Origin of the sequence: Vibrio sp. TRT 21S02 (assembly GCF_050113675.1) — a bacterium.
Classification (GTDB): domain Bacteria; phylum Pseudomonadota; class Gammaproteobacteria; order Enterobacterales; family Vibrionaceae; genus Vibrio.
The window spans coordinates 1-57,671 of sequence record NZ_JBNJOI010000015.1; the positions used below are offsets into that span (position 1 = coordinate 1).

At 43.9% G+C, this 57,671-nt stretch carries 54 protein-coding genes (1 of these 54 running past the window's edge); 18 read left to right on the forward strand and 36 right to left on the reverse strand.

The window, feature by feature from the left end:
- The first annotated feature begins 326 nt into the window (after positions 1 to 326).
- Both ACQEXU_RS17010 and vexH read left to right on the forward strand, forming a co-directional pair.
- Positions 327 to 1,403 carry an efflux RND transporter periplasmic adaptor subunit gene (locus ACQEXU_RS17010; protein WP_427011705.1) on the forward strand — a complete coding sequence of 359 codons (1,077 nt, stop codon included), beginning with the start codon at positions 327 to 329 and terminating at the stop codon, positions 1,401 to 1,403.
- Positions 1,403 to 4,513 carry a vibriobactin export RND transporter permease subunit VexH gene (gene vexH / locus ACQEXU_RS17015; protein WP_427011706.1) on the forward strand — a complete coding sequence of 1,037 codons (3,111 nt, stop codon included), beginning with the start codon at positions 1,403 to 1,405 and terminating at the stop codon, positions 4,511 to 4,513. Before ACQEXU_RS17010 ends, vexH begins: the two co-directional genes overlap by 1 nt.
- Positions 4,514 to 4,569: 56 nt before the next feature.
- Here vexH and ACQEXU_RS17020 read toward each other — a convergent pair whose 3' ends face one another.
- Positions 4,570 to 5,169 (reverse strand): YitT family protein, encoded by a 600-nt coding sequence (locus tag ACQEXU_RS17020; protein ID WP_367988387.1) that lies wholly within the window; start codon positions 5,167 to 5,169, stop codon positions 4,570 to 4,572.
- A gap of 367 nt (positions 5,170 to 5,536) precedes the next feature.
- Here ACQEXU_RS17020 and glyA point away from each other — a divergent pair, with 367 nt between their 5' ends.
- On the forward strand, positions 5,537 to 6,787 hold the full coding sequence (glyA, locus tag ACQEXU_RS17025) for a serine hydroxymethyltransferase (RefSeq protein WP_367988388.1): 1,251 nt from the start codon (positions 5,537 to 5,539) through the stop codon (positions 6,785 to 6,787).
- A gap of 209 nt (positions 6,788 to 6,996) precedes the next feature.
- Here the strand turns inward: glyA and ACQEXU_RS17030 are convergent, their stop codons facing one another.
- From ACQEXU_RS17030 to leuS, 13 genes are all read right to left on the reverse strand, one after another.
- Positions 6,997 to 7,323 carry a hypothetical protein gene (locus tag ACQEXU_RS17030; RefSeq protein ID WP_427011707.1) on the reverse strand — a complete coding sequence of 109 codons (327 nt, stop codon included), beginning with the start codon at positions 7,321 to 7,323 and terminating at the stop codon, positions 6,997 to 6,999.
- A 150-nt stretch (positions 7,324 to 7,473) separates the two neighbouring features.
- Positions 7,474 to 8,439 carry a lipoyl synthase gene (gene lipA / locus ACQEXU_RS17035; protein WP_367988390.1) on the reverse strand — a complete coding sequence of 322 codons (966 nt, stop codon included), beginning with the start codon at positions 8,437 to 8,439 and terminating at the stop codon, positions 7,474 to 7,476.
- Entirely contained in the window at positions 8,436 to 9,098 is a 663-nt protein-coding gene (gene lipB / locus ACQEXU_RS17040) for a lipoyl(octanoyl) transferase LipB (RefSeq protein ID WP_427011708.1), read from the reverse strand. Before lipB ends, lipA begins: the two co-directional genes overlap by 4 nt.
- A 176-nt stretch (positions 9,099 to 9,274) precedes the next feature.
- Positions 9,275 to 9,553: a DUF493 family protein YbeD gene (gene ybeD / locus ACQEXU_RS17045; RefSeq protein WP_367988392.1), complete on the reverse strand. Its 279-nt coding sequence runs from the start codon at positions 9,551 to 9,553 to the stop codon at positions 9,275 to 9,277.
- A 141-nt stretch (positions 9,554 to 9,694) separates the two neighbouring features.
- Entirely contained in the window at positions 9,695 to 10,873 is a 1,179-nt protein-coding gene (locus ACQEXU_RS17050; RefSeq protein WP_427011709.1) for a serine hydrolase, read from the reverse strand.
- Between the two features lie 90 nt (positions 10,874 to 10,963).
- Complete coding sequence (locus ACQEXU_RS17055; RefSeq protein ID WP_367988394.1) at positions 10,964 to 11,794, reverse strand: septal ring lytic transglycosylase RlpA family protein; 831 nt, start codon at positions 11,792 to 11,794, stop codon at positions 10,964 to 10,966.
- Between the two features lie 3 nt (positions 11,795 to 11,797).
- Complete coding sequence (rodA, locus tag ACQEXU_RS17060) at positions 11,798 to 12,919, reverse strand: rod shape-determining protein RodA (RefSeq protein ID WP_367988395.1); 1,122 nt, start codon at positions 12,917 to 12,919, stop codon at positions 11,798 to 11,800.
- A complete protein-coding gene (gene mrdA / locus ACQEXU_RS17065; RefSeq protein ID WP_427011710.1) occupies positions 12,919 to 14,814 on the reverse strand; it encodes a penicillin-binding protein 2 in 1,896 nt (631 codons plus the stop codon). The genes rodA and mrdA overlap by 1 nt, the downstream gene beginning before the upstream one ends.
- 6 nt (positions 14,815 to 14,820) lie before the next feature.
- Positions 14,821 to 15,291, reverse strand: coding sequence for a 23S rRNA (pseudouridine(1915)-N(3))-methyltransferase RlmH (gene rlmH, locus ACQEXU_RS17070; protein ID WP_427011711.1), 471 nt, complete (start codon positions 15,289 to 15,291; stop codon positions 14,821 to 14,823).
- A gap of 3 nt (positions 15,292 to 15,294) precedes the next feature.
- Positions 15,295 to 15,612 carry a ribosome silencing factor gene (rsfS, locus tag ACQEXU_RS17075; protein WP_367988398.1) on the reverse strand — a complete coding sequence of 106 codons (318 nt, stop codon included), beginning with the start codon at positions 15,610 to 15,612 and terminating at the stop codon, positions 15,295 to 15,297.
- 49 nt (positions 15,613 to 15,661) lie between these two features.
- Positions 15,662 to 16,678: a DNA polymerase III subunit delta gene (gene holA, locus ACQEXU_RS17080; RefSeq protein ID WP_427011712.1), complete on the reverse strand. Its 1,017-nt coding sequence runs from the start codon at positions 16,676 to 16,678 to the stop codon at positions 15,662 to 15,664.
- A 12-nt stretch (positions 16,679 to 16,690) separates the two neighbouring features.
- Positions 16,691 to 17,341 carry an LPS assembly lipoprotein LptE gene (gene lptE, locus ACQEXU_RS17085; RefSeq protein ID WP_367988400.1) on the reverse strand — a complete coding sequence of 217 codons (651 nt, stop codon included), beginning with the start codon at positions 17,339 to 17,341 and terminating at the stop codon, positions 16,691 to 16,693.
- Between the two features lie 114 nt (positions 17,342 to 17,455).
- Positions 17,456 to 20,029, reverse strand: coding sequence for a leucine--tRNA ligase (leuS, locus tag ACQEXU_RS17090; protein WP_427011713.1), 2,574 nt, complete (start codon positions 20,027 to 20,029; stop codon positions 17,456 to 17,458).
- Positions 20,030 to 20,173: 144 nt separating this feature from the next.
- Between leuS and ACQEXU_RS17095 the strand changes: the two genes are divergently transcribed.
- Positions 20,174 to 20,644, forward strand: coding sequence for a zinc ribbon-containing protein (locus ACQEXU_RS17095; RefSeq protein WP_427011714.1), 471 nt, complete (start codon positions 20,174 to 20,176; stop codon positions 20,642 to 20,644).
- Between the two features lie 89 nt (positions 20,645 to 20,733).
- Here the strand turns inward: ACQEXU_RS17095 and lnt are convergent, their stop codons facing one another.
- From lnt to miaB, 5 genes are all read right to left on the reverse strand, one after another.
- Positions 20,734 to 22,248 carry an apolipoprotein N-acyltransferase gene (gene lnt / locus ACQEXU_RS17100; RefSeq protein ID WP_427011745.1) on the reverse strand — a complete coding sequence of 505 codons (1,515 nt, stop codon included), beginning with the start codon at positions 22,246 to 22,248 and terminating at the stop codon, positions 20,734 to 20,736.
- Between the two features lie 30 nt (positions 22,249 to 22,278).
- Positions 22,279 to 23,154, reverse strand: a complete 876-nt coding sequence (gene corC, locus ACQEXU_RS17105) for a CNNM family magnesium/cobalt transport protein CorC (protein ID WP_367988403.1) — start codon at positions 23,152 to 23,154, stop codon at positions 22,279 to 22,281.
- A gap of 79 nt (positions 23,155 to 23,233) precedes the next feature.
- Positions 23,234 to 23,698, reverse strand: coding sequence for an rRNA maturation RNase YbeY (ybeY, locus tag ACQEXU_RS17110; protein WP_367988404.1), 465 nt, complete (start codon positions 23,696 to 23,698; stop codon positions 23,234 to 23,236).
- Positions 23,699 to 23,700: 2 nt separating this feature from the next.
- On the reverse strand, positions 23,701 to 24,780 hold the full coding sequence (locus ACQEXU_RS17115; protein WP_367988405.1) for a PhoH family protein: 1,080 nt from the start codon (positions 24,778 to 24,780) through the stop codon (positions 23,701 to 23,703).
- 98 nt (positions 24,781 to 24,878) lie between these two features.
- The gene (gene miaB, locus ACQEXU_RS17120; protein ID WP_367988406.1) at positions 24,879 to 26,303 is read right to left on the reverse strand and encodes a tRNA (N6-isopentenyl adenosine(37)-C2)-methylthiotransferase MiaB; all 1,425 of its coding nucleotides are present in this window, start codon (positions 26,301 to 26,303) and stop codon (positions 24,879 to 24,881) included.
- 290 nt (positions 26,304 to 26,593) lie between these two features.
- On the opposite strand from miaB, the gene ACQEXU_RS17125 reads away from it, so the two are divergent.
- On the forward strand, positions 26,594 to 27,748 hold the full coding sequence (locus tag ACQEXU_RS17125; protein ID WP_427011715.1) for a 2-octaprenyl-3-methyl-6-methoxy-1,4-benzoquinol hydroxylase: 1,155 nt from the start codon (positions 26,594 to 26,596) through the stop codon (positions 27,746 to 27,748).
- 70 nt (positions 27,749 to 27,818) lie between these two features.
- Here the strand turns inward: ACQEXU_RS17125 and crr are convergent, their stop codons facing one another.
- The 5 genes from crr to cysZ form a co-directional block, all read right to left on the reverse strand.
- A complete protein-coding gene (crr, locus tag ACQEXU_RS17130) occupies positions 27,819 to 28,328 on the reverse strand; it encodes a PTS glucose transporter subunit IIA (protein WP_334555155.1) in 510 nt (169 codons plus the stop codon).
- Between the two features lie 106 nt (positions 28,329 to 28,434).
- Positions 28,435 to 30,159, reverse strand: coding sequence for a phosphoenolpyruvate-protein phosphotransferase PtsI (ptsI, locus tag ACQEXU_RS17135; RefSeq protein WP_367988408.1), 1,725 nt, complete (start codon positions 30,157 to 30,159; stop codon positions 28,435 to 28,437).
- Positions 30,160 to 30,296: 137 nt separating this feature from the next.
- Positions 30,297 to 30,554: an HPr family phosphocarrier protein gene (locus ACQEXU_RS17140; protein WP_005436894.1), complete on the reverse strand. Its 258-nt coding sequence runs from the start codon at positions 30,552 to 30,554 to the stop codon at positions 30,297 to 30,299.
- A gap of 301 nt (positions 30,555 to 30,855) precedes the next feature.
- Positions 30,856 to 31,824, reverse strand: coding sequence for a cysteine synthase A (gene cysK / locus ACQEXU_RS17145; RefSeq protein ID WP_427011716.1), 969 nt, complete (start codon positions 31,822 to 31,824; stop codon positions 30,856 to 30,858).
- Between the two features lie 150 nt (positions 31,825 to 31,974).
- Entirely contained in the window at positions 31,975 to 32,721 is a 747-nt protein-coding gene (cysZ, locus tag ACQEXU_RS17150; RefSeq protein ID WP_427011717.1) for a sulfate transporter CysZ, read from the reverse strand.
- Between the two features lie 213 nt (positions 32,722 to 32,934).
- On the opposite strand from cysZ, the gene zipA reads away from it, so the two are divergent.
- From zipA to ACQEXU_RS17170, 4 genes are all read left to right on the forward strand, one after another.
- Positions 32,935 to 33,813 carry a cell division protein ZipA gene (zipA, locus tag ACQEXU_RS17155; RefSeq protein ID WP_427011718.1) on the forward strand — a complete coding sequence of 293 codons (879 nt, stop codon included), beginning with the start codon at positions 32,935 to 32,937 and terminating at the stop codon, positions 33,811 to 33,813.
- A gap of 131 nt (positions 33,814 to 33,944) precedes the next feature.
- A complete protein-coding gene (ligA, locus tag ACQEXU_RS17160; protein ID WP_427011719.1) occupies positions 33,945 to 35,954 on the forward strand; it encodes an NAD-dependent DNA ligase LigA in 2,010 nt (669 codons plus the stop codon).
- Positions 35,955 to 36,475: 521 nt separating this feature from the next.
- Positions 36,476 to 37,861, forward strand: a complete 1,386-nt coding sequence (locus tag ACQEXU_RS17165) for a multidrug transporter (RefSeq protein WP_427011720.1) — start codon at positions 36,476 to 36,478, stop codon at positions 37,859 to 37,861.
- A gap of 72 nt (positions 37,862 to 37,933) precedes the next feature.
- On the forward strand, positions 37,934 to 38,299 hold the full coding sequence (locus ACQEXU_RS17170; RefSeq protein ID WP_427011721.1) for a DUF2799 domain-containing protein: 366 nt from the start codon (positions 37,934 to 37,936) through the stop codon (positions 38,297 to 38,299).
- A gap of 27 nt (positions 38,300 to 38,326) precedes the next feature.
- Here ACQEXU_RS17170 and ACQEXU_RS17175 read toward each other — a convergent pair whose 3' ends face one another.
- The 6 genes from ACQEXU_RS17175 to ACQEXU_RS17200 form a co-directional block, all read right to left on the reverse strand.
- Positions 38,327 to 38,503, reverse strand: a complete 177-nt coding sequence (locus ACQEXU_RS17175) for a hypothetical protein (protein WP_427011722.1) — start codon at positions 38,501 to 38,503, stop codon at positions 38,327 to 38,329.
- 335 nt (positions 38,504 to 38,838) lie between these two features.
- Entirely contained in the window at positions 38,839 to 39,294 is a 456-nt protein-coding gene (locus ACQEXU_RS17180; protein ID WP_427011723.1) for an NfeD family protein, read from the reverse strand.
- A gap of 9 nt (positions 39,295 to 39,303) precedes the next feature.
- On the reverse strand, positions 39,304 to 40,227 hold the full coding sequence (locus ACQEXU_RS17185; RefSeq protein ID WP_427011724.1) for an SPFH domain-containing protein: 924 nt from the start codon (positions 40,225 to 40,227) through the stop codon (positions 39,304 to 39,306).
- 138 nt (positions 40,228 to 40,365) lie between these two features.
- Entirely contained in the window at positions 40,366 to 41,220 is an 855-nt protein-coding gene (locus tag ACQEXU_RS17190) for a co-chaperone YbbN (protein ID WP_427011725.1), read from the reverse strand.
- A 307-nt stretch (positions 41,221 to 41,527) separates the two neighbouring features.
- A complete protein-coding gene (locus ACQEXU_RS17195) occupies positions 41,528 to 42,355 on the reverse strand; it encodes an SDR family oxidoreductase (RefSeq protein ID WP_427011726.1) in 828 nt (275 codons plus the stop codon).
- Between the two features lie 192 nt (positions 42,356 to 42,547).
- Positions 42,548 to 43,462, reverse strand: coding sequence for a TIGR01777 family oxidoreductase (locus ACQEXU_RS17200; protein WP_427011727.1), 915 nt, complete (start codon positions 43,460 to 43,462; stop codon positions 42,548 to 42,550).
- Positions 43,463 to 43,702: 240 nt separating this feature from the next.
- Here ACQEXU_RS17200 and ACQEXU_RS17205 point away from each other — a divergent pair, with 240 nt between their 5' ends.
- From ACQEXU_RS17205 to yfcE, 5 genes are read left to right on the forward strand one after another with little or no spacing between them, the layout of a single operon-like run.
- Positions 43,703 to 44,437, forward strand: a complete 735-nt coding sequence (locus ACQEXU_RS17205; RefSeq protein ID WP_367988421.1) for a DUF1538 family protein — start codon at positions 43,703 to 43,705, stop codon at positions 44,435 to 44,437.
- Complete coding sequence (locus ACQEXU_RS17210) at positions 44,434 to 45,231, forward strand: DUF1538 domain-containing protein (RefSeq protein WP_427011728.1); 798 nt, start codon at positions 44,434 to 44,436, stop codon at positions 45,229 to 45,231. Before ACQEXU_RS17205 ends, ACQEXU_RS17210 begins: the two co-directional genes overlap by 4 nt.
- A complete protein-coding gene (locus ACQEXU_RS17215; RefSeq protein ID WP_367988423.1) occupies positions 45,221 to 45,571 on the forward strand; it encodes a P-II family nitrogen regulator in 351 nt (116 codons plus the stop codon). Before ACQEXU_RS17210 ends, ACQEXU_RS17215 begins: the two co-directional genes overlap by 11 nt.
- Positions 45,568 to 45,975 (forward strand): CBS domain-containing protein, encoded by a 408-nt coding sequence (locus tag ACQEXU_RS17220; protein WP_427011729.1) that lies wholly within the window; start codon positions 45,568 to 45,570, stop codon positions 45,973 to 45,975. The genes ACQEXU_RS17215 and ACQEXU_RS17220 overlap by 4 nt, the downstream gene beginning before the upstream one ends.
- Before the next feature lie 48 nt (positions 45,976 to 46,023).
- Positions 46,024 to 46,575 carry a phosphodiesterase gene (gene yfcE / locus ACQEXU_RS17225; RefSeq protein ID WP_427011730.1) on the forward strand — a complete coding sequence of 184 codons (552 nt, stop codon included), beginning with the start codon at positions 46,024 to 46,026 and terminating at the stop codon, positions 46,573 to 46,575.
- A gap of 47 nt (positions 46,576 to 46,622) precedes the next feature.
- Here yfcE and ACQEXU_RS17230 read toward each other — a convergent pair whose 3' ends face one another.
- From ACQEXU_RS17230 to ACQEXU_RS17245, 4 genes are read right to left on the reverse strand one after another with little or no spacing between them, the layout of a single operon-like run.
- Complete coding sequence (locus ACQEXU_RS17230) at positions 46,623 to 46,907, reverse strand: SelT/SelW/SelH family protein (protein ID WP_427011731.1); 285 nt, start codon at positions 46,905 to 46,907, stop codon at positions 46,623 to 46,625.
- An 8-nt stretch (positions 46,908 to 46,915) separates the two neighbouring features.
- On the reverse strand, positions 46,916 to 47,671 hold the full coding sequence (locus ACQEXU_RS17235; RefSeq protein WP_427011732.1) for a sulfite exporter TauE/SafE family protein: 756 nt from the start codon (positions 47,669 to 47,671) through the stop codon (positions 46,916 to 46,918).
- 44 nt (positions 47,672 to 47,715) lie between these two features.
- Positions 47,716 to 48,231, reverse strand: a complete 516-nt coding sequence (locus ACQEXU_RS17240; RefSeq protein WP_367988428.1) for a regulatory protein ToxS — start codon at positions 48,229 to 48,231, stop codon at positions 47,716 to 47,718.
- Between the two features lie 17 nt (positions 48,232 to 48,248).
- Positions 48,249 to 49,139, reverse strand: coding sequence for a winged helix-turn-helix domain-containing protein (locus ACQEXU_RS17245; RefSeq protein WP_367988429.1), 891 nt, complete (start codon positions 49,137 to 49,139; stop codon positions 48,249 to 48,251).
- 262 nt (positions 49,140 to 49,401) lie between these two features.
- Between ACQEXU_RS17245 and htpG the strand changes: the two genes are divergently transcribed.
- The 4 genes from htpG (at position 49,402) to ACQEXU_RS17265 (ending at position 54,492) form a co-directional block, all read left to right on the forward strand.
- Positions 49,402 to 51,306, forward strand: coding sequence for a molecular chaperone HtpG (gene htpG, locus ACQEXU_RS17250; protein WP_427011733.1), 1,905 nt, complete (start codon positions 49,402 to 49,404; stop codon positions 51,304 to 51,306).
- 298 nt (positions 51,307 to 51,604) lie between these two features.
- On the forward strand, positions 51,605 to 52,249 hold the full coding sequence (gene adk / locus ACQEXU_RS17255; RefSeq protein WP_252029835.1) for an adenylate kinase: 645 nt from the start codon (positions 51,605 to 51,607) through the stop codon (positions 52,247 to 52,249).
- 133 nt (positions 52,250 to 52,382) lie between these two features.
- Positions 52,383 to 53,348 (forward strand): ferrochelatase, encoded by a 966-nt coding sequence (hemH, locus tag ACQEXU_RS17260; protein ID WP_427011734.1) that lies wholly within the window; start codon positions 52,383 to 52,385, stop codon positions 53,346 to 53,348.
- 463 nt (positions 53,349 to 53,811) lie between these two features.
- Positions 53,812 to 54,492, forward strand: coding sequence for an oligogalacturonate-specific porin KdgM family protein (locus tag ACQEXU_RS17265; protein ID WP_367988432.1), 681 nt, complete (start codon positions 53,812 to 53,814; stop codon positions 54,490 to 54,492).
- A 59-nt stretch (positions 54,493 to 54,551) separates the two neighbouring features.
- On the opposite strand, the gene ACQEXU_RS17270 is transcribed toward ACQEXU_RS17265, so the two are convergent.
- On the reverse strand, positions 54,552 to 55,001 hold the full coding sequence (locus ACQEXU_RS17270; protein ID WP_427011735.1) for a DUF411 domain-containing protein: 450 nt from the start codon (positions 54,999 to 55,001) through the stop codon (positions 54,552 to 54,554).
- A gap of 8 nt (positions 55,002 to 55,009) precedes the next feature.
- A protein-coding gene (locus tag ACQEXU_RS17275) for a copper-translocating P-type ATPase (RefSeq protein WP_427011736.1) crosses the window boundary here: on the reverse strand, positions 55,010 to 57,671 show its 3' portion. It continues 38 nt past the right edge of the window; only the last 2,662 of its 2,700 coding nucleotides appear in the window; its start codon lies beyond the right edge, outside the window; its stop codon occupies positions 55,010 to 55,012.

Below are 57,671 nucleotides of genomic sequence, written 5' to 3' on the forward strand. Positions count from 1 at the left end.
GAAGGCAGTGCCGGCAGATTTACAGTCTGCTCCCTTTGGCCACTCGGGAACCCCTCCAGGGTATTTTTATACTTAATCAATGTTTTCCCAACACATCAATCAAGTGCGGAGCGCATCATAGCAAACTCGTCTCCGCTGTAAAGCGTTTTCTTGGCATTTTGAATCAAATGCTGCCTTTTTGGACAAAGATGTCAGGAAGTAACCATTTTATATTGTCGAATTGCTAATTACACTTACAGTTTATTGCTCGGTCTTTACATTCCTTGACGTTATTTAGACCAATTAGCGAATACAATACGAATAGTATTTCATGCCAGATAATCATTATGAAACAGACTTTTACATTAGGTGTACTGCTTTTCTCTCTTTTTTCCGTGGCACCAAGTGCTTATGCGGCAAGACCGGGTGGAAATACCGCTATTACTGTCGTCACTGAACAAGTGCAAACTCATCAGGTTTCTCAATCTTTGACTTTGGTTGGGAAGCTGGAAGCAGAGCAATCCGTCATGATTGCTCCGGAAGTTGCAGGTAAAGTGGAAAAAATTGCAGTCAAAGCAAACCAAGACGTGCAAAAAGGGCAGCTTTTAATTCAATTAGATGACGATAAAGCAAAGGCAGCAGTGGCTGAAGCGAAAGCCTATCTCAGTGATGAGCAGCGTAAGCTGAAAGAGTTTCAGCGCTTAGTGAAACGCAACGCAATTACGCAAACGGAAATCGATGCGCAAAAAGCGAGTGTTGCGATTGCACAAGCGCGATTGGATGCGGCAAACGCAAATTTGAACGATCTCCATATCAGAGCACCGTTTTCGGGCACAGTCGGTTTCATTGATTTCAGTCGCGGCACTTTAGTCAGCGTTGGCTCAGATTTGCTCACACTGGATGATCTTTCGGTGATGCAGCTTGACCTACAAGTCCCTGAGCGTTATTTGTCGATGCTTTCAAAAGGCATGGCTGTTGTCGCTACCAGCAGCGCTTGGGGTGAGCAGATTTTTATGGGAAAAATTGTGGGTGTCGATTCACGCATCAATCGTGAGACGCTTAACCTGCGCGTACGAATCCATTTCCCTAATGATGAGGGGCTGCTAAAACCGGGAATGTTAGTCTCATCAACCTTAGCTTTTCCTCCCATTGAAGCGCCAATTATTCCGGTTCAAGCTCTCGAGTACTCCGGGACTAAGCGTTATGTCTATGTTGTTAATGCTGAAGGGGTCGCCAAGCGCAGCGAAGTGCTTCTTGGTGCCCGTATCGATAACCAAGTGGTGATCAACCAAGGTCTGGAAATTGGTGACAAAATTGTCGTGCAGGGAATCGTTAATATGCGTGATGGCGCGAAAGTCACTGAGTTAGGCAAAGACGGTCGCCCTGTGCAGTCCAAAGGTTCTGAACAAGAAGGGGTCAACTGATGTGGTTATCTGACGTATCCGTCAAACGACCTGTCGCCGCAGTCGTATTGAGCTTGCTGCTGTGTGTGTTTGGTTTTGTCTCGTTCACCAAACTGGCTGTACGTGAAATGCCAGATATTGAAAATCCTGTCGTTTCGATCAGTACGCGTTATCAAGGGGCGTCGGCGACCATTATTGAAAGTCAGATCACTTCGGTTCTGGAAGAACAGCTTTCTGGCATCAGTGGCATTGATGAGATCACCTCCACGACGCGTAATAGCATGTCGCGAATTATGATCACTTTCGAACTTGGGTATGATTTAAACACCGGGGTTAGTGATGTGCGTGATGCGGTTGCACGTGCTCAGCGCTCCTTGCCTGATGAAGCGGACGATCCCATCGTCTATAAAAATAATGGCTCAGGTGAGGCCTCGCTCTATATCAACCTTAGCTCCTCCGAGATGGATCGAACGCAGCTAACCGACTACGCTGAGCGTGTATTGATGGACAGGTTCAGTTTATTAACTGGGGTGAGCTCGGTTGATATTTCTGGTGGTCTATACAAAGTCATGTACGTTAAGTTGAAGCCAGAGTTAATGGCAGGGCGGGGCGTGACGGCATCTGATATTACTTCAGCACTACGCAACGAAAATATTGAAAGCCCAGGCGGTGAAGTGCGTAACGACCAAATCGTGATGTCTGTTCGTACAGCTCGTAGCTACAATCAACCAGGAGATTTTGATTATTTAGTGGTGAAACGTGCCAGTGATGGTTCGCCAATCTATTTAAAGGATGTCGCTGATGTCTACATCGGTGCAAAAAACGAAAACTCGACCTTTAAGAGTGATGGTGTCGTTAATGTAAGCTTGGGCGTCGTACCGCAATCAGATGCAAATCCACTTGAGGTTGCGTCTCTGGTTCATGCTGAAGTGGATAAAATTCAGAAGTTCCTACCTGAGGGAACGCGCCTCGCCATCGATTATGACTCAACCGTGTTTATTGAGCGGTCGATTGCAGAAGTCTACAGCACCTTATTTATTACTGGTGGTTTGGTGATTCTGGTTCTGTATATTTTCATTGGCCAAGCACGAGCAACGTTGATCCCGGCAGTAACGGTGCCTGTTTCTTTGATTTCTTCATTCATTGCCGCTTACTACTTTGGTTTTTCTATCAACCTGATCACCTTGATGGCGCTGATTCTATCGATTGGCTTAGTGGTTGATGATGCCATTGTTGTAGTCGAGAATATTTTCCACCACATCGAACAAGGCGAAAAGCCATTGTTAGCCGCTTATAAAGGCGCTCGTGAAGTCGGTTTTGCGGTTATCGCAACCACACTTGTTTTGGTGATGGTGTTTCTACCTATCTCGTTTATGGATGGCATGGTTGGGCTGCTATTTACGGAGTTCTCTGTGTTGCTGGCGATGTCAGTGATTTTCTCATCGTTGATCGCACTGACATTAACCCCTGTACTGGGCAGTAAAATTCTAAAAGCGAATGTAAAGCCAAACCGCTTTAATCAGTTTGTCGATAAACTCTTTTCTAAGCTTGAAACGGGTTATCGTCAGGTATTGAAGTTGGCGCTGCGTGCCAAGTGGTTAGCGCCGTTGATCATTTTAGCTTGTATTGGTGGTAGTTACGGGCTGATGCAACAGGTTCCGGCTCAGTTAACCCCTTCAGAAGACCGCGGTGTGATTTTTGCCTTTGTTCGTGGGGCCGACGCCACCAGTTACAATCGAATGTCAGCAAACATGGATATTGTTGAAGATCGCTTAATGCCGCTATTAGGGCAGGGTTTCCTTAAGTCATTCAGTATTCAGTCACCTGCTTTTGGTGGTAATGCGGGAGACCAGACCGGATTTGTCATCATGATCCTAGATGACTGGAATGAACGCGATGTAACAGCACAGCAAGCTTTAGGTGAGGTGCGTAAGGCGCTAGCTGGCATACCTGATGTTCGTGTCTTCCCATTTATGCCCGGATTCCGTGGTGGTTCAAGCGAGCCGGTTCAGTTTGTTCTCGGTGGCTCAGATTACGATGAACTGAAAACTTGGGCGGAGAAACTCGAAACTCTGGCTGAAGCTTCCCCTTATATGGAAGGTGCAGACATCAACTATTCTGAAAAAACACCAGAACTGGTTGTTTCTGTCGACAAGCAGCGCGCTGCAGAGCTTGGCATCAGCGTTGCCGATATTTCGGATACGCTAGAGATCATGCTCGGCGGTAAGAGTGAAACCACGTATGTGGAACGTGGTGAAGAATACGATGTTTATCTGCGTGGGGATGAAAACCATTTCAATAATGCGGCGGATTTGAGCCAGATCTACATGCGCACCACTTCGGGAGAACTGGTCACGCTGGATGCTGTAACTAAAATTGAGGAAGTCGCCTCATCGATTCGTCTCTCGCACTACAATAAACAGAAGTCGATCACCGTAACCGCAAACTTGTCGGATGGTTACACCCTTGGTGAGGCTTTAGACTACTTAGATGAACAAGCGATCGAGTTGCTGCCGGGGGATATTTCGGTGAGTTACTCTGGTGAATCGAAGGATTTTAAAGAAAATCAATCAAGTGTTGCGGTTGTGTTTGCTTTAGCTTTACTGGTGGCATACTTAGTGCTCGCGGCGCAATTTGAGAGTTTTGTGAACCCATTAGTGGTGATGTTCACTGTTCCGATGGGGGTATTTGGTGGCTTCTTAGGGTTATTTGTGATGAGCCAAGGCCTCAACATCTATAGCCAAATCGGTATGATCATGTTGATTGGTATGGTCACTAAAAATGGCATCCTTATTGTCGAGTTTGCCAACCAGCTGCGTGACCGAGGATTTGAGTTTGAAACCGCAATTGTAAATGCTTCTGCACGTCGCTTGCGTCCAATTCTGATGACGGCGTTTACAACGCTTGCAGGTTCGATTCCGCTAATCCTCTCAACTGGGGCAGGCTACGAGAGTCGCGTCGCGGTAGGTACGGTGATTTTCTTTGGGATGGGCTTTGCTACCTTGGTGACTTTGTTTGTGATACCTGCGATGTATCGTTTGATTTCATCAGGTACTCGTTCACCAGGCCATGTTGAAGCTGAGTTGAATGAAGAGCTAAGTCATGATGTGAAAGCGCGAATTTCACACTAAACCACAAATAATAAAGCCCGCTTTCAAGCGGGCTTTTTACATCGAGTTATTTGGTGTTAGCCGTAGTTGACCGTGTAGCGAGTTGGCTTGTGGTTCATGGCTAATACGAGGTTGAGCAAGATGGCACCCAATACCGATAATCCAATAATCATAGGGGAAACAAAGAAGAACGAAGCGGCTAAGATGCAGCAATCAATAACAAGCTGAGATTTTCCGACAGAAATCCCCGTTTTGTCTTGTATGAATAGACAGAGTACATTGAATCCACCAAGGCTTGAGCGGTGGCGAAATAAGATCAGCATTCCCAGTCCCATTAGTAGGCCACCGGCGAGTGCACAGTAGATCTCGTTGACAGTTTCCAGTTTGATCACTAAATAAAGGTGATCGGCAAAAATGGAAACTAATGCACCAGAAATCGCGCTATTGAAGGCAAAACGTGCACCAAAGCGTTTCCACGCGAGTAAATAGAATGGGCTGTTAATGAGAAAATAGAGTAAACCAAATGATAAAACGCCGGATTGACTGACCAAAAGCGCCAATCCTGCGGTACCTCCAGTCAACAGCTCTGCGGATTGCAGGAAAAAAACACCTTGTGCGACCAAAAATGTCCCTGTCAGTATTGCGATCCAATCTTCTTTTCTTGAGTGCTTTTCCATCAAATAAAAATAAACTAATCAATAATTGCCTGCATAGTAGGGAAAAGATGACATTTTCGGTAGCTTGAGAGGTCAAATTAAGGTAAACCTATGTAATTATCGATTTACAGGGTGTAAAGGATGAAGTTGACACCAGTGGCGCCTGCTTTCCACAAACAAAAGTGTCATCATGAAAGCCCTTGTTGTTTAATATGAAGAAACTGCATAGAGAAATGTGCAATTTTCTCTTTATGACCTAGATCAAATTATGTAGAATGCGCGTCATTAGCTTGATGCAAACGTTTGCGCGGGTGTTTTTGCGTAGATTAATGGGTCATAAGCCAGTTTTTTTGCAACTTTCAGTACAAATCTGAGTCAGGAGATACAGATGCTTAAGCGTGATATGAACATCGCAGATTACGATGCGGAACTGTTCGCAGCAATCCAAGAAGAAACTCTTCGCCAGGAAGAACACATCGAACTTATCGCTTCTGAAAACTACACAAGCCCACGTGTAATGGAAGCGCAAGGTTCTCAGCTAACCAACAAATACGCTGAAGGTTACCCAGGCAAGCGTTACTACGGTGGTTGTGAGTACGTTGATAAAGCAGAAGCTCTTGCAATTGACCGCGCATGTAAATTGTTTGGCTGTGAATACGCTAACGTACAGCCACACTCAGGTTCTCAAGCAAATAGCGCAGTTTACATGGCGTTGCTAAATCCTGGCGATACCGTGTTAGGTATGAGCCTAGCGCACGGTGGTCACTTGACTCATGGTTCTCCAGTGAACTTCTCAGGTAAGCACTACAATGTTATTCCTTACGGCATCGATGAAGCTGGCCAAATCAACTACGACGAGATGGAAGCATTAGCGCTTGAGCACAAGCCTAAAATGATCATCGGTGGTTTCTCTGCTTACTCTCAAATCGTCGATTGGGCTCGCATGCGCGAAATCGCAGACAAAGCGGGCGCTTACCTGTTTGTCGACATGGCACACGTAGCGGGTTTGATTGCGGCTGGTGAATACCCAACACCAGTTCCACATGCTCATATTGTGACAACCACAACGCACAAAACGCTAGCGGGACCACGTGGTGGCCTGATCCTGTCTAATGCTGGCGAAGAGATGTACAAGAAACTGAACTCAGCGGTATTTCCTGGTGGCCAAGGTGGTCCGCTAATGCACGTTATCGCAGGTAAAGCTGTGGCGTTCAAAGAAGCAATGGAGCCTGAATTCAAAGCGTACCAAGCACGCGTAGTGAAAAATGCGAAAGCAATGGTTGGTCAATTCCAAGAGCGCGGTTATAAAATCGTTTCTAACGGTACTGAGAACCACTTGTTCCTTGTTGACTTAATCGACAAAGATATTACAGGTAAAGATGCTGACGCAGCACTAGGTGCAGCAAACATTACAGTAAACAAAAACTCTGTACCAAATGATCCACGTAGCCCGTTTGTTACTTCTGGTATCCGTGTTGGTACACCAGCAATCACGCGCCGTGGCTTCACTGAAGAAGATGCAAAGGCACTAGCAAACTGGATGTGTGACGTGCTAGATAACATCGGCAACGAGGAAGTTATTGAAGCAACGAAAGCAAAAGTGCTTGAGATCTGTAAACGTCTACCAGTTTACGCATAATTTATCTTGGTAGAGTGAAGCGAACTTCGGCGTCGAATATACTCATTTGCTCACGCAAACTCCGTGTATTCTTCTTGAAATTCACTCATCTACTTTGAAAATTGTTAAAAGCTCCATCATTTGATGGAGCTTTCTTTTTATTCGAATCTAGCCTAGTAAAACAAAAAGGTTGATGTTTTCACATCAACCTTTTTATTGTGGTATTGAGCTTACTTTGAAATGCTGAGGAGCGTGCCTGACTTACACTGGAATTGGTAGTATTTGCGGCTTTCGTTGAACTTGCCTAGGCCCTCACCATCGCAGTAATCAATGTTGATATCACGCATGATCTCTAGCGTCTTTTCTGTAGTCAGAGCAAATTTAGAGCCGTCAGCACATACGATGCGCACACGACCATCATCGCTAACAGAGTAGATATTCACTTCCGTATTACACAGTTCAAAAGAGGCTTCGCGATAGTTGCCTTGCTGTGTATTTGAAGAACACCCTGCCATTAACGCTGCAGTGGCAATAGCCAGAAAAGCGAGTTTTTTCATATTATTATTCCTTAATTGTCAGCATTCATCCTGAACGGATACCTGCATATAACCGTTAGCCTATAAAATCCGGCTCATCCAAGCAAGTGTTTCACTTAAAACAAAAGGGCTAATCAAAGATCAGCCCTTTTAGTTACGATATTAAGCAGATTACTTCACTTCGATACCTTGTGCTTGCATATCAGCATGGTAAGAAGAACGGACAAATGGTCCACATGCTGCGTGGGTGAAACCAAGTTCTAATGCAATGTCTTTCAGCTCATCGAATTCAGAAGGTGGAACGTAGCGTTCTACTGGTAAATGGTGACGGCTTGGTGCGAGGTATTGGCCTAGGGTCAGCATGGTTACGCCATGTGCACGAAGATCTTTCAGTACTTCGACGATTTCTTCTTTTGTTTCACCAAGACCCATCATCAGACCTGACTTAGTCGGTACATTTGGATGCTGTTCTTTGAATTTTTGCAGCAATTGTAGCGACCACTTGTAGTTCGCACCTGGGCGAGCTTTCCGGTACAGACGAGGTGCTGTTTCTAGGTTGTGGTTGAAAACATCTGGCGGGTTATCTTTCATTAGATCAAGTGCCACGTCCATACGACCACGGAAGTCAGGAACCAAAGTTTCAATCTTGATGTGAGGATTGAGTTCGCGGATTTCGCGGTTACAGTTAGCGAAGTGCTCTGCACCGCCATCACGTAAGTCATCACGGTCAACGGAAGTGATGACTACATACTTAAGTTTCATGTCTGCGATGGTTTTCGCTAGCTTTTTCGGTTCTTCAGCTTCAACAGGAAGCGGACGACCATGGGCAACGTCACAGAACGGGCAACGGCGAGTACAGATCGCGCCAAGGATCATGAAAGTAGCCGTCCCGTGGTTAAAACACTCAGCAAGGTTAGGGCAAGATGCTTCCTCACAAACCGAATGCAGTTGGTTCTTACGCATGGCGGATTTGATGTCTTGAATACGCTGGCTATCTGCTGGCAACTTGATTTTCATCCAGTCAGGTTTGCGCAGGACTTCTTTTTGCTCTGTTGGCATATTCTTTACGGGAATTAGTGCCATTTTATCAGCGTCACGATATTTAACGCCTTTTTCCATTTGGATTGGTTTGCTCATGCTTCTTTACCTACAACAGGTGCTTCAGTGCTGTATTCAATATGCTCGTAGCTAAGTAGTGCAACGAGTTCTTTGATTAATTGTTGTTCTACGATATCTACGCTATCAGGGCCGCCAAGTTGGCTGACTTGAACCATTTCCATTCCTGCGTAGCCGCAAGGGTTTATACGCAGAAAAGGGGAGAGATCCATATTTACATTCAAGGCGAGTCCGTGGAAAGAACAGCCTTTACGGATCCTTAACCCAAGAGAACAGATTTTTTTACCATCGACATAGACACCGGGTGCATCAGGGCGTGCTGCTGAGTCGATGTTGTACGTTTTCAGAGTATTGATCACTAGGTTTTCAATATGAGTAACCAGATCCCTTACTCCAAGTTTTTTACGACGGAGATTAATCAAAAAGTAGGCAACTAACTGGCCAGGACCATGGTATGTGACTTGGCCACCACGATCACTCTGAACCACCGGGATATCTCCGGTATTTAATAGGTGCTCAGCTTTACCGGCCTGGCCTTGAGTGAAAACTGGGTTGTGTTCTACAAGCCAGACTTCATCGCTGGTTTCTTCTGTACGATGGTCAGTAAAGTCGTGCATCGCTTGCCAAACAGGTAGGTAATCTTGTCTTCCTAACCTTTTGACAACAAGCTGGTTTGGCATTCTTTATCTCTACGTCGCTTAATAAAGTTTTCAGATTATAAACTGCTTCGTGATAATGAACTATATACGGGTAACACATTTTTAACCCTTCAGTTCACAAGTGTTTTTTATCTGTTTGATAAATAAAAAGAAAGCAGCTTTCGCTGCTTTCAAAAAAATTTTAATAATTAAATTTTTTATAGAACCATACGAACGATATCGATCTCACCCAGTTCTTTGTAAAGGGTTTCTACTTGCTCGATTGACGTTGCGGTAATGTTAATTGATACCGAGTGGTAATTCCCTTTTGCACTTGGTTTCACTGTAGGGCTGTAATCACCAGGTGCATGGCGTTGAATTACTTCAAGCACTTTCTCTGGTAGCTCAGGTTTTGCATAACCCATTACCTTGTAGGTAAACGAACAAGGGAACTCAAGCAGGTCTTTAAGCTTTGCATCTGAGTTAATAGTCAGCATATTGAAAACTCCAAGTTGGAAAATCTGTTTAGCAGCGCGGAATAGTACTGCCTATCGAGTTGGATCTCAAGAGCAGGCTCTTTGCGCTAGAAGTAAAAAAAGCCGCATAATACGCGGCTTTTTGAAAGAGAGGGTTCAGAATTAAAAGAAGCTTTTGAATAGAAGCTTGATGTAATCCCATAGGCGGCTAAATAGGCTGCCTTCTTTAACATCTTCCAGTGCAAGTAGTGGGTATTCTGCTACGTCTTCACCGTCTAATTGATAGTATAGCTTACCAACTACATCGCCTTTCTTCAGCGGAGCTTCTAGTTCTTTCTCAAGTACGAAGCTCGCTTTCAATTTTTTCGCTTGACCACGAGGCAAGGTAACGTAAGTGTCCTGATCTAAACCTAGCGCAACAGTGTCTTTGTCACCCATCCAGATTTTTTCATCCACAAAGGTTTGACCTGCTTTGTGTGGTGCAACGGTTTCGAAGAAGCGGAAACCGTAGCTCAGAAGCTTTTTACTTTCCGATTTACGAGCGTTTGCACTCTTCGTACCCATCACGACAGCAACAAGACGCATTTGGCCTTCAGTTGCTGAGCTAACTAAGCTGTAACCAGCGTTGCTAGTGTGACCGGTTTTGATACCATCAACGTTCATGCTCTTATCCCAAAGCAAGCCGTTACGGTTGTATTGAGTAATGCCGTTGTAGGTAAACTTCTTCTCGGAATAGATACGGTACTCTTCAGGAACATCGCGGATGAGTGCCGCACCCAGCTTCGCCATATCGTATGGAGTTGAGTATAGGTTTGGGTTATCTAAACCATGTACGTTGGCAAAATGCGTGTTTGTCATACCAATGGTATCTGCCCACGCATTCATGAGATCAACAAACGCATCTTCAGAACCTGCGATGTGTTCAGCCATCGCTACACAAGCATCGTTACCTGATTGGATGATGATGCCGCGGTTAAGATCTTTGACTTTTACTGTTGTTCCCACTTCCACAAACATTTTTGAAGAGTCAGGGAAGTTCTTCGCCCAAGCGTTACGGCTGATAGTAACGTCATCTTCAGAAGTAATGTTGCCGCGAGCAAGCTCTTGGCCAATGACGTAACTGGTCATCATTTTGGTCAAACTTGCAGGAGAAAGCTTAGTATTTGCTTCCTTTTCAGCAAGAATTTTCCCTGAATGGTAGTCGATTAGCACATAGCCTTTCGCTGCGATCTGTGGAGGATCTGGCACAACGGTCGGGGAAGCGAATGCGGATGAAGCGAACGTCGCAGAAATAGCGATAGAGGACGCGAAAATATTTTTAAGAAGCGTTGTTTTTTTCATGTTGAATACAAGTTTTTCGTTAACTGCCCATATCTTAACAGAAACAATCGCTCAAACCAGTAGGGGAGTACTCCCACACTGGATTGAGGACTACTGCGTTTTAATAAATGCGCTGGAGTAACCCAGAACTTTAACCTGTTCTAACGTCTTTTGCGTCAGCATATAGTCATCAAATGGCCCTAAGAACACTCGGTGAGCTTTTTTATTGCTGTTGACGTAGCTTTGCACAGATAGCTTCTGACCAAGATTTTGCGCTAAAGTTCGCACACGGTCTTCATATTGTGAAGAAACTACCTGAATAACATATTTAGGAATGGCTTTCTTTTTGTGTGCCGCGGTGGGCTTATTGACGGTAATCACCTCAATTTCAACGTTGGCAGTTCCCGTCTTTAGTACATCAAGCTTAGTGGCGGCAGCATAGCTCAAGTCTATGATACGACCGGGATGGAATGGGCCACGGTCGTTAACACGAACCACTGTGCTTTTGCCGTTATCTAAATTTGTCACCTTTACAAAGCTTGGTAACGGCAGCGTTTTATGCGCAGCAGTCATCGAGTACATGTCGTAAATTTCGCCGTTTGACGTGAGGTGGCCATGAAACTTTTTACCATACCAAGACGCTTTACCACGCTCTTTGTAGCCTTTTGCATCAGAGACTATTTTGTAATGTGAGCCTCGCAAGGTGTAGTTTTTGTTTCCGCCACGACTATAAGGTTCAAACTGTGGTGATACCTCTTCAATGTGTTCGACGGAAATCGGTTTTTCAGGGGCAACGTCTTGAGCCAGTTTATAGCGGCTTTTAGGCTCAGAAGGCTGAGTTACAGTGGTGCTTTTTTCAGTCTCTTTTTCCTCCGGTGTGGAGGAACATCCAGCCAAAATACCAGTAATAAAAGAAGCTAGGATGAAGTGTTTTACGTTCATGAATTAAGTTGCCTTTGAAAACGCTTTTCGGTGAGTGTGAATCGACATCAAGATGCCAAAGCCAGCCATCAAGGTGACCATTGAAGTGCCACCATAACTGATTAATGGTAGCGGTACGCCAACAACAGGTAAAATCCCACTCACCATGCCGATATTTACAAATACGTAGACGAAAAAGCTTAATACAATACTGCCAGCCATCATTCGGCCAAATGCAGTTTGGGCTTTGCTCGCCAAATAGAGACCGCGACCAATAATAAACAGGTACAGGCTAAGTAGCAGTAAGATACCAATGAGTCCCCATTCTTCTGCGATGACCGCGAAAATAAAGTCAGTATGGCGCTCTGGAAGGAATTCGAGCTGTGACTGAGTTCCTTGCATCCAGCCTTTACCTGAAATCCCCCCAGATCCAATAGCGATTTTACTTTGAATGATATGGTATCCAGCTCCGAGAGGATCGGACTCAGGGTTAAACAGGGTTCGAACACGAACTTTCTGATATTCGCGCATGAGGAAGAACCATAGGATTGGCAAAAATGCTCCGAGAGCACACGCGGCACTGAAGATGATTTTCCAGCTGATACCTGCAAGAAAAATAACAAAGATACCAGACGCTGCAATCAGGATTGAGGTACCTAAGTCAGGTTGTTTTGCGATCAAAATAGTGGGTACAAAGACCAATACTAGCGAGATCACTAAAGTTTGAAATGTGGGAGGAAGTGAACGCTTACCAATAAAACGAGCGACCATTAAAGGCACGGCAAGTTTGAGTAACTCTGAGGGTTGGAATCGTACAAAACCAAGATTGAGCCAGCGTTGAGCACCTTTTGAGGCTTCACCAAAAAAGAGCACGCCCAGTAATAAGAGTACCCCTGCGAAGAACATGAGCGGTGCAAGCGTTTCATACGTTCTTGGGGGAACTTGCGCCAGAATGACCATGACGCCAAGCGCCATTCCCATGCGTAATGCTTGTCTATCCATCATTGCGAAGTTTTGACCACTGGCACTATACATGACCATTAAGCCAAACCCCATTAACACCAAAATGCCAAGTAGCATCGGTAAATCAATATGAAAGCGCTCAAACAGAGCGCGATTCTGGCCAGTTGCTGGATCGAAGTCCATTATTTGCTCGCCTCTTGTTGTTCTGTCGATTCATCTAATAAATAGTGATCGAACACTTTTCTTACCACTGGGGCACCATGACTAGAACCACCACCAGCGTTTTCAAGTACGATGGTCACTACCAACTTCGGATCTTTTAGCGGGGCAAAGCCAGTGAACAGTGCATGATCGCGTAGGTGTTCTGCGAGTTCGTCGGCATTGTATTCCTCATCTTCACCTAGGCCAAAGACCTGTGCCGTTCCCGATTTGCCGCCACTGACGTACTTCGTATCTTTAAATGAGCGCCGTGCAGTGCCTTTTTTACCGTGGTTAACTAAGCGCATCCCATCAATAGCAATATCCCAGTAGCGTTCGGGTACGCCGGTGATTGGTGGATAGGTTTCAACGTCAGACAGTTGCTGCTTTTCAAATAACTCGCCATTTTTGATCGTTGCACGCAACAAGTGAGGAGCAACCACTTCACCTCGGTTGACTAAAACTGAGGTCGCTTTGGCGATTTGCATTGGCGTTGCAGTCCAATAACCTTGACCGATACCAACTGGAATAGTATCACCTTGATACCAAGGAACGCGGTGGCGCGCCATTTTCCACTCTCGGGTTGGCATATTAGCTTTGCTTTCTTCAAAGATATCAATGCCGGTGTAGTCACCAAAACCAAACATCATCATCCAGCGAGAGATGCGGTCAATCCCCATGTCATAAGCGACTTGATAGAAGAAGGTATCAACGGATTCTTCGATGGATTTCGTGATATTCACTTTACCGTGCCCCCAGCGGAGCCAGTCTCGGAATGGTTTGGTTTTCGAATTTGGTATCTTCCAGTAACCGGGATCATTTCGAGTGGTGTAGGGTGTGATCACGCCTTCTTGCAATGCAGCAACAGCCATAAAAGGTTTAATCGTGGATGCTGGTGGGTATATTCCTAATGTTGCGCGGTTAACTAGGGGACGGTCTTTGTTATTAAGAAGAGCGCTGTATGCCTTGCCAGAAATACCATGAACGAAGGCGTTTGGATCATAGCTTGGGCTTGATACCATCGCCAATACACCATTGTCTTTTGGATCGAGAACAACGGCGCTGCCTCTGCGGTTATCAAGCAATTTATGGACATAAAGCTGCAACTCGATGTCTAAATTAAGCACAATATCTTTGCCCGGGATCGGTGGGACATATTTTAGTGTGCGGATAATGCGCCCACGGCTGTTGACTTCGACTTCTTGATAGCCTGCAGTGCCGTGTAGTAGATCTTCGTAATAACGTTCAATACCAAGTTTGCCGATATCACGAGTCGCTTGGTAGTTCGCGTCTTTTTCTTCACGGATCAGTCGCTGCATGTCACGATCATTAATTCTTGATACGTAACCAATCACGTGAGTCAGCACTTCACCATATGGGTAGTAGCGCTTTAAGGCTGCGCCAACAGAAACACCGGTAAAGCGGTGTTGATTAACGGAAAACTTAGCAACTTGCTCTTGTGTGAGCTGAGTTAAAATCGGAACTGATTTGAATCGACGAGTTTGACGACGCTCTTTTTGAAAGCGTTCAACTTGCTCCGGAGTGATTTCTAATATTTTCTGTAGCTCGGTAATGGTTTCATCCATGTTTTTGATTTTTTCTGGGATGATTTCCAAGCTAAATACTGGGCGGTTTTCCGCAAGCAACACGCCGTTTCGGTCATAGATCAGACCGCGGTTAGGGGCCAATGGTACGACTTTAATTCGGTTGTCGTTAGAGCGAGTTTTATAATCTTGATACTGATTGATTTGAATGTTGTACAGGTTAGCAATCAGTACGCCCATCATGGCAATAATACCGAGGAAAGCGACAACAGCACGACTGCGAAACAGTCGTGCTTCTTCTTGGTAGTCCCTTATTTGGCTACGCTTTCTTAACATCTACGTTTATTCTCGATGGTACGGGTGGTTAGCAGTGATGCTCCACGCACGGTACAAGCTTTCTGCCATCACAATACGAACCAGTGGGTGAGGCAATGTTAATGGGGAAAGCGACCAGCTTTGATCAGCTGCAGCTTTACATTCGGGGGCCAAGCCTTCCGGTCCGCCAATTAAAATCGAAACATCTCGGCCATCTAATTTCCATGACTCCAGTTGTTGCGCTAATTGAGGGGTATCCCATTTGCGACCTGGGATATCGAGAGTAACAATTCGGTTGCCTTTTGGCACCGCTGCCAACATCGCTTCGCCTTCTTTTTGCAATATTCTTGCAATATCAGCGTTTTTTCCGCGTTTCCCCGCGGTGATTTCAATCAGCTCAAGGGGCATGTCGTGAGGAAAGCGGCGGCGATACTCTTGGAATCCTTCTTCGACCCATTTCGGCATTTTCGTGCCAACCGCGATAAGCTGGATTTTCATCACTTAGCTCCACAGTTTCTCGAGCTGGTACATTTCACGATGCTCTTCTTGCATCACATGTACTATGGTTGTCCCCATATCAACGACAACCCATTCACCTTCAGTTTCACCATCGATCGCAAGTGGTGCCATACCCGCGCCTTTCGCTTCTCTGGCTACATGATCCGCAATGGAGGCAACGTGGCGTTTAGATGTTCCTGTACAGACAATCATGTAATCAGTGATGCTGGATTTTCCCTGAACATCGAGAGTAACAATATCTTGGGCTTTCATATCGTCTACTTTGTCTGCCAAAAAGTCATTTAATTCTTCACGTAGCAAGGTGAGTTCCTCTATTCGGTTTATTTAGGGCGGCGCAGTATAGCATGCATTAATGTAATTGCACTTCAGGCATACAGAGTTCAAGGCTGAGTTGGTGTAGTTGTGGCCAACTGCTTTGCTCATATTGTGTTTTCGCCTGTAGCTCGATTTGTGTAAGCAAGTGAATAAGTGTTTGTAATTTCTTCAAGTTTAAGCGATTTAATGCAGCAGAATATAAAGGCCGTTTGGATTGCCAGATCCGGTGACTTTCAAAGATCTGAGCAAGAGAGCTTTGCTGACTCTGTTGCTTCATCTGAATAAGAAGGAGCAGCTCTTTTTGTATGGTACGAATGAGTATGACATCTTCCGTACCTTCCGCTTCCAGTTGGCGCAGTATTCGTTGTGAACGCTTTGCTTTGCCGGCCAATAATGCATCACTCCAATGAAAAGGTGTGTAGTGGTTATGGCGGCTTAACGATTCTTCAAGACGAACTAGTGTTAATTGACCATCGGGATACAGTAAGGCGAGTTTTTCTAAGCTTTGGGATAAGGCAAATAGGTTACCCTCATGCCATTGCGCTAACATTTGTACGGCTTCGTTATCTGGTTGCAGGTTTAAGGCTCGGCAACGTGCCTGTACAAATTGGGGCAGGCGGTGTAATTCGGGGGTTAAACAGCTTACCCAAGACCCTTTAGCACTCAGCGCTTTAAACCATTTGCTGTTTTCTTGTGCTTTGGTCAATTTAGTACCAATTAACACAAAGAGGATATCGTCATGCAGCACATCTGCCAGATTAACAAGTTCTTTGGCGATGGCAGTATTAACACCAGACTCTGGCAACTCCAGTTCGATTAACTGCCGAGAAGAGAATAAGCTTAACGCTTGGCAGCAATCGTAAACCTCATTCCAATCAAAGCTAGCATCAATACCAAATCGGTGTCTTTCTTCGAAACCTTGGCTTAAAGCTTGTTGTTGAATAGCCTGACGAGACTCTTGTATCAGCAATGGCTCATTGCCAAACAGCAGGTAAACACCGTGTAACTGTTTGGCAAGTTGTTCATTCAGACGGTCAGCGTAAACTCGCATTGATACCTCTAATTACTGGCCGTTTGCCGTCTCTGAGCTGACTGCTTGAGGATTCGAGACTTGCGGAAGCTCTCCCTCAACGGTTTTGATGCGGTATTGTTCTTCTGCGCCTTGAATTTGTTGCTGTTCCAGTTCTGCTTGCTGCATTTCGTTTGCCGTAATATCTGCTTTTAAGCGCGCCATTTGACGAATGATCTGAGTCGCAGCCAGCTTACGCATCTCGTCTTCGATCATGTCACGTTCTACCGATTTCGCTAATGCAGTTAATGGGTTATCTAGATAGCTACGGGTAACGCTGGTTGAGAAGGTTTTTGTTCCTAGTTCTGGAATAGTAACTCGGTAAGATGCTCGGAATGTCAGCTCTTTCTCCGCCGCTCGTGTATTTTGATAAAGAGATAGTGTGCGTTCACCCACGCCTTCACCTAATAGGTGTAAGCTCGGCGTATTCGAAGATGGTGGCACAATGTTGATATCGTTAATGCGCAGTTGAGCTTTGACCATACGTGTAAAATCACTGTATTGGTCATAACTGGTAACAGACAAATTATCGAGCTCTTCCGGAATAGAGTAGTCCCCGCGTAAATGGAAACCACATGCCGTTAGCATACTTGCTGCAAGTACTACGCTAGCAAGTTTAAGGGAAGAAATAGAAAATAAACGCATTGTCTGAGGACTCTCTGTTTTCGAAATACTTATCTTATGGCTCTATCGCAGCCATAAAATCATAAGATAAGTAAAGCAGGGCATAGGCCCTGCTTAAGACCAAACATGTAACGATTAGTTCGCTACGATATTCAGAAGTTTGCCCGGTACGTAAATCACTTTACGGATGGTTTTATCTTCTGTGAATTTGGTAACGTTTTCATCGTTTAGACCGAGTGCTTCGATATCTTCTTTAGAGATATCAGCAGGTACTGTTAGTTTCGCACGTAGCTTACCGTTAACTTGAACTACGATTGTTTTCTCGTCTTCAACAAGCGCTTTCTCGTCGAATGTTGGCCATACTGCGTTGTCGATATCTGACTCACCTAGTACAGTCCACAGTTCGTAAGAGATATGCGGAGTGATTGGGTAAAGCATTGCAACAACTGCTTTTAGCGCTTCATCAAGGATCGCGCGATCTTGCGCAGAGTCCTGAGGCGCTTTCGCTAGCTTGTTCATCAGTTCCATGATTGCAGCAATTGCAGTGTTGAACGTTTGACGGCGAGCGATATCGTCAGTCACTTTCGCGATAGTCTTGTGAACGTCACGGCGAAGTGCTTTTTGGTCGCCAGATAGTGCTGAAGTATCAACAGCTTCTGCCGCGCCTTTTGATGCGTGCTCGTTGACTAATTTCCAAACACGTTTCAGGAAGCGGTTTGCACCTTCAACGCCAGACTCTTGCCACTCAAGTGTCATGTCTGCTGGAGATGCAAACATCATGAATAGACGTACTGTGTCAGCACCGTACTTATCTACCATCTCTTGTGGGTCGATACCGTTGTTCTTCGACTTAGACATTTTGATCATGCCTGAGTGTGTTACGTCACGGCCTTCGTTGTCTTTTGCAGAAGTGATGCGGCCTTTACCGTCACGCTCTACAGCAACGTCAGTTGGTGCAACCCACTCTTTACCGCCTTTGTCGTTCTCGAAGTAGAATGCATCCGCCAGAACCATGCCTTGACACAGAAGCCGCTTGAACGGTTCGTCAGACGTTACGTAGCCTGCATCACGCAGCAGTTTGTGGAAGAAGCGAGAGTACAGTAGGTGCATACAAGCGTGCTCGATACCACCGATGTACTGGTCTACTGGTAGCCAGTAGTTTGCTTTTTCTGGATCTAGGATGTCATCAGCTTGTGGTGAACAGTAACGAGCGTAGTACCAAGAAGACTCCATGAACGTATCGAATGTATCTGTTTCACGTAGAGCAGGTTCGCCGTTGAATGTTGTCTTCGCCCATTCTTTATCTGCTTTGATTGGGCTAGTAACGCCATCCATTACCACGTCTTCTGGAAGGATTACTGGTAGTTGGTCAGCTGGTACTGGGTGAACTTCACCGTCTTCAGTCGTTACCATAGGGATTGGCGCACCCCAGTAACGCTGACGAGATACACCCCAGTCACGTAGACGGAAGTTAACTGTCTTAGTACCTTTGCCTTCAGCTTCTAGTTTCGCCGCGATTGCATCGAACGCTGCTTGGAATTCAAGACCATCGAACTCACCTGAATCGAACAGTACACCTTTCTCGGTGTATGCTTCTTCAGCAACGTTTAGCCCGCTGCCGTCAGCTGGCTTGATCACAGGGATGATGTCTAGGCCGTACTTAGTTGCAAACTCAAAGTCACGTTGATCGTGTGCAGGTACTGCCATTACAGCGCCTGTTCCGTAGTCCATCAGTACGAAGTTAGCGACAAATACTGGTACTTCACGACCGTTCAATGGGTGAATAGCAGTAAGGCCAGTCGCCATACCTTTCTTCTCCATTGTCGCAAGCTCAGCTTCCGCTACTTTGTTGTTCTTACACTCGTCGATGAACGCTGCAAGCTCTGGGTTGTTCTTTGCTGCTACTGCTGCTAGAGGGTGACCTGCTGCGATACCTACGTAAGTCACACCCATTAGCGTGTCTGGACGTGTTGTGTAAACTTCTAGGTCTTGTTGACCTTTAACTTCGAACTTAAGCTCAACACCTTCAGAGCGACCGATCCAGTTGCGCTGCATGGTCTTAACCATTTCAGGCCAACCGTCTAGGTTATCTAGATCGTCTAGTAGCTCTTGAGCGTATTCAGTGATCTTAATGAACCACTGTGGAATTTCTTTTTGCTCTACAGGCGTGTCACAACGCCAGCAGCAGCCGTCTTCAACTTGCTCGTTTGCTAGAACAGTTTGGTCATTTGGACACCAGTTAACTGAAGAGGTCTTCTTGTAAACTAGGCCTTTGTTGTAAAGCTTAGTGAAGAACTCTTGTTCCCAGCGGTAGTATTCAGGCGTACATGTTGCGAACTCACGGTTCCAGTCGTAACCAAAGCCAAGCAGTTTTAGCTGGTTTTTCATGTACTCGATGTTTTCGTATGTCCAAGGTGCAGGTGCTGTGTTGTTTTTTACCGCTGCGTTTTCGGCAGGTAGGCCAAATGCATCCCAACCAATTGGTTGCATTACATTTTTACCTTGTAGACGTTGGAAACGAGAGACCACATCACCGATGGTGTAGTTGCGCACGTGACCCATGTGCAGTCGACCACTTGGGTATGGGAACATGGATAGACAGTAGAATTTTTCTTTATTTGGGTCTTCACTTACAGCAAAGGTCTTGCTGTTGTCCCAGTGCTGTTGAACTTTCTGTTCAATATCTTGCGGGTTGTATTGCTCTTGCATCGATGATATCCGGTTATCTTGGAAATTGTGAGTTCAGTTAGAACAGACATTAATAGATCGTCATAGAATACCTAAAGGAGAGGAGCACAACAATAGGCTCAGCCAGATAATCAAATCCTAATACATCAGGTTATGGAGGTGGGTATGCCAAAACGCAAAGCAGGTTATGAGGAAGTTTTTGACGATGTTGTTGAAGCACTAAAACACAGCCCGGATGAAGTAAACCATGTTTTGGAAACATCAGGTAAGGTTGTGGAAGCGGCCAATGATATGACGAAAGACGAGCTGTCTTTAATTTCCGCCTATGTTAAATCAGACTTGAAAGAGTTTGCGGATAGTTATGAAGAGTCCAAAAGTGGGCCTTTCTATTTGATGGTTGCGGATTCTATCTGGCAAGGATTATTGGAGATCACCGACAGAACCAAAGTGGAGTGGGTTGAATTGTTTTCAGATTTGGAACATCAAGGTTTGTATGAAGCGGGAGAAGTGATTGGCTTAGGGACGTTGGTGTGTGATGAGTGTGGCCACAAGACACAATATAATCATCCAACCGTGATCATTCCATGCACCAAGTGTGGTCATAAAGGCTTTAGCCGCGTTGCTCTTAAACCTTAAATCAGATGTGCCGATAGATTATCAGAGAGGAATATGCCTTTGTTGCATTAAGAAAAGGGTTGGTTTAATCACCAACCCTTTTGGTTTTTTTAGCTTATCTTCCTTAAACGCCAACCTATCAGTAGGCTCAGAACTACCCAGATATATAGTGGCCAAGTGCCGTATCTGTAATATGGTGTTTGACCATCTGTTGAGACAACGTTAACTCTAAGCACTTCCGTTTCAAACTGTGGAACCTGTTTAATTACGTGGCCTTGATAATCGGTTACTGCGGTGACACCATTATTCGTAGAGCGGATCACTGGCTTTCCTAATTCAAGTGCACGCATTCTGGCAATTTCCATATGTTGCAATGGTCCAATTGAACGGCCAAACCATGCGTCGTTAGATAACGTCAGAATAAAATCGGTATCTTCTGTGAGATTTCTTCTCAGTTGCTCATTAAAAATAATTTCATAACAAAGTGCAGGAGCCATATGGCGTCCGCTTGCAACGATGTTAGGTTGCACAAAGTCACCGCTACTGAATGAAGACATAGGCAAATTAAAGAACGGAGCAATTGGACGCAAAATTGACTCAAACGGCACAAATTCACCAAAAGGGAGAAGGTGATGTTTGTGGTAGCGTTGATTCATATCATACTGGTAATCCCCATAGGGCGTTTGACCAAGCGTTAGAATGCTATTGTAGAACTTGCGATCTTCACCTTGGTTGACGACTCCAGTAATAACGGTACTACCGTTCATTTTGGCGGCTGAATCGAGGTTCTTTAAGTATGCTGACAACTCATATTCAAAAGCAGGTATGGCGGCTTCTGGCCAAATGATGACATCGGCATCCCAGTTTTCTCGGGTGAGATCCGTGTATTTCATGATGGTTGGCCAGCGTTCGCTCGGTAACCATTTTTTCGCTTGGTCAATATTGCCTTGGATTAACGCAATGGAGGTGGTGCTTTCAGGGTTTGGTTGAACCCAACTGACGGCTCTTAAGCCAAAGCCCGTAGCAAGGATCACTGCGGGAATCAGTAAGTTAATCCACTGCTTGTTTAGTATGGTGTAAGCCAGAGCAGCATTAATGATGATGACAAAGAGTGTTAGAAGTTCAACACCGCCAATAGGGGCAAAATTAGCAAGAGGGCTATCTATTTGGCTATAACCGAGCCAAAGCCAAGGGAAACCTGTCATTACCCAACCGCGCAACCAGTCTGCGATTAACCAAAGTGCTGGTGCAGCTAAGAAAAAGCGAGTTTTGTGGTTGGATGGAAAAAATCGGTTGAGTGTCCAGCTGAATAAGGCGCTATAAATGGCTAGGTAGCCAATCAACAGAGCCATTAAAAAAACGCTGGCAATTTTTGGCATACCACCGAAATTATCGATACTAACGTGTACCCAACTGACTCCGGTAGCAAATTGGCCAATACCCCAGGCATAACCAATCCATAGTGCTTGTTTAGCAGATTGCTTATGCAGTAACAGAAGCAGCAAAGCGGGAGAAATAAGTGCAATTGGCCAGAGTTGAAAAGGGGCAAATGCTAAAGTGGTTAAAGCGCCAACAAAAGCGGCCGCTAAGGGCCGCTTGAGGCGATGAACTAAGTTATTTTTCATCATTATTTTTATTATGTCCCTAATAGGGGGTTACTCTTCAGCTGTTTGTGGAAGAGGCTCCTCATCGGGGATAGTCACTTGCAATTGAAGTACGCGTCGGTTATCAGCTGAGGCAACCTTGAAGCTGTAGTTTTCTATTTCTACCACTTCACCACGAGAAGGCAGATGCCCAAATGCGGTCATTACCATGCCGCCAACTGTGTCGACTTCTTCATTGCTGAATGAAGTACTAAAGGTTTCGTTAAACTCTTCAATGGTTGTCAGTGCTTTTACGGCATACGTATGCTTACTTAGCTTACGAATATCAGCATCTTCATCTTCATCAAATTCATCTTCGATTTCACCAACGATTTCCTCGAGAATGTCTTCGATGGTGACTAAGCCTGAAACACCACCAAACTCATCAACCACAATCGCCATATGGTAGCGTTCTTCTCGGAACTCTTTGAGCAAACGGTCAACCCTTTTACTCTCAGGAACCACTACCGCTGGGCGGATGACTTGCTCGATATCAAATGGAGCACTGCCTGAACCTAGGTATTTAAGTAAGTCCTTCGCTAGTAGAATGCCTTCCACATGGTCTTTATCTTCACTTATTACCGGGTAGCGAGAGTGCTGAGCATCGGTGATAAGTGCGACAAGTGCATCGAGATCATCTGTTCTTTCTGCGGTGACCATTTGCGAGCGTGGGATCATGATATCGCGAACTCGCATTTCGGAGATTTCCATAACCCCTTCCAACATATCACGGGTGTCATGGTCAATTAGGTCGTTTACTTCAGAGTCTCGGATCACATCCACAAGCTCTTGGCGATCTTTAGGTTCGCCTTGAAATAGTTGACCTAGGCGTTCAAAGAAGGACTTTCTACTCGGACCTTCAGAGTTTTGCGAATTTTCTTCGTTCATTGCTTCTCAATTATGTAACGCTATCAGAAGTGTGATAGCACACGTAGTAGCTCTCGATATAATGCAAAACGGAGGAGAGCTACTGTTTCTCAGCGAAATATGGGTCTTTAAATCCCATACCTTGCATGATTTCAGTTTCGAGGGACTCCATTTCTTCAGCTTCATCGTCCTCGATATGATCATAACCTAGCAGATGCAGACTGCCATGTACAACCATATGCGCCCAGTGGGCTAATACTGGCTTATCTTGTTCTTTGGCTTCTCTTTCAACCACTTGACGACAGATTATTAAATCGCCTAGTAAATCTAACTCCATACCCGGAGGGGCTTCAAACGGAAAAGAAAGTACATTGGTTGGTTTGTCTTTGCCACGGTAATCTAGATTAAGTTGATGACTCTCTTGTTCATCAACTATACGCACAGTTACTTCAGCTTGTGGCTGAAATTGTGTAATCGTTTGTGTCAACCAGCGCTGGACGTCTTGCTCTGTAGGAAGCCCTTGTTCCTGTTCGACTGCGAGTTGAAGATCAAGTTCAATCGACATGATTATTCCTTATTCGCTTCTACTTTCTCTGCTTCGAGCAATTTAGCTTCGCGTTCTTCGCGTCGACGTTTCTCATATTCTTTGCGCTCTTTTTGATCTTGTGCTTCCCACTTTTCATAAGCGTTTACGATGCGTGCAACGACAGGGTGGCGCACCACATCATCAGCTTGGAAGAAGTTAAAGCTGATCTCGTCAACTTCACTGAGAACTTCTATCGCATGGCGAAGACCAGATTTCGCACCACGTGGTAAATCGATTTGTGTAACGTCACCAGTGATCACGGCACGTGAATTAAAGCCAATACGTGTTAAGAACATTTTCATTTGCTCAACCGTCGTATTCTGACTTTCATCGAGAATGATAAAAGCGTCGTTCAGCGTACGGCCACGCATATAAGCCAGAGGGGCTACCTCGATGACGTTACGCTCAATGAGTTTTTCAACTCGTTCAAAACCGAGCATCTCAAATAATGCGTCGTATAGTGGGCGTAGGTATGGGTCGACTTTCTGGCTTAGATCACCTGGCAGGAAACCTAATTTTTCACCCGCTTCAACCGCAGGGCGCGTTAGAAGAATACGGCGGATCTCTTGGCGCTCTAGTGCATCGACGGCAGCGGCAACAGCAAGGTAGGTTTTACCTGTACCAGCAGGCCCAATACCAAAAGAAATGTCGTGGGTGACCATGTTAACCAAGTACTGAGCCTGATTAGGTGTACGCGGTTTGATCACGCCTTTCTTCGTTTTAACGAATACTTCTTTACCGTGTTCAATATTTGATTCTGTACTTTGCTCTAATACACCGGTTTCTTTGATGGCGAGATGGATCTCTTCAGGATCTATATCTGGAATATTGCCACGAACAGGGGCGGTATTGACGTAAAGTGTCTTGATGATCTCAAGTGCCGCAGCAGACGTATGCGGTTTACCAACAATAGTAAAGAAGTTACTGCGATAGTTGATTTCAACGCCGAGTCGACGTTCTAAGTGCTTGATATTGTCATCGAATGGGCCGCAAAGGCTGGCCAGGCGGCGGTTGTCTGAAGGTTCTAGATTGATTTCTAGAGTAACAATTTTATTGCTCAAAGTTGCCTCTCATTTGTGGAAGCCCGATTCAGACCGGGCTTCCAATGATATATATACCCTTTATTCTAAGATGGTTGCTTAGACAGGTATTTTCAAGCTTATGGTGTAAAAGTCGCCACACCCAGCTCATCTTCTCGTTTTGTCTTCGCCATCATCTGCATTGGAGAAATGATTGAGCGAAGATCCATGTCTTTTTCTGTACGAACTAATTCACCGCGAAGAGAGTTAGCAAAGACATCGGTGATTTTAACATCGACAAACTGGCCAATAAGGTCTGCACTGCCTTCAAAGTTAACCACGCGGTTATTTTCTGTACGAGCTCGAAGCTCCATTAAGTTCTTCTTCGATGGCCCTTCAACTAAAACGCGTTGCTCTGTGTCAAGCATGAGGCGTGAGTAACGCATTGCTTGAGTATTCACGGTTTGTTGCAGTTCGTATAGGCGTTCTTTTTTCTCTTGCTCTGGCACATCACATGGGTAATCCGCAGCTGGTGTGCCTGGGCGAGGTGAGAAGATAAAGCTGAAACTCATATCAAAGTCTACGTCTTTGATAAGCTTCATTGTGTCTTGGAAGTCTTTATCTGTTTCACCTGGGAAACCAACAATAAAGTCTGAGCTTATCTGAATGTCAGGACGCGCTTTACGTAGTTTACGAATAATAGACTTGTATTCGATAGCCGTATGCGGGCGCTTCATCATCGTTAAAATACGGTCACTACCGCTCTGCACGGGTAAGTGAAGGAAACTAACAAGCTCAGGAGTATCTTCGTAAACCGCGATAATATCGTCGGTAAACTCGAGCGGGTGGCTAGTTGTAAAGCGAATGCGATCAATACCATCGATAGACGCGACTAAACGAAGCAGCTCGGCAAAACTACAGATTTCACCGTCATGAGTCGGGCCTCGGTAAGCGTTTACGTTTTGACCTAGTAGGTTTACTTCACGTACACCTTGCTCTGCAAGCTGAGCAATTTCAAATAGCACGTCATCCATAGGGCGACTTACTTCTTCACCACGAGTGTATGGTACCACGCAGTAAGTACAGTACTTTGAACAGCCTTCCATAATTGAAACGAATGCGGTTGCACCTTCAGCTCGCGGTTCTGGAAGACGGTCAAACTTCTCAATCTCTGGGAAAGAGATGTCCATCACTGGCGCTTCATTGGTTTGAGATTGCTTGATCATCTCTGGAAGACGGTGCAGCGTTTGTGGGCCAAAAATAACGTCAACAAAAGGTGCACGTTCACGGATGTGATCACCTTCTTGTGTTGCTACACAACCACCAACGCCAATCACGACGCCTGGTTTCTTGTCTTTTAATGTTTTCCAACGACCTAGCTGGTGGAATACTTTTTCCTGTGCTTTTTCGCGAATAGAACAGGTATTAAGAAGTAATACATCTGCTTCATCTGGTTCTTCTGTTAGCTCGTAGCCATTAGCTGCATTCAGTAGATCCGCCATTTTTGATGAATCATATTCGTTCATCTGGCAGCCCCAGGTTTTAATTAGCAGTTTTTTACTCATGTTGTTCGCTCGATCGTTAGTTTAAATTAAGGGAGCAAATCGCCCAGTGTGTTCTTAATTGTTTCGCACAAATAATATTGGCGATGACTATATTTTAGCCGCCCTCTCGGCGGTAAGCGGCGTATTGTACTGCTTTAAAAACCAACTGACCAGTGATCTCATAAAATCTGTTCTAGCCTTTACAGTACAAGGGCTTTGACCTCGTTCATGTTAAGGTTTTTGGTTACATTTTGGTTATGAAATCGTACAATCAAAAGCAAGTTAAAATTCAATTGAATGAAGAACATATTATGACCAGATTTGATATTGCGGTTATCGGTGGTGGCATGGTTGGGGCGGCAGTTGCTTTGGGGTTTGCGAAACAAGGGCGCAGTGTCGTTCTTGTTGAAGGAAATACGCCAGAACCTTTTTCAGCCGAGCAGGCTATGGATATTCGCGTATCGGCGATCTCGCATAATTCAGTTGCTTTGTTACAGGAACTAGGGGCATGGAATGCGATTGAAGCGATGCGTACTTGCCCATATCGTCGATTGGAAACTTGGGAGCATCCGGAATGTCGGACCCGGTTCGATTCAGAAGCTTTAGGGCTGGATCAGTTAGGTTATATTGTCGAAAACCGTATTATTCAACTTGGCTTGTGGCAACAGTTTGAACGCTATAGTAATTTGAAAGTGTATTGTTCAGACTCTTTGGCAACAATAGACTTTGATGACATTGCCAAAGTAACCTTGAGTTCTGGTGAACAATTTGAAGCACTTTGGATCGTTGGGGCTGATGGAGCAAACTCGAAAGTACGTCAAGTCGCTGGTATTGGCGTGACCGCGTGGGATTATCGTCAGCATTGCATGCTAATCAATGTGAAAACAGCGCTACCTCAGCAAGATATAACGTGGCAGCAGTTCACACCGTCAGGGCCTCGCTCATTTTTACCTTTGTGTGGCAATCAAGCATCATTAGTTTGGTATGACTCGCCAAAACGCATCAAACAATTGTGTGGGATGAGCCCAGAACAGTTAAGAAGTGAAGTTTTGCATCATTTTCCAGCGGAACTTGGTGATATTGAGGTTCTACAATTCGGATCTTTTCCATTAACTCGACGACATGCCCAGACTTACCAGAAGAACAATTGCATTCTTGTTGGAGATTCTGCTCATACCATTAATCCATTGGCAGGGCAGGGAGTTAATTTAGGTTTTAAAGATGTATCTGCACTGCTTTCTGTTGCTGAGGGACAAGATGCATTGAGCCAATCACTGGCTAAACGTTATGAAATGATGAGAAAACCAGATAACTTACTCATGCAGACAGGAATGGATTTGTTTTATAAAGGCTTTAGCAATGACATTGCTCCGTTGAAAGTTTTGCGCAATGCAGCACTAAAAATTGCGGAAAACTCAGGGCCTATGAAAGAGCAGGTATTGAAATATGCGCTTGGTCTAAAATAACCATCACTAACAAATAGACAATAAAAAACGCAGCCAATGGCTGCGTTTTTTGCGTTTAACTGAGTAAAGATTACTTAGTTACACGTAGAACTGGAGTTTCGCCAACAGTTACAGAACCAGAAAGCTTATTCAGCTCTTTGATTTCGTCCATGTTAGAGATAACAACTGGAGTCAGTGTTGATTTCGCTTTCTCTTCTAGAAGAGCCAGATCGAATTCAATGATTGTGTCGCCAGCTTTAACAGTTTGGCCTTCTTCAGCGATACGCTTGAAGCCTTCGCCTTTCAGTTCAACAGTATCGATACCGAAGTGAACGAATAGCTCAACACCATCGTCAGACTCGATAGAGAAAGCGTGGTTAGTTTCGAAGATCTTACCGATAGTACCGTTTACAGGAGCAACCATTTTGTCGCCCGCTGGTTTAATTGCAATACCGTCGCCAACGATTTTCTCTGCGAAAACTACATCTGGCACATCTTCAATGTTTACGATTTCACCAGATAGAGGTGCGATAATCTCGATTGCACCTGCATCAGCGCTATCGTCAGATACTAGCTTCTTAAGTTTGTCAAACAGACCCATTGTGTCATGCTCCTAACGTTTAGTTTTATTCTTTCGAAATATAGTATACCAATCCAAAGCAATAGACGACTACTTTTAGCCGTCTATATGGACTGGTCTTCGCAGATTATTGTGTTTTTGCTGCAATGAACTTTTCAACAACTGCTTCAATTTCAGCGGCTGTTGGTAGTGATAGTGCTTCTTCAGCCATCGCTTTTACTTCAGCGAAGTTAGAGTTACGAATCACTTTCTTCACTTTAGGGATAGAGATGCCGCTCATTGAGAACTCATCTAGACCCATACCCAGAAGTAGAAGTGTTGCGCGCTCATCGCCCGCTAGCTCACCACACATACCAGTCCACTTACCTTCAGCGTGAGAAGCATCGATAACTTGCTTGATCACTGTTAGTACCGCTGGTGATAGTGGGTTGTATAGGTGAGAAATCATTTCGTTACCACGGTCAACTGCTAGTGTGTACTGAGTTAAATCGTTAGTACCGATAGAGAAGAAAGCAACTTCTTTGGCTAGGTGATGTGCGATAGCAGCAGCTGCTGGTGTTTCAACCATAACACCGATCTCGATGTTTTCGTCAAATGCTAGGCCTTCTGCACGTAGCTCTGCTTTGTACTCTTCGATTGCTTTCTTAAGCTCACGAATTTCTTCAACAGAGATGATCATTGGGAACATTATACGAAGCTTACCGTGTGCCGATGCACGTAGGATGCCGCGTAGCTGGTCACGAAGAATTTCACGACGGTCTAAGCTGATACGTACTGCGCGCCAGCCTAGGAATGGGTTCATCTCTTGTGGAAGATCCATGTAAGGAAGATCTTTATCACCACCGATGTCCATAGTACGGATGATTACTGACTCGCCATTCATTGCTTCAGCAACTTCTTTGTACGCTTGGTACTGTTCTTCTTCAGTAGGAAGTGCATCACGGTCCATGAATAGGAATTCAGTACGGTACAGACCAACGCCTTCACCACCGTTACGGATGATGCCGTCGCAATCTTTAACAGTACCGATGTTACCGCAAACTTCAACGCGGTGACCGTCTAAAGTTTCTGCGTGTAGGTCTTTAAGCTTAGCCAGTTCTTCTTTCTCAGCAACGAATGCCGCTTTTACTGCTTGCGCTTCTTCTAGCTCTGCTTCAGATGGGTTGATAACGATCTTGTTGTTCATCGCATCAAGAATCAGCATGTCGCCGTTCTTCACTTGCTTAGTGATGTCGTTAGTACCAACGATAGCAGGAAGTTCAAGTGAACGAGCCATGATTGAAGTGTGAGAGGTACGACCGCCGATGTCACAAGCAAAACCAAGAACGTAGTCTAGGTTGATCTGTGCAGTTTCAGATGGCGTTAGGTCGTAAGCCACTAGGATAACTTCTTCATTGATATCGCTTAGAGAAACAATGTTGATGCCTAGTGCATTTTTAACGAAACGTGTACCGATATCGCGGATATCTGTTGCACGCTCCTTTAGGTATTCGTCGTCTAGAGACTCTAGAGCAGATGCTTGTTCTTCGATAACAGTGTAAATCGCGTTATCAGCGTGCATCTTGTCTTTTTTGATTAGTGCTAGGATTTCTTCCTCTAGCTCTTCATCTTCAAGAAGCATGATGTGACCTTCGAAGATGGCTTCTTTTTCTTCGCCAAAGGTCTCTAGTGCTTTCTGCTTGACAGTTTCCAATTGAGCTGAAGATTTGTCACGAGCTTCAAAGAAACGCGCAACTTCAGCTTCAACTTGATCGTCTGAGATAGTGTTTGTGTTTAGGACAATTTCATCTTCTTGAAGTAGTAGTGCTTTACCAATAGCAATACCAGGAGATGCTAGGATGCCTGAAATCATAGCCTTACCTTAAATTGGTCAACTTTAAAACGGGAGATTAAATGGATGCGCTAACGATAATTTTTAGCTTAAATTTGGGCCTATTTCCAACAAAGCCATTTTGTTTTCACAAAATGGCTTTGAAATAGGAGACCGGATTAGTGTAGTTGATCCATTAGAGCAACTAGGTGGTCTACAGCTTGTTGAGCTTGTGGGCCCTCAGCTGAGATAGTAACTAGTGTACCTTTTACTAGGCCAAGAGTTTGTAGTTTGAACAGGCTCTTCGCGCTAGCGCTTTTGCCATTAGAAGTCACAGTGATGTCCGCGTCGAATGCTTTAGCTTCTTTTACGAACTGTGCAGCTGGACGAGTGTGAAGACCGTTTTCTGCAGTGATTTCTACTTGCTTCTCGTACATGTTATATACCCCAATTGATTTATATTTTGACAGATTCTTAACCAGAACTAGCTTAACCGCTAATACGTGTTTCTGCTAGCAGAGTAACGTTGATCGCGTGTCATAACTGATACAGGTTATTAATTTACAACTGCGATTTCAATCTATGTTGTCTTTCGCCGCTGCGTAAAATCCTGATTCTCACTTCTTTATTTTGAAGCGAAAAATAAAACTGTGTTGATATTACCAAAGGTGGGGCAGGGATCAACAAAAAAGCCCCTAAATGGGGCTTTTTTGGACGAAAAATTGATTTGACCACATATTACTGTTGGTTCTCTTTTTCAGTAAAGATACCTGCAAATAGCGCGGTGCTGAGGTAACGTTCACCTGAGCTTGGAAGTACAGTGACAATGGTTTTTCCTTCAAATTCAGGTAGTTCAGCAATTCGGTTTGCAGCCACCACAGCAGCACCTGATGAAATACCAGCTAGAATGCCTTCCTCTTCCATTAGGCGGCGAGCCATCTCGATAGCCTCTTCAGAAGTAACGGCTTCAACACGGTCAAGTAGCTCTAAATCGAGGTTGCTAGGGATGAAACCAGCGCCAATACCTTGGATCTTGTGTGGTGCAGGTTGGATTTCATCGCCAGCAAGCGCTTGTGCAATCACTGGTGATTCTGCTGGTTCTACCGCTACTGAAACAATATTTTTGCCTTTTTCGCCCTTAATGTAACGACTTGTACCTGTGATAGTGCCGCCAGTACCAACGCCTGCGACGAATACATCGATTTCGCCATCAGTGGCATCCCAAATTTCTGGACCAGTGGTCTTTTCGTGAATTTCTGGGTTAGCAGGGTTGTTGAACTGTTGTAGAAGAAGGTATTTCTTAGGATTGCTAGCTACAATTTCTTCTGCTTTTGCAATTGCACCTTTCATACCTTTCGCCGCTTCTGTTAACTCTAGATTTGCACCTAGTGCTTTAAGAAGCTTACGACGCTCAAGGCTCATAGATTCTGGCATAGTCAGTGTGAGCTTATAACCACGAGCGGCTGCTACGAATGCAAGTGCGATACCTGTATTACCACTGGTTGGCTCAACTAGTTCAACACCAGCTTTTAGTGTGCCTGCTTTTTCTGCTTCCCAAATCATGTTGGCGCCGATACGGCATTTAACACTGAAGCTTGGGTTACGCGCTTCTATTTTGGCTAAAACTTTGCCCTTGCTTACTTTATTTAGGCGAACTAGAGGTGTATTACCGATGGTAAGTGAGTTGTCTTCGTAGATCTTGCTCATAGTGATGTTCCTTCATTACACGTTTTGTGAATACGAATAGAAGAATATTAGCTGATAAAAAAAGGGAAAAGGATTAAAAAGTTATATCTTATTAGAGGAAAGTGCTAAATGCGGTTAGCCTCTCTTATTGTGAGCTAACCGCATCCGATGTTAGCGCTGGTGTTGCTTAAATTCTGCTACCCACATTGCCGTTGCCCCACATACGGCAACTGGCATCACAAATAGGTTGAGAATTGGGATTGTGGTGAAAATAGAAACCAAGGCACCGAAAGAATAAGCTTTCCCTTGTTTTTGTTTCAAATTGTTTCTCATTTCGTTAAAGCCGATCTTATGGTTGTCGAAAGGATAGTCACAGTATTGAATCGCAAGTATCCATGCGGTAAAGGCAAACCATAAGAATGGTCCAAGTGTTTGACCTAGTGCAGGGATCAACAACAAGATAAAGAGCCCTATGGCTTTAGGAAGAACATAAACCAGTTTGCGCCATTCTCTACCTAAGATGCGAGGTGTATCTTTTAGGATATCCAGCAAACCATCATCATTAATTGAACGGCCTGTTAGTTTTATTTCTACCTTTTCAGCGAGCAGCCCATTAAAAGGAGCGGCTATAAAATTAGCCAACGTGCTAAAGAAGTATGAAAATGTCGCAAGAATAGTCAATACCAATAAAGGCCACAGCACATAACTGAGCCAAGACAGAAACTCGGGAATTTGACCAATGAGCTGCTCAATCCATCCGTTTAGGTGTGAAAAAAGGTAAAAGAGCGCTCCACCAACCAATACGATATTAGTTAGCAGTGGCATCATAACAAACCGGCGAATGCCCGGTGAAAGAGCGAGTTCGATGCCTTGGAAGAAATAACCAAACCCCGAACGTCGGTAAACGGATGTATTCATATTGCTAAATCTATGTGTGAATTTGGGTTGATTTCTATCTTACAAGAAAAAAAGCGTGTTCAAAATCACAACATACTAGGAACTTCTAACATTAAGTTGTTCTAATTACGTACTTAGTTTTGGTAAAGTAACTTAATCGTCGGCTAAACAAGTTCACTTATTAACAGCTGAAGTTTTGCCATTACATCATATTTGAGCAACTGAGAGCATAAAATGCAGGAATTGCGATTCGTACTCATCATCGTTGGTGCATTAGCTATTGCAGCACTGCTATTCCATGGACTATGGACAAGCAAAAAAGAAGGAAAAGCCAAGTTTGGTGATAAACCACTCGGAAAGCTAAATTCCGAAAGTGAAGGTGAGCAAGACAGTGCGCCCGAACGTAGTTTCGCACCAGAAGATGATTTCGAAATCATTCGTAAAGAGCGAAAAGAGCCGGAATTTGTCGCAAACCATGATCCTCTGGATCCATTGGCTGACAATTATCAAGAAGAAGCAGAGTCATCAGAGAAAGAACTGTCGGTTTCAGTCAGCGATGAAAAAGAAGAAATCCCTTCGATTGAAGCGAGTCGTGATGAAGATGTCTTTGCTGAGCCAATAGAAACACCTGTGGCGAGCAAGACTGTTTCAGCAGAGCCTGAAGAAGTGAGTGAGCCGGAATCAGAACCTCAAATGGACGTCATCGTACTTAATGTACATTGCTCTGGTGAAGATGCATTTGTCGGTACTAAGCTATTTGATAGTATGCAACAAAATGGCTTGCTCTATGGTGAAATGGACATCTTCCACCGTCATGCAGATATGTCTGGAACGGGTAAAATCTTATTCAGCGTGGCTAATATGATGCAGCCGGGGACACTCAAACATGATGATCCTGCTGATTTTACAACCAAAGGCATTTCCTTCTTCATGACGTTGCCTTGTTTCGGTGACCCAGAACAAAACTTTAAGTTAATGCTAAAAACCGCCCAGCAAATTGCAGATGATATGGGGGCGAATGTTTTGGATGATGCCCGTAACCTGATGACTCCAAACCGTCTTGATGCATACCGAGCTCAAATTCAAAAATTTAAGGCGGCGCAGAAAGCCTAAATCACAAACTCGAAAAATAGGCTCCTTTTAAAGGAGCCTATTTGTTATTTGAGGCTGGCTATTGCGGATAAGCGCCCAGCTGTTCATACTCTTCCAAATAAGCTAGATAGATCAATTTTTCAGAGCTACTCATGTCGATAGAAATTCAAAACAAACTACACCAACTTCGTGAAACGTTGCACTACCACGCAGTGCGTTACTATGTTGAAGACAGCCCAGAAATTCCCGATAGCGAATATGACCGTTTAATGCGCGAGCTATTGGATATTGAAGCTGAGTATCCTGAGCTAGTGACGATTGATTCGCCAAGTCAGCGCGTGGGTGGAAAACCTCTCGATGGGTTTGACTCTGTGACCCACGAAATCCCAATGCTATCACTAGATAATGCGTTTAATGACGAAGAGTTAGATAGTTTTCAAAAGCGGATGGTTGATCGTCTCACAGGGACCTCTGTAGGGCAGTTTTGCTGTGAGCCAAAGTTGGATGGTTTAGCTGTCAGTCTGTTATATGAAAACGGCGTATTAGTTCAGGCCGCTACGCGTGGTGACGGTGCAACTGGGGAAAATATTACTGAAAACGTAAGAACTATAAGTGCAATACCATTGAAACTCCAAGGTGAGGGCTGGCCTGAAAGGCTTGAAGTCCGTGGTGAAGTCTTTATGCCACTCGCGGGTTTTGAGCGCTTAAATGAACAAGCCCTTAAAAAAGGTGAGAAAGTCTTTGTGAACCCACGCAATGCAGCTGCCGGCAGCCTACGTCAGCTAGACTCGCGTATTACAGCGACACGCCCTCTGAGTTTCTACGCGTACAGTGTTGGTGTTGTAGAAGGTGTAACCTTGTCTTCAAGCCATTATGAGCGATTCCTTCAGTTGAAAAACTGGGGACTGCCTATGTGTCCAGAAACAAAGCGTGTCGAATCGCTTGATGACGTTAAAGCGTATTATCAAGATATCTTAGAACGTCGAAGTGAATTAGCTTATGAAATCGATGGTGTCGTTATTAAGGTTGATGATATCGCTAATCAGGAGCTATTGGGCTTTGTGGCACGAGCACCTCGTTGGGCTATTGCTTATAAATTCCCGGCTCAAGAAGAGCTAACTATATTAAACGATGTAGAGTTTCAAGTTGGTCGTACAGGGGCAATTACTCCTGTGGCAAAACTAGAACCAGTGTTTGTTGGTGGTGTCACAGTCAGCAACGCGACACTTCACAATGCCGATGAGATAGAGCGGCTTGGTGTCATGGTTGGTGATTGTGTGGTGATTCGTCGTGCTGGTGATGTGATCCCGCAGATTGTTTCTGTCGTGAAGGAGCGTCGTCCAGAGACTGCAAAATCAATAGTTTTTCCGACCCAATGTCCGGTTTGTTCATCACTGATCGAGCGTGTTGAAGGGGAAGCCGTTGCTCGCTGCTCAGGTGGTTTGGTTTGTCAGGCTCAACGTAAAGAAGCTCTGAAGCATTTTGTATCACGTAAAGCGTTGGATGTAGATGGATTAGGGGAGAAGGTTGTTGAGCAGTTAGTTGACCGAGAAATGGTTAAGACCCCTGCTGATTTATTCAAACTCTCTGCTGGTGTTATTACGGTACTAGATCGTATGGGACCAAAGTCTGCTCAGAATGTCGTGAATGCGTTAAATAAAGCCAAAGAAACCACATTGCCACGTTTTTTATACTCGCTTGGAATCCGTGAAGTTGGAGAGGCAACAGCAGCAAACTTAGCGCATCACTTCAAAACGCTTGATGCCGTTAAGTCAGCGACTCATGAGCAGCTAATTACTGTTCAAGATATTGGTGAAATAGTTGCAAGTCATATCACTGCATTTTTTGCTCAAGAGAGTAATCAATGTGTGATTGATGATTTGCTTGAGCAGGGAATCCATTGGCCTTGTATTGAAGATAAATCTGATGATGCACCGCAGCCATTAGCTGGAAAAACAGTGGTTTTAACTGGGTCATTATCGAAACTATCTCGAACTGATGCTAAAGCTGCCCTACAAAATTTAGGGGCGAAAGTAACAGGTAGCGTTTCTAAGAAAACGGATATCTTATTTGCTGGTGAAAATGCCGGCTCAAAGTTAGCAAAAGCTCAAGAATTAGGTATTGAAATCCGTACTGAAGATGATTTAGTCGCTTTGCTATAAAAAAACTTCTAAATATCGTTAATAAAAAATAATAAAACCCCGATATCGTAAGGTATTGGGGTTTTATTTTTGAGAAAAATAAAGTGTCACAAATTTAACTATTAAAGGGAATTACTAGTTTCAGTGACTCTGATCTCTAATTTAAACAATCGATTGCATTGAAAGGTTAAATGCGACCCGGTTCAATATTATCGTGGATGTTCATTTTTTAAGTTATTGTTTTTAATGTTATTTAGCTTAACTCTGCCAAGTTCAGTAGATAAATAAGATCTTGATCACTAACTTGATAAAAATTTGTAGCAGCTCATATTTTTTTATTTAGAAATTAAGTTCTCATTGATGTTTTTTGATGCAAAGTTAGTCTAATACCCATGGATACACGGTGTGTATGCAGGAAATAGAAAGTCGAAAATTAAATGACTAATTGAGATTTTCAACATAGGAAATGCGTTCTCCCTTCGGCGGCCAACTAAAGGCGAGAAACAAATAAAACAGCTATATCCATTTTTAGGAGTTTTTCCATGGACAAATTTTTTAAAGTATCTGCTCTGACTGCAGCGATGGTAGGTGCTCTAGCTGCTTCTCCGGTCATGGCTCAAGATCCAGTTGGTCCTGAGTATGCAAGTGAAGTATCTGAGTTTTTTTCAGAGTCTACTATTAGCGGTAACCTAAACTTCTTCATGCGTTCGCGTGACCGTGCTGGTAAAGACGCAGATGGAAACGATACAGAAAAAGTAGCAAACCTAGATCATGGTTCGATCTTCGCTAACCTAGGTTTCCATTCTGGTTATGTTGCTAACACTGTCGGCCTAGATGTTGTGATTTACAGCACTTTCGATATGTGGAATAACGCTTCATTTGAACATGAGATGAACTTCTTTGATTGTGACTCAGTATATGGAGCTGGTGACTCTTGTGACTCATTCGAAACTGACAATGGTGTTTCTTTTGCAACAGCTGCCCTTAAATTTAAATTAGCGGATGTTGGTACAGCAAAACTAGGCTACTTCCAGCCTTCAGTACCGTCTAGCTTAGGAGTTAACTGGTCTTTTGCTCCAGGTTCGTACCGTGGTGCTGAAATTGGTGCTAGCTTTGGTGGTCTATCTCTAGGTGCTGTTTATGCGGACGAATATAAGGCGCCATGGATTAAGGAAACTTATGAGTTTAATCAAGGCACATTCTGGGGTGGTGCAGGTGAAGATGCAGGTGATGTTTACTCTTTAGGTGCTCGTTATGCATTCGACAATGGTCTATCTCTTGATGTAGCTTATGGTGGTCTAACTAAAGGCGATCGTAAAAATGCACACGTTAAATTAAAAGGCACAACTGATGGCGGCTTATACTGGTCTCCTCAGTTATACGTTGTTGATGATGATAACCAATATGACAGCACTGCATTCCAGTTAGCAATGTTGACATCTCAATCTGTTGGTCAATATAGCTTCCGTGCAGAAGCTACATACACATCAGCTGATTCAGATGAGACGCGTGGTCAAGTTGGCAATATGGCATATCGCCTAACTGAGCAATACGGTGGCTCAAATGGTGCATATGAAGTATGGTGGAATAACCGTTCTGACTTTAACCATGATGGTGAGTATGCGTTCTTCCTATCTGCAGCACGTGATTTCTCAGACATCGGTGGCAATGGCTTTAGCGCAGGTGTTAGTGGTGCATATGGTGCTGGAGCAAAAGCAGAAGGCTTTAAAGAGCTTACAGAATATGCATATAGCTTCTTTGCAAACTACGCTATCCAAGGTGGTGCACTGAAAGATGCTAACATTAGCTTCTACTACACTAACTTCTACAATGATACTGATGCAGGGGATTGGGGTGCTTACTCTAATGCATTCAATGATGAGACAGATTTCAAGTTGATGCTAACTATCCCATTTGCAGTTAAGTAACTGACAAAGATTATCCAATTAAAATTGGGCAGTTTTTACTGCCCAATTTTTTTGTTTAACGGAAGGCAGAAAGTGAATTTTAAGTTCCTGATTAAATTATTTGTCACTTTTATTGTAGGATGCAGTTCTTCGCCTACGACATATAAGCAGGTATGGTACAAAGAAGGTTATCGAGTAGGGAAAGCTGGATATCAAGAAAACAATAGGATTACAAATAACTTAAAAAATAAACTTGGTAATTTTGATGAATTATCATACTCATCAGGGTTTTACGATGGAAGGAAAGTTTTTTGTAAACCTGAATATGCCTTCTCAAGGGGTATATCTGGAGCAAAATATAACGGGCAATGCGAAGGCCATAAAAATGAAGTAATGATAAAAGCTGACTGGGAACGAGGATGGCAAGCATTCATATCACAGAGCTTTTACCATTTCTAATTTGAGTACCTTAAATTGCACAATGGATTATTTGTGTTTACCACCATGTAATTTGCATAGTTCTCTTGGCATAACTTGTGTCTTACCGCTATCAAATGAGCATTGCACTCCTGCCCCAAATACTTTACCCGCATTTTGATTTGCACTCACACTTAGTGGAATAGCGAACAATATTACAATAATTAAAGATGTTAGATATTTCATAATTAGCACACCCTAGTATTCGTTTCATCTCTTATTGAGACGTAACATTAGTATGTGACCAATTTGGTAAAGATCAAAAAAAAATAGTACTTTTAAAATTTGCGTATAAAAATAAGTAGGTAAATATACAAAGCTTGATCAGTAAGGCATTGAATCTATCTATAGACTTGTTCGATATTTATAATCGAGATGATGGTCTGAAGAGGATCTCGGTTACTTAATTCTAGAACCTAAGTATTTATCTATTTGAAAAAGATTAAGTTGTACAGTATGACGTGTAGAATCAGGATGTGAAGGAGGGATATAAGCACTTTCCCTCCTTATTATTTTGATATTTATTTTTTATATTGCTCTATTTTTAATACGATCCCTTCCACATCTATAACCTTTATTGTGCTGTGCGCAGCGATCTCTTTCTCAGAAACAGCAGACCAAGTCGTATCTCCCACCTTTATGCGATTTGTACCGATAGTAATATCGTGCTCGACAGTGATGATCTTTCCTATTAGTTGCTTGTGTTTTTGATTTAGCGTCCGATTATCATCACTTTGTTTGTCTGATTGGCTTTGCTTTCGCCACCATAACCAAGTGGTAATAAGGGAAAATGTAGCAAAACTTACCCATTGCAACTGCCAGCTAATGGGTAAGACGGTTAAGAGTAAACCGACAAGTATTGCTGAGATTCCTAACCATAATAAATAGCCAGCGGTCCCTAATAACTCACTGGCTAACAATATTAAACCGAATGCTAGCCAATGCCAGTAGTTGAGTGAATTGAGTAGCTCTATCAAAGTGGATCCTTACGATTTACCAGAAGGTTGGTGTTTAAACATTTCTGCAATACCTGCCACAGAGCCCATGAGACCAGATGCTTCTAAAGGTAGCATGATGATTTTCCCATTTTCAGCTTGTCCAATAGTCTTGAGCGCTTCAGTATACCCTTGGGCGATAAAGTAGTTTACTGCCTGCATGTCGCCTTTCGCGATGGCTTCCGATACCATGGTGGTGGCTTTCGCTTCTGCTTCCGCTGCTCGTTCACGAGCTTCGGCTTGGAGAATTGCAGCTTGTTTATCACCTTCCGCTTTCAGTATTTCAGACTGTTTGTGACCTTCGGCTTTTAGAATTTCCGCTTGGCGTATCCCCTCTGCTTCTAGCACTTCAGCACGTTTATTACGTTCTGCTTTCATTTGCGCATTCATCGCTGCAGTTAGATCTGCGGGTGGTTGAACATCCTTAATCTCGATACGAGTGACTTTAACACCCCAAGGGTTGGTTGCTTCATCGACAATGGACAGCAATTTAGTGTTGATCATATCTCGCTGGCTGAGCATTTCATCGAGTTCCATTGAGCCCAAAACCGTTCGAATATTGGTCAGTGTTAGATTGCGAATCGCATGCTCAAGATCATTTACTTCATATGCGGCTTGAGCGGCATCAATGACTTGTACAAAACAAACAGCATCAATGGTGACATTTGCATTATCTTTTGAAATGACTTCTTGAGCGGGGATATCCAGGACTCGCTCCATCATATTGATTTTAAGGCCAATACGATCGATGAAAGGAATGATTAGGTTGAGGCCCGGTTTTAAAGTATGGGTGTAACGACCAAAACGTTCTACAGTCCAATTGTTGCCTTGGGGAACGGTTTTAATTCCTGCAATTACTACTGCAATTGCCACAAAAACTAAGACACCTATGGTGATCAGCGAGTCAATAGCCATGACGATATGTCCTTATTTAATTTATTTATATCAATTGGTTAATTAAGACACATCTTAGGTAACAAAACTGGGAGCAGACAGAAAATTTGGACAAAATATAAGCCGGTTAACCGGCTTATATTTGTATATGTAGAGATGTTAATACAACAAGGAATAGAGCTGTCGACGGTAACTTGCCGCTATTGGGTTACCTTGCCCGAGTGCAGAAAGGATATCCATAAAGGCTTTTTTTACATCCCCTTCTTGTGCATTAAGATCGGTTTTCAAAAAGCGCCACAGCAGCTCTAGAGCGTCTTCGTCACGTTTTACACTATGGTAATTTAATGCCAGTTCAAGGGCTATTTGAACGTCATTCGGGGTTGCAGTAAGAGCTTGTTCGAGCGATTGGATCTCAGGGCTATCAGCAGCTTGTTTATGAAGTTCTAGCTTTGCAATGAGACCTTTATAATAATTATCTTGATACTCAAGAGGAATATGTTTTAAAAGCGTTTCTGCATTATCGAATTGCATTGTTTCCAAATAACAATCAGCAAGGGCCAGTTTTACTTCTGCTTTGTCTTTAAGCGTTTGAGGCAAACCTTCAAGTTGTGTTAGTGCTTGTTGATGGTTGCCTTGCTGTATTTGTGATAATGCTTCGTTCAGGGTTAACTCATCTTGGCTCGGCAAATGCTTAGCAAGCATTTCCTTGATTGCATCAAGTGACTGCGGTCCACCTAAACCATCAACGGGTTGACCATTTACAAATAACGCAATCGTCGGCAAGGCTTGTACGCCAAATTGTGCCGCTATCATCTGTTCTTGTTCGCAATTCAGAAGCGCTAAGATAAAAGGCCCATTAAATTGTTGAGCGAGCATTTGTAGCTCTGGAATGATTTGCGTGCTTTCTTGACTCATTGATGCCCAAAAATGAATGAGCACAGGGGTCTGCATTGATCCTTCCAACACTTGACGGAAGTTTTGTTCGTTTAACTCGACAATAAATGGTGACTGCATTGAGTTATTCCTTGAAATTAGAAGCCGTTAGTATGAGAGGTATGGGCAGAGAGAGCAAAATTCAAGGCAGAAAGAATAAAGCCACTGCATCGCAGTGGCTTTTGGTGGTGCAAGCAAAGGTGTGTCTAAATCATAAATAATATTGTCAGCGCAACACCTACACTAAGCCAGTTCAACTGATTTAACGTCATGTGTGTTTCCAATGTAACGCTTAAAACCGGGATAATTAGCAATCTAACTATCGGAAGTTTCTAGAGTCGGTTAATTTATCATCAATATGTTACGAAAAAATGACAGTTGCGCCTCTTTATGCCGCTTTGTAGAGAATTTTGTCCAATAGGCGCGTTGGTAATAAGCGTTTAAGTACGGCAAATACTTTTGTTGGCGTTGTTACACGATAGCGAATCTTTGGACGTTTCGCTTCTAGCGCATGAATAACAGGCATGACGCATGATGATGCTGGCAGTACAAAGGCGTTATTTGACTCTTCTTTTGCCAATCGTTGTATCTGAAGTTGGTACTCATGACGATGTACACTGTTTTCCATATTTATCCAGTGTTTAAAAGCGGATAACGCGTTGGCACGAAATTGAGTTTCGATGGGGCCGGGTTCGAGTAAGCTAATGTGAATATTGCTGCCTTGAAGCTCCAATCTGAGTGTGTCAGTCCAGCCTTCTAATGCAAACTTAGAAGCATTGTATGCGCCGCGATATTTCATTGCTGCAAAGCCTAACACAGAGCTGTTTTGGATAATTCGTCCTTCCCCCTGTTTACGCATGACAGGGAGAAGCTCGCACACTAGCTGATGCCAGCCAAAAAAATTTGTTTCAAACTGATTTCTTAATGCGGTGGTAGGAAGGTCTTCGATCGCTCCCGGTTGTCCATAGGCCCCGTTGTTAAATAGTCCATAGAGCTTGCCTTGCGTTATTGATAGTGTTTCTTGAACCGCTTGTGAGATGCTTGTTGTATCGTTTAGGTCGAGCTGGAGGCAAGTTAAACCTTCTTCGCGCAGGCGCTGAACATCTTCTGGTTTACGGCATGAGGCAATGACTTGATATCCTCGTTGTTGTAGATCATGCGCGCAGCGATAACCAATACCGCTCGAACAGCCTGTGATAAGAATGGCTTTTTCCATATATTCCTAAATAACCTCAGATGCTTGAATTACCTAAAAGACGTTGAGACTAAGATGGCAGATATTCCCATTACGCGTCAAATAACCTTTGGTAACACCTTATCTTTCTAATCTTTTATTCAGATTAAGTGGGTGTTTTGCGCTATTTGTTGGCAGTTAACAAAATTAAAGAGTGATGCACTGGGTAGTGAATCATTGATGATGTTGTAATAGGTTTTTCAGTGCAGGCTCAAGTCGAGAGTAACTAAAGTGAAAACCTAGCTCTGTCAGCTTCTTTGGTTTGGCTCGTATACTATCGAATAATAGCTGTGAGCTTTCGCCCATGGCGAGTTTTAGCAACCACTTTGGTGTCATCAACATATGTGGGCGCTTTAATGTTTTTGCCAATGTTTTACTGAATTCTTTATTGGTGACAGGGTGGGGGGCGCAAAGATTAAATTCACCGTGTGCGTGTTCAGTTTTGAGTAGATAGACGATGCTCCTAACCATATCGAGCATATGGATCCACGGCATATATTGCTTACCTTTACCAATGGTACCGCCGACCCCAAACTTATACGGCGGAAGCATTTTTTTTAGTGCCCCACCTCTTGGGTCAAGCACTATCCCAGTTCGAAGGATGCAGACTCGGGTTTGCTCTGAACGAGCACGATTAGCAATGCTTTCCCATTCCTTGCAAACATGATGAGGGAATCCTGAATGATGAACATGTAAGCTTTCATCGAATGGGTGATCTTGTTGATCGCCATAGTAACCGACGGCTGAACCACTGATAAATACTGCTGGTGGGGTTGTGCTCGCGTGGATAAGTTCGACGAGTTTTTCTGTGATTTTCCATCGGCTTTGGCAAATTTCGTGCTTTTGCTCCTTGTGCCAACGCTTATCTGCGATAGGTTCGCCCGCCAAGTTGATCACAGCGTCAAAATCGTTGAGATCGTGTAGATGTTCAAGTGAGGAAATATAAGAGACATTACCTAAATCGGCGTGGCTAAGCGTATTTTTGGCCTTGCCGGGTTCTCGTGTCAGTAGTACCACGTCGTCCATAGTGAACTGCTTTAACAATTCACGTCCGATGAAGCCTGTACCACCCGTCAGTAATATTTTCATATCTCCTCCTCATATCTTATTAATTATATACCGAATTTTTTGGAAATTATTCTCACAAGGACTTTCATGAGTGTATATACGAAGTTCAAGGTATTGAGAGCTATTATTATTGATATTTAGTCATTCATAATGTCACATTTTTTACAATTTGTTACGTATTGTTAGCGAGACAGAACGAGTATCACACTAAATAACACCATGATTTGCCATAGTAAAAATGAAACCTAATGGGGAGAATGAATGGACGCGATCACGGCTCTCTTTAAAGCGCTGGGTAATAGTTTGAGAGATCTATTACCTATCATTTTAGTTATTGCTTTTTTCCAGCTCGTCGTACTTCAAGAGCCGCTACCCAACTTACTCTCTATTTTATTTGGGTTGTTTTTGGTTGTGCTTGGACTGACCTTCTTTATTTTTGGCTTGGAGATGGGGTTATTTCCTATCGGCGAAACTATGGCGCAGGCTTTTGCTCGTAAAGGGAGTGTTTTTTGGTTGCTCTTGTTCGCCTTTTGCCTTGGTTTTGGCACCACGGTTGCTGAGCCCGCTTTAACAGCCGTTGCCGCAGAAGCCGCAGAAGTTGCTGCGGAAGGTGGAATGATCCCTCACCATGAACAGAGTATGGATGATTATGCGAATGGGCTTCGCTACACCGTTGCTTTGTCTGTTGGTGTGGCGATTCTTCTTGGGGTATTAAGAATACTAAAAGGCTGGCCAATCCAATACATGATTATTGGCGGCTATATTGGTGTTGTTGTGCTGACCACATTTGCGCCCGAAAGTATCATTGGCATTGCATACGATTCTGGTGGTGTGACAACGTCGACGATAACGGTTCCATTAGTCACTGCCTTAGGTGTCGGTTTGGCATCGGCGATCAAAGGCCGTAACCCTATGATTGATGGCTTTGGTTTGATTGCGTTTGCTTCGTTACTGCCAATGATGTTCGTGATGGTGTACGGCATGGTGGTGGCATGATTGGGATTTCCGATTTTACTGACACACTGCTCGGCACCATTGGTGACGTACTGCCAATAGCCAGTATTATCTTTGGCTTTCAATTTGTTGTTCTACGGCGCCCTGTTGCAAACCTGCCCAAGGTTTTACTCGGCTTTGTTTATGTCATTGTTGGCTTATCCCTTTTCTTATTAGGTTTAGAATTGGCATTATTTCCTTTAGGGGAAACCATGGCTAAGCAGTTAACCGCTCCCGACTTCCTCATCAAATATCGTTTTGACTCCCACCAAACGCTGAATTGGGCAGACTATTACTGGGTCTATTTGTTTGCATTTTGCATCGGTTTTAGTACCACGATTGCAGAGCCCTCATTGATAGCTGTTGCAATAAAAGCGAACCAAGTTTCAGGGGGAAGTATTAGTGTTAATGGGCTTAGAATTGCTGTTGCGCTCGGCGTTGCTGTCGGAATTGCTCTAGGGAGCTATCGGATTGTTGTGGGCGATCCTATCCATTATTACATCATCGCTGGGTATATCATTGTGGTGATACAAACCTTCTATGCTCCTTCGTTGATTGTGCCACTGGCTTATGATTCAGGTGGTGTGACAACATCCACGGTGACGGTTCCACTCGTTGCTGCCTTGGGGTTAGGGCTTGCATCCACGGTTCCGGGGCGTAACCCCATGATCGATGGTTTCGGTTTGATTGCATTTGCCAGTCTATTCCCAATGATTTCCGTGATGGGGTATGCCCAGATTACTCAATGGTTAAATAAGCATTCACAGCCTGAAAAGGAGGATGAAAATGCGCTTTAAACTGATATTGGCATTCGTTGAAGATACGAAAACGGATGTCGTGCTTGATGCAGCTAGAAATGCAGGCGCAACGGGCGCAACGGTAATTAATAATGCGCGTGGGGAAGGGTTAAACAAAAAGCGAACGTTTTTTGGGTTAACTTTGGATGTACAAAAAGATGTGTTGTTGTTTGTCGTAGAAGAGCATCTCTCACGCCATATTCTGGAGACGATCAGTGATGTTGGTGAGTTTGACCAAGAATCCGGTCAAGGCATCGCGATTCAGATTGATATTGAAGATGCTGTCGGAGTGGCACATCAGGTAGAGAAATTGACCAAAGTGGTTGAGGACGAGTTATGAGTAATCATGAAATAATTCAAGTCAGGGACGTGATGGCCAATACCTATGTTGTGATTGATGGCCTGACCACAGTTCATGAAGGCATTGAGTTAGCAAAGGAACACGGTGTAAAAGCGTTGGTGGTTAATAAGCGTCACGATGGTGATGAATACGGTTTGGTATTGATGAATGACATTGCTAAAAAAGTACTGGCACAGAACCGTTCTCCTAAGCGCACCAATATCTATGAAATCATGACCAAGCCAGCACTTGCTGTTAACCCTGACATGAACGTTAAGTATTGTGCGCGACTATTTGAGCGATTTGGGATTAGCCGAGCTCCCGTGATTGAGAATGGAAAAATCATTGGTATGGTCAGTTATAATAATATCGTTATTAATGGTATGGCTCGGGATGACGATTAACGTGTAAAGCCGTAAAATACGCTCAAATATGTTGAGGAGAAGATTACGGTGAAATGCTTTTTTGCGTCCGACTTACACGGTTCATTACCTGCAACAGAACAAATGTTGGTGGAATACAAACGTTCCGGTGCTGAAACGTTGATTTTGCTTGGTGATATTCTTAACCACGGCCCTAGAAATCCCATACCAGAAGGGTATAACCCACCAGAAGTAGCTCGCGCCTTAAATGAGTTTGCATCTGAGATTATTGCAGTCCGCGGAAACTGTGACAGTGAAGTGGATCAGATGCTACTGTCATTTCCAATGATGATGGATTATGCCTGGTTGCTACTGGAAACGGGTCAGCGTTTATTTCTGACTCATGGTCATTTATACAACAGTGCAAAGCGTCCGGCATTACGAGAAGGGGACGTGATAGTTCATGGTCATAGCCATATCCCAGTGGCAGAACTAGATGGCAAGCAGTTTATCTTTAACCCCGGCTCAGTTACCTTTCCGCGTGATGGATTTAAAGCCAGCTTTGGAATTTATGATGATGGTCAATTGAGGGTGATGAGTTTTGATGGTGACGTCATTGCGCAAACTAGGCTCAAGAATTAAAAAAACCGGCGAAAGCCGGTTTTTTATTTGCTTGACGAAGGCTGATACTAAGCGCTTGTTTTATCAATGTGCCCAAGATCTCGGTCAGGAGCGATAACATCACGAATTTTCTGTTTGAGAACTTTAGCTTCAGGGAAGCCTCCATCGCGTTTTCTTTCCCAAATCAAAGTGCCATTACATATGATTTCAAATCTTCCACCGGTATCAGGGTGTAATGAAAGGCTGTCAATTTCTTCACTGAATGTGTGGAGTAATTCCTGACTCATCCAAGTTGCTCTAAGCATCCAGTTACACTGGCGACAGTAATATATATCGATGTTTGCTTTTTCCATTATCTTTCCTAAATCAATAATTTGATGCCGACAGCAAAAGTCAATATCTCAAAACAGAGCTTGATGGTCTGATTGCTGTAACGGGTTGCAAGATAAGCGCCAATGCTTCCACCGGCAAATGAGCCTAATAGGAGGATAGGCAACCAAGGCCAATAGATAGGGGCGCCAGCTTGAGCAATTGCGATGCCACCCATACCATTCCAAAATAGGCCAACGCATATCATGGTTAATGCGACCGCTTGTTTATAGCTATAGCCAAACCAGCGGACTAAGAATAATGTGACCAGCAGCCCTGAGCCAGCCGTGAGTGAGCCATTTATGACCCCAATTAACGCAAGCCCAATACCGCCAATGGCCCAGCCTTTAAAATCTCTATTTATCGCTTGCTCTTGCTGCCCTAGCTGTTTTTTGAGTCTCGAATAGATACCAAGGGCAAGGATCATAACTCCCAGCAAACGCTGAGCAATAACCTCAGGGATCTGCAATACAACGTTTGCACCAATAATCACACCGATGCTGCCAACTAGGATCAAATAAACAGCAATGCGACCATCAATGGTTTTCTGTTTGATATGAGTAAAAGCGGCTCCAAGACCTAAAGCAACGCTTGCAACTTTATGGGTCGCAAGTGCTGAAGCGAAAGGTAAACCAAGGAAAATAAGCAGCGGAAATTGCAATAAGCCAGCGCCACCACCAGAGAGTGAGGCAAGGGTATTGGCAATGAAAGAGCCGGTAAATAGGCCGAGTGTGTTTATCCAGTCCATAAGAAATGTAAAAGGGGGCTTCTTGCCCCCTTAAATAGAGTCAGTTAGTTGCTAAAAAGTACAGTAGAACCGTGGCTTAAGCTCGTCAATAATAAAGTCTTTTCGTTGACGATATCAATACGACGACTTTGCTGAGCATCCATCTTAAAGATTTGTGTGATCAACTGCAGTTGATCTTGAGTGAAATCTTTTGATTGTGGGGAGGAAACATCTTTAAACTCGGTTGGAGAAACCAGCAGGTAGTTATCACTGATATCCCAGTCACCGGTTTCGGAAATATTGATCATGCTTTCATTATCAGCATTTTCAGCGTACAAACGAACTGTAGCGACTCGAATGTAAGTGCCATTTGGCAAGTATTTTACATTAGATTGAACGTCAACACGGCGAAGCGGGCCAACGGAGGCTTCTTGTAGATCTTCAGTGATCAGCGTGACCATCTTAGATTGCCATTCTTTCGAGGTCAGAACCTGTTCAATTTTTAGATCACTTCCCCAGTACAACCAGCTACTAACCAGAGCTGAAACCACAAAAATAGCGGCGGCGATTTTTTGATTCATTGACTGCATTCTCCTCGTTAGTTGCACACTTTATCTAGATCATCTTGCTCTGCCACAATACGTAGTGTGACGTTTTCACCAGAGTGATTGAGAGAGTGAATATAGTTTAAAATCAGTTGGTTGTTCTGTCCGCCAGTGGCAATGATTTCAATTGGCTTCATTTCACCGCTATGGCTTTCGTTGTATTTTTTCACGCATCGTTCAATTGATGGCATCCAACCTTGTAAATCCGGATGGTTAATTGGTGTTCTAATTGGTACTTCGTCGTAGACTGCGAGCTCTCGAAAGTTTGATTCACTCGGGCCCGAAATCAGCACTACGATGAGTGGGATAAGTAGCGCAAGTGTGAGTAAAATTCTCACAACCCAAGGGTTAGAAGCTGGTGGTGTTGATGGTGCTGGCGTGATCACATCAGTAGTTTTGTCTGATTTAACGGCATCGTCTTCAGCGATTGATTCGTCAGTAGCATGCCCATCAAATGGCTCTACCACATCGGTTGTTGTAATGGTGATGTCATCGATAGAAGGTTCTTCTTTTCCCTCTGCTTCCCCTGCAAGCAAAGGTGTTGAGCGCTCAACACTACAGATAAGTTGATAGCCTCGTTTGGGTACGGTTTTGACAAACTGAGGCGATTTGGTGGAGTCTTTCAGCATTTTGCGTAAGGTGGAAATGGCTTGAGTGAGACTGGAGTCGTCAACTTCAAAACCTTGCTCACGCCAAACAAAATCATGTAGATCGTTTCGAGAGATGATCTCACTAGGTTTTTCACACAAAAGTAGCAGGATTCGACTCTCATTGCTGCCTAGGCGAATGATTTCGTTATCGTTTGCTTTATCGACTAAAGAATTCGTATTGGGGTCAAAGGTAAAGCGATTAGCGAGGTTAAACTTAGTGCCTATGTTGCTCATTTGAATTGGCCATCGTTATATTGTTAACGGAATTATTAAAGCGTGCTTATTCACAAAGTAGCTGTGCACGTAATAGGCTACTTTATGTTTTTTGATTTTTTGAGAGCCAAGGATAGTCAAATTTCATACAAAAAAACACTGTTTTTATGATTTTTGACCTTGAATTTACAATTATGGCCCTCATGTTTTACTCACAAATCATCGTAACTCATGCTACGCGATTGGTTGCGTAGTCAAAGAACGTTGAAGATATGGAGTAAACATGAGCGAAACCGCAACAACCAATAAAGAAACTCGTGGCTTTCAGTCTGAAGTAAAACAACTACTTCACCTAATGATCCACTCTTTGTACTCAAACAAAGAGATCTTTTTACGCGAGTTGATTTCTAACGCATCGGATGCAGCAGATAAGCTGCGTTTTCAGGCACTATCTAATTCTGAATTGTATCAGGGTGATGCGGAACTGGGTGTAAAACTGTCGTTTGATGAAAAAGCGAACACGTTGACTATTTCAGATAACGGCATTGGTATGAGCCGTAATGATGTGATTGAGCACCTTGGTACGATTGCGAAATCTGGCACGGCTGAATTTTTCTCAAAACTATCGGAAGACCAATCCAAAGACTCTCAATTGATTGGTCAATTTGGTGTGGGTTTCTATTCTGCGTTTATTGTCGCTGATGCTGTAACGGTAAGAACACGTGCTGCTGGTCTTGCGGTTGATGAGGCTGTTCAATGGCACTCTCAAGGTGAGGGTGAATACACCATCGAAAGTATTAGTAAGGAAACTCGCGGTACCGACATCGTGCTCCATATGCGTGATGACGGCAAAGAGTTTTTGAATGAATGGCGTCTTCGCGATGTGATCAGTAAATACTCAGATCACATTGGTATTCCTGTTTCGATTTTAAGTAAAGTTCGTGATGAAGAAGGCAACGAAACTGACGAAACAAAATGGGAGCAGATCAACAAAGCGCAAGCACTATGGACGCGCAGTAAGTCTGACGTTAGTGACGAAGAATACCAAGAATTCTATAAGCATGTTTCGCATGATTTTGCCGATCCTTTAGTTTGGAGCCATAACCGAGTTGAAGGTAAAAACGATTACACCAGCTTGTTGTATATTCCGGCAAAAGCTCCGTGGGATATGATGAACCGTGACCACAAATCAGGTTTGAAACTGTATGTGCAACGTGTGTTCATCATGGATGACGCTGAGCAATTTATGCCGTCATATCTACGCTTTGTTCGTGGTTTGATTGATTCGAACGATTTACCATTGAACGTTTCTCGCGAAATCCTTCAAGACAACAAGGTGACTCAGTCGCTGCGTAACGCATGTACCAAACGTGTTTTGACTATGCTTGAACGCATGGCGAAGAATGACGAAGAGAAATATCAGTCATTCTGGAAAGAGTTTGGCCTTGTTATGAAAGAAGGCCCAGCAGAAGACATGAGCAATAAAGAAAAAGTGGCGGGTCTACTGCGCTTTGCCTCGACAGAAGTTGACTCTGCCGATCAAACGGTTGCTTTGGCTTCTTACGTTGAGCGTATGAAAGAAGGTCAGGATAAGATCTACTACCTAACCGCAGATAGCTACAGTGCGGCGAAGAACAGCCCTCACTTAGAGCAGTTCAAAGCAAAAGGCATTGAAGTTATTCTGATGTACGACCGCATTGATGAGTGGTTGATGAACTACTTGACTGATTTTGATGGCAAGCAGTTCCAATCGATCACGAAGGCAGGTCTGGATCTTAGCAAGTTTGAAGACGAGCAAGAGAAAGAGAAGCAAAAAGAGACAGAAGAAGAGTTCAAGTCTGTTGTTGAGCGTACTAAAACGTATTTGGGCGAGCGCGTAAAAGAGGTCCGTACCACATTTAAGCTTGCCAATACGCCTGCAGTTGTTGTAACTGATGACTTTGAAATGGGGACGCAAATGGCCAAATTGCTAGAGGCAGCAGGTCAAGCGGTTCCTGAAGTTAAGTACATCTTCGAGATTAACCCAAACCACGCGCTGGTTAAACGTATGGCGGATGAAGCAGATGAAGAAGCCTTCGGACGCTGGGTTGAAGTGTTGCTTGGACAAGCGATGCTGGCAGAACGTGGTTCGATGGAAGACCCATCTCATTTCTTAGGGGCAATCAATACACTTTTGACTAAGGTTTAATAGCTAAAAAGACTCAAAAAGCTCGCAAACTGCGAGCTTTTTATTTGAACTTCTGCGAAATTGTCAGAACTTTACAATTGAATGTGTAGTGCGCTTAAGTTTTGAGCGTCGAAGCATTCTTTAGTCTTAATTCAGCACTTGAACATTGAAAGTGTGGTAGAATTTCGGACTTGAATGTGATTCTGAAGGCGTGTATTTTGACCCGCCAATTTTTAGTAAACGTTATACCGAAACTTATCGTCGTTAACATTCCACTGTGAGCTTCGGTATAAATCATCATTTTTAAAGAGGATAAATCATGCGCATCATTCTTCTAGGTGCTCCAGGTGCAGGTAAAGGCACACAAGCTAATTTCATCATGGAAAAATACGGTGTTCCGCAAATCTCTACTGGTGACATGCTACGTGCTGCTATCAAAGCAGGTACAGAGCTTGGCAAACAAGCTAAAGCTGTTATCGATGCTGGTCAGCTAGTTTCTGATGAAATCATCCTTGGCCTAATCAAAGAGCGTATTGCTCAAGATGACTGTGAGAAAGGCTTCCTACTTGATGGTTTCCCTCGCACTATTCCTCAGGCTGATGGCCTAAAAGAAATGGGTGTTAACGTAGATTACGTGATTGAATTCGACGTGGCTGATGATGTGATTGTTGAGCGTATGGCTGGTCGCCGTGCTCACCTTGCTTCTGGCCGTACTTACCACGTTGTTTACAACCCGCCAAAAGTGGAAGGTAAAGATGACGTAACAGGTGAAGACCTTGTTGTTCGTGATGACGACAAAGAAGAAACTGTTCGTGCTCGCCTAGGTGTTTACCATGATCAAACAGCACCGCTAATCTCTTACTACGGTAAAGAAGCTGAAGCGGGTAACACTAAGTACCTTAAGTTTGATGGTACTAAGCAAGTTGCTGAAGTTAGTGCAGATATTGAGAAAGCACTGGCATAATTAACTGTCGAGAGAATCTGATAGTTTGCTATAGTGAAAGCGACCCAAATAGGGTCGCTTTTTTGATCTGTAGAAGTAAACTATTTTAAGCGATGTTACGTACATATGCTTTTGTCAGACAATTTAGGAAGTTATGCAAAATAATAAAAATAGAACCGGTGTATTATTGGTGAATCTTGGAACACCAGATCAACCCACTTCGTCTGCCGTAAAACGTTTTTTGAGCCAATTTCTTCATGATAAGCGTGTTGTTGATATGTCTCGATGGTTATGGTGTCCGATCTTGCATGGCATCATCTTACCGATTCGTTCGCCTAAAGTGGCAAAGTTGTATCAAACGGTATGGATGGAGGAAGGCTCTCCACTTTTACATTATTCCCGATTACAGCAACGCAAGTTGCAGGAGTTATTGCAACTCCCTGTTGAACTAGGGATGACCTATGGCAACCCAAGTTTGGAGCATGGTGTGGCTGAGCTTCAGAAGCAAGGTGTGGAAGACGTTATCGTACTGCCTCTATATCCTCAATACTCCGGGACGACCACGGCCGCAGCATCTGACGGATTAACCAAAGCATTTAAACAATTACCTGTCATGCCGGGCTTTCGTTTTATCCGTGATTATCATGATCATCCACTTTATATAAAAGCACTGGCTGAAAGTGTACGAAAATCATGGCAAGAACATGGGCAAGGGGATTATTTACTCTGCTCTTATCATGGTATTCCTAAACGCTATGCAGATAACGGCGATGTTTATCCGAAGCATTGTGAACAAACAACTCGACTCTTGGCACAAGAGTTGGGGTTAAATGATGATCAAATCGGTTTAACGTATCAATCTCGATTTGGGCGTGAAGAGTGGCTTCAACCTTATACCGACAAAACACTGGAGCAATTGCCAAATCGAGGCATTAAAAAGCTCGATATCATGGCGCCAGCATTTTCAGTTGATTGCTTAGAAACGTTAGAAGAGTTGGCAGAGCAGTGTCGTGATATTTTTACCGAAGCGGGTGGGGAGTGTTTTACGTATATCCCATGCCTTAACGACTCTGAGACGCACCTTGCAATGATGCAAGCGATTGTTCAACGAAGTTCATAACTTTGGCCGCCATCCTCGTGGCGGCCAAGCCCCTCTCTCATATTCTTAACTGACATACCATTTTCAGAATAGCTTCTGCTTTAACTCATTTATCTGATCTATTGTTTGTGATCCAGATCGCCTTATGCACAGCCAAAAGTATTAATCGTAAAAAAGAACCTAAATCTGCTGTGATCTTCGTATTGCTCATGATGCGTTCTTGCTTGGTTATTTGTGATCTTGAGCAACTGCTTACGGTTTTATTTATTTTTATAACTTTATAAGTTGTTGTTTTTAAGGTTTAAAATAACTTTCTCTTTATTGTGGGTGCGCAAGATCTCACTCTATGGGAATTTATTTTTTTCAGTGAATTAATTTGTCCAAGATGAAAGTCAAGCCATGGAGGCAAACCTCACTTTGCGGTCAGGGTGAAGAAACACCAGACAAGAAACCGCGGCTAACTTTTAAATTAAGGCAGATTATTATGAAAAACGTATTAACTCTAAGTGCACTTTCTCTTGTTTTCGCTTCAAGCGCTTTTGCGGGCTCTTCTTATGTGACAGGTAATGTTCAGTTCCATGATGATGGACGTATCCATGGCTCAAAAGCAACGTCTACTTTGGAAGCGGGCCATACGTTTGACAACCAGTTTGGTGGCTTAACGGTATACACAGAGTTTGATGGTATTCAACTGGGGGATTTAACTGGCGCTGAGGCTTCTGGCCCGTATGTGACGCTAGGTGGTGAACAATCTTTCAATATCACAGAAAACTTTTGGGTTGCGGCGGGCTACCATCATTTGATTAACGAAGGTGACAGTATTCAATATCGTCCGCTAGTGAAGATTGGCTACAACTTTGATAACGGCATTGCACTTAGCAACCGTACACGTGCTCATATTGACGCGACTGACGCTGATGCAAAAACAGATTACCGCATGGATAACCGAATTGGTTACACTCTCAATGATGATGTGTTGCTGAGCTACAACAACGTATACATGATTGAAGCGGAAACAATGGACCATGAGCTTCGTGCTACCTGGACACGTCAAGGTGTTCAGCCATATTTCGAGTTCCGTTCACAAGCACACGGTGCAAAAGATGAGATGGGTGACAGCCTGGTGAATAACGCATTTGTCTTTGGTGCGTCATACGGTTTCTAACGCTTTGTTGTTCTAAGTCCTAAATGAAAAAGCCCGGTAAATACCGGGCTTTTTATCTTTTATTTGTCCGTATTGCCTTCGTGTCGGTGGTACTCAAAAACCTGTCCTTTTTCATTGAATGCATAAACCGAATAGGTGTCTTTTTTATCGCCATACTCCATACCAGGCGAGCCCATTGGCATCCCCGGAACTGCTAAACCTTTCGCATTTTTAGGTGGGTTTTCTAGAAACGCTTTAATATCTTCAGCAGGGATATGGCCTTCGAAGACGTAACCGTCAATTACTGCGGTATGACATGACGCCAGTTTTGGCGTAATGCCAAACTTTTCTTTGATTGGATTCATGTTCTCATGTAGCTCTTCCTTGATATCAAAGCCAGCTTCTGTCATGTGTTTTGTCCATTCACCGCAACAGCCACAGTAAGGTGATTTGTAGTTAATGGCGTCAGCCGCCAATGCGTTGGCAGATGCCATCGCGAATAGAGCAAGAGTTAAGGTTTTAAGTTTCATAGACGCCTCTAAGAATCAATAGTGGTTTTAAATAATCGTAATCGGTTTGCATTGCTGACAACGGTGATTGAGGACAATGCCATCGCAGCTCCCGCAACAACTGGACTCAGTAAAATACCGAGTATTGGGTATAAAGCCCCTGCCGCAATTGGAATGCCAAGTGAGTTGTAAACAAAGGCCCCAAACAAGTTTTGTTTCATGTTTTTCACGGTTGCGCGAGAGAGCTCAATGGATTTTGCTACGGCAACTGGAGATGAGTTCAATAGGGTCATTTGAGCGCTTTCAATTGCGACATCACTGCCGCTACCCATTGCAATGCCGATATCGGCAAGAGCGAGCGCTGGAGCATCGTTGATACCATCTCCGACCATGGCTACTCGTCGGTTTTCATCTTTTAGCTTTTGGATGTGTTTTGCTTTTTGATCAGGCAGAACTTGAGCTATGACCATATCAATACCAAGTTGGTGAGCAATCGCATCAGCAACCGTTTGGTTGTCTCCGGTAAGCATCACGGTTTGAATGTGATTGGCTTTGAGTAGTTCGATGGCTTGTTTTGCATCACCTTTGATGGCATCAGCCAATGCAATGGTGCCAAGTAGCTGGTTATTTAGGCAGATCCCGATCGTGGTCCATGCATTTTCTTTAGCACGTTCAAGTATGGTGTTAGCAGAGCTCATATCAATGCCTGAAGCCGCCAAGTAATTTGTCGAAGCAACCTGAAGTGGTTGATCATCTACCATGGCAGCGACGCCTTTCCCTTGAAGGTTTTGAAATTGCGTGACTTTGAGCGCTTTTCCGTGGTGCTGCTCGGTATAGTGGCAGATAGCTTTGGCTAATGGATGCTCTGAATGACGTTCGATACTGAACAGAAGGTCAATCAGGTGCTCTGTGCTTGTGGTATAAGCTTCGAGCGTTTGTACCACCGGTTTTCCTTGCGTCAACGTGCCAGTTTTATCAAAGACGACTGTGTTTATTTTACTTGCTGATTGCAGCACGTCTGCGTCTTTAATCAATATGCCCATTTCTGCGGCTTTACCGATACCAACTGTGACAGAAAGTGGTGTGGCAAGCCCAAGCGCACAAGGGCAAGCAATGATTAATACCGTAGTCGCAACCACAAGCATGTAACTGGCTTTTGGATCCGGCCCAATAAAGAACCAAACCAATGCAGAAAAAATAGCGATCATGACGACCACAGGCACAAAAACCGCTGAGATTTGATCCGCCAATTTGGCAATGGCGGGTTTGCTGCTCTGAGCCTGACGAACCATCTGAATAATTCGGGCCAGCATGGTGTCATTGCCAATACTGGTTGCTTCAATAACCAGTGAACCATCTTGGTTTAATGTTCCTGTAGAGACTTTTGTTCCAATGGATTTAAACAGTGGAATAGGCTCTCCTGTTAACATGGATTCATCAATGAATGATTCTCCGTCTAGCACTTTTCCATCCACCGGGATTTGTTCTCCGGGCTTGATACGTAGCTTCATACCCAGTTGAATCGCTTCTACCGGAATGGTGATGTCGCCATTCTCTGTTAACTGAGTTGCGAATTTTGGTTGTAAATCAAGTAATGCTTTTAATGCATGGGTGGTTTTGGCTTTGGCTTTGGACTCGATGTAGTGGCCAAGGGAGATAAGCCCAACAATCATCGCGCTGGCTTCAAAATAAACGTGGCGAGATGGTAATGGGAACAACTCTGGGTAAACGACCACTAACATTGAAAATAACCAAGCGGCACCTGTGCCAAGTGCAACCAATGTATCCATGGTTGCGCGCCGGTGAGTAAAGGCTTGCCATGCATTTACGAAGAAACTTTTCCCAGCAGTGGCTAACAGCGCGAAACAGATGATACCAACGATGCCCCAAGCAATCTGATCGCTTGAGTTTCGGATCATCATATTGCCACCTAATATGCCCCATAGCATGAGTGGTGCACCAATCGCCATGCCAGCGATGGCACTTTTTTGAAAGTGCTTCTGTTCTCTTTGTTGCTGCAAAGCCTGCTTTTCATGCTGAGTCGCTAAGTCATCAATGAACTCTGCCTGATATCCGGCCTGTTTAATGGCATCTAACAGCGCACTTTCAAAGGATTCTTGAATTGAAGAGTGATAGATGGTGGCACTTTGTTCAGCGAGATTCACTTGTGTCGCCATTACGCCTGGTACTGAAAGCAATGCTTTCTCTACGGAAGAAACGCAGCTGGCACACGTCATCCCTTGGATTAACAGAGAAAGTGGTGGGTGAGTACTAACTTGTTCAGGTTGAATCGAAGCGGTAGCGTCCACAATCTCTGGTGTTTCATGCTTGATAGCAGGTTCTACTGTTGGACTGAAGGCTTGATAGCCTGTTTCTGAGACCAAATCCAAGATTTGCTGTTCACAGAGCAGTGACGTTAGAGTGAGCGACTCCTTACTTACCTCGGCTTCAGCAATCAGCGGATGCGCTAATAAAGCATCGTGCAGTTTGCTAACACAACGTCCACAGTTCAATCCTGCCAAACGATAATGTTGCGTTGTACCTGCATCATAACCTAGCAATTTGATACTGCGGTGGATGGTGGAAAAGCGTTCTTCCGTTTCCAAAACAATGTGTGTGGGGGATAGGTCTAGAATTGTGACTTGGTTGTTTTCAGTCAGTGCTTTCTCTACCTTGCGAGCGCATCCCATA

What these genes read in the sequence shown, in the direction of transcription:
- ACQEXU_RS17010 (WP_427011705.1), top strand. Translation starts at nt 327, where the DNA reads ATGAAACAGACTTTTACATTAGGTGTACTGCTTTTCTCTCTTTTTTCC.
- vexH (WP_427011706.1), top strand. Translation starts at nt 1,403, where the DNA reads ATGTGGTTATCTGACGTATCCGTCAAACGACCTGTCGCCGCAGTCGTA.
- ACQEXU_RS17020 (WP_367988387.1), bottom strand. Translation starts at nt 5,169, where the DNA reads ATGGAAAAGCACTCAAGAAAAGAAGATTGGATCGCAATACTGACAGGG.
- glyA (WP_367988388.1), top strand. Translation starts at nt 5,537, where the DNA reads ATGCTTAAGCGTGATATGAACATCGCAGATTACGATGCGGAACTGTTC.
- ACQEXU_RS17030 (WP_427011707.1), bottom strand. Translation starts at nt 7,323, where the DNA reads ATGAAAAAACTCGCTTTTCTGGCTATTGCCACTGCAGCGTTAATGGCA.
- lipA (WP_367988390.1), bottom strand. Translation starts at nt 8,439, where the DNA reads ATGAGCAAACCAATCCAAATGGAAAAAGGCGTTAAATATCGTGACGCT.
- lipB (WP_427011708.1), bottom strand. Translation starts at nt 9,098, where the DNA reads ATGCCAAACCAGCTTGTTGTCAAAAGGTTAGGAAGACAAGATTACCTA.
- ybeD (WP_367988392.1), bottom strand. Translation starts at nt 9,553, where the DNA reads ATGCTGACTATTAACTCAGATGCAAAGCTTAAAGACCTGCTTGAGTTC.
- ACQEXU_RS17050 (WP_427011709.1), bottom strand. Translation starts at nt 10,873, where the DNA reads ATGAAAAAAACAACGCTTCTTAAAAATATTTTCGCGTCCTCTATCGCT.
- ACQEXU_RS17055 (WP_367988394.1), bottom strand. Translation starts at nt 11,794, where the DNA reads ATGAACGTAAAACACTTCATCCTAGCTTCTTTTATTACTGGTATTTTG.
- rodA (WP_367988395.1), bottom strand. Translation starts at nt 12,919, where the DNA reads ATGGACTTCGATCCAGCAACTGGCCAGAATCGCGCTCTGTTTGAGCGC.
- mrdA (WP_427011710.1), bottom strand. Translation starts at nt 14,814, where the DNA reads ATGTTAAGAAAGCGTAGCCAAATAAGGGACTACCAAGAAGAAGCACGA.
- rlmH (WP_427011711.1), bottom strand. Translation starts at nt 15,291, where the DNA reads ATGAAAATCCAGCTTATCGCGGTTGGCACGAAAATGCCGAAATGGGTC.
- holA (WP_427011712.1), bottom strand. Translation starts at nt 16,678, where the DNA reads ATGCGAGTTTACGCTGACCGTCTGAATGAACAACTTGCCAAACAGTTA.
- lptE (WP_367988400.1), bottom strand. Translation starts at nt 17,341, where the DNA reads ATGCGTTTATTTTCTATTTCTTCCCTTAAACTTGCTAGCGTAGTACTT.
- leuS (WP_427011713.1), bottom strand. Translation starts at nt 20,029, where the DNA reads ATGCAAGAGCAATACAACCCGCAAGATATTGAACAGAAAGTTCAACAG.
- ACQEXU_RS17095 (WP_427011714.1), top strand. Translation starts at nt 20,174, where the DNA reads ATGCCAAAACGCAAAGCAGGTTATGAGGAAGTTTTTGACGATGTTGTT.
- lnt (WP_427011745.1), bottom strand. Translation starts at nt 22,248, where the DNA reads ATGAAAAATAACTTAGTTCATCGCCTCAAGCGGCCCTTAGCGGCCGCT.
- corC (WP_367988403.1), bottom strand. Translation starts at nt 23,154, where the DNA reads ATGAACGAAGAAAATTCGCAAAACTCTGAAGGTCCGAGTAGAAAGTCC.
- ybeY (WP_367988404.1), bottom strand. Translation starts at nt 23,698, where the DNA reads ATGTCGATTGAACTTGATCTTCAACTCGCAGTCGAACAGGAACAAGGG.
- miaB (WP_367988406.1), bottom strand. Translation starts at nt 26,303, where the DNA reads ATGAGTAAAAAACTGCTAATTAAAACCTGGGGCTGCCAGATGAACGAA.
- ACQEXU_RS17125 (WP_427011715.1), top strand. Translation starts at nt 26,594, where the DNA reads ATGACCAGATTTGATATTGCGGTTATCGGTGGTGGCATGGTTGGGGCG.
- crr (WP_334555155.1), bottom strand. Translation starts at nt 28,328, where the DNA reads ATGGGTCTGTTTGACAAACTTAAGAAGCTAGTATCTGACGATAGCGCT.
- ptsI (WP_367988408.1), bottom strand. Translation starts at nt 30,159, where the DNA reads ATGATTTCAGGCATCCTAGCATCTCCTGGTATTGCTATTGGTAAAGCA.
- ACQEXU_RS17140 (WP_005436894.1), bottom strand. Translation starts at nt 30,554, where the DNA reads ATGTACGAGAAGCAAGTAGAAATCACTGCAGAAAACGGTCTTCACACT.
- cysK (WP_427011716.1), bottom strand. Translation starts at nt 31,824, where the DNA reads ATGAGCAAGATCTACGAAGACAACTCACTTACCATCGGTAATACACCT.
- cysZ (WP_427011717.1), bottom strand. Translation starts at nt 32,721, where the DNA reads ATGAATACATCCGTTTACCGACGTTCGGGGTTTGGTTATTTCTTCCAA.
- zipA (WP_427011718.1), top strand. Translation starts at nt 32,935, where the DNA reads ATGCAGGAATTGCGATTCGTACTCATCATCGTTGGTGCATTAGCTATT.
- ligA (WP_427011719.1), top strand. Translation starts at nt 33,945, where the DNA reads ATGTCGATAGAAATTCAAAACAAACTACACCAACTTCGTGAAACGTTG.
- ACQEXU_RS17165 (WP_427011720.1), top strand. Translation starts at nt 36,476, where the DNA reads ATGGACAAATTTTTTAAAGTATCTGCTCTGACTGCAGCGATGGTAGGT.
- ACQEXU_RS17175 (WP_427011722.1), bottom strand. Translation starts at nt 38,503, where the DNA reads ATGAAATATCTAACATCTTTAATTATTGTAATATTGTTCGCTATTCCA.
- ACQEXU_RS17185 (WP_427011724.1), bottom strand. Translation starts at nt 40,227, where the DNA reads ATGGCTATTGACTCGCTGATCACCATAGGTGTCTTAGTTTTTGTGGCA.
- ACQEXU_RS17190 (WP_427011725.1), bottom strand. Translation starts at nt 41,220, where the DNA reads ATGCAGTCACCATTTATTGTCGAGTTAAACGAACAAAACTTCCGTCAA.
- ACQEXU_RS17195 (WP_427011726.1), bottom strand. Translation starts at nt 42,355, where the DNA reads ATGGAAAAAGCCATTCTTATCACAGGCTGTTCGAGCGGTATTGGTTAT.
- ACQEXU_RS17200 (WP_427011727.1), bottom strand. Translation starts at nt 43,462, where the DNA reads ATGAAAATATTACTGACGGGTGGTACAGGCTTCATCGGACGTGAATTG.
- ACQEXU_RS17205 (WP_367988421.1), top strand. Translation starts at nt 43,703, where the DNA reads ATGGACGCGATCACGGCTCTCTTTAAAGCGCTGGGTAATAGTTTGAGA.
- ACQEXU_RS17210 (WP_427011728.1), top strand. Translation starts at nt 44,434, where the DNA reads ATGATTGGGATTTCCGATTTTACTGACACACTGCTCGGCACCATTGGT.
- ACQEXU_RS17215 (WP_367988423.1), top strand. Translation starts at nt 45,221, where the DNA reads ATGCGCTTTAAACTGATATTGGCATTCGTTGAAGATACGAAAACGGAT.
- ACQEXU_RS17220 (WP_427011729.1), top strand. Translation starts at nt 45,568, where the DNA reads ATGAGTAATCATGAAATAATTCAAGTCAGGGACGTGATGGCCAATACC.
- ACQEXU_RS17230 (WP_427011731.1), bottom strand. Translation starts at nt 46,907, where the DNA reads ATGGAAAAAGCAAACATCGATATATATTACTGTCGCCAGTGTAACTGG.
- ACQEXU_RS17235 (WP_427011732.1), bottom strand. Translation starts at nt 47,671, where the DNA reads ATGGACTGGATAAACACACTCGGCCTATTTACCGGCTCTTTCATTGCC.
- ACQEXU_RS17240 (WP_367988428.1), bottom strand. Translation starts at nt 48,231, where the DNA reads ATGAATCAAAAAATCGCCGCCGCTATTTTTGTGGTTTCAGCTCTGGTT.
- ACQEXU_RS17245 (WP_367988429.1), bottom strand. Translation starts at nt 49,139, where the DNA reads ATGAGCAACATAGGCACTAAGTTTAACCTCGCTAATCGCTTTACCTTT.
- htpG (WP_427011733.1), top strand. Translation starts at nt 49,402, where the DNA reads ATGAGCGAAACCGCAACAACCAATAAAGAAACTCGTGGCTTTCAGTCT.
- adk (WP_252029835.1), top strand. Translation starts at nt 51,605, where the DNA reads ATGCGCATCATTCTTCTAGGTGCTCCAGGTGCAGGTAAAGGCACACAA.
- hemH (WP_427011734.1), top strand. Translation starts at nt 52,383, where the DNA reads ATGCAAAATAATAAAAATAGAACCGGTGTATTATTGGTGAATCTTGGA.
- ACQEXU_RS17265 (WP_367988432.1), top strand. Translation starts at nt 53,812, where the DNA reads ATGAAAAACGTATTAACTCTAAGTGCACTTTCTCTTGTTTTCGCTTCA.
- ACQEXU_RS17270 (WP_427011735.1), bottom strand. Translation starts at nt 55,001, where the DNA reads ATGAAACTTAAAACCTTAACTCTTGCTCTATTCGCGATGGCATCTGCC.